The sequence below is a fragment of the Streptomyces sp. NPDC020983 genome (assembly GCF_044333485.1).
Taxonomy (GTDB): Bacteria; Actinomycetota; Actinomycetes; order Streptomycetales; family Streptomycetaceae; genus Actinacidiphila.
In genome coordinates this window covers 1-46,983 of record NZ_JBIRRA010000026.1, presented here as the reverse complement: position 1 = coordinate 46,983, position 46,983 = coordinate 1, and the positions used below count along the sequence as shown (strand labels likewise).

Annotated in this window: 43 protein-coding genes, 1 rRNA gene and 1 pseudogene; 21 read left to right on the top strand and 24 right to left on the bottom strand. The window is 74.4% G+C overall.

From position 1 onward, the window contains the following. The 9 genes from rrf to ACH4SE_RS35370 form a co-directional block, all read left to right on the top strand. Positions 1–84 (top strand): 5S ribosomal RNA (gene rrf, locus ACH4SE_RS35410); the annotation flags it as partial. 166 nt (positions 85–250) lie between these two features. After that, the gene (locus ACH4SE_RS35405) at positions 251–898 is read left to right on the top strand and encodes an HAD family hydrolase (protein WP_398547681.1); all 648 of its coding nucleotides are present in this window, start codon (positions 251–253) and stop codon (positions 896–898) included. Between the two features lie 105 nt (positions 899–1,003). Next, positions 1,004–2,242, top strand: a complete 1,239-nt coding sequence (locus tag ACH4SE_RS35400; protein ID WP_398547680.1) for an MFS transporter — start codon at positions 1,004–1,006, stop codon at positions 2,240–2,242. Next, positions 2,211–3,404, top strand: a complete 1,194-nt coding sequence (locus ACH4SE_RS35395) for an acetoin utilization protein AcuC (protein WP_398547679.1) — start codon at positions 2,211–2,213, stop codon at positions 3,402–3,404. Before ACH4SE_RS35400 ends, ACH4SE_RS35395 begins: the two co-directional genes overlap by 32 nt. A 118-nt stretch (positions 3,405–3,522) precedes the next feature. Next, the gene (locus ACH4SE_RS35390; RefSeq protein WP_398547678.1) at positions 3,523–4,344 is read left to right on the top strand and encodes a phosphatase; all 822 of its coding nucleotides are present in this window, start codon (positions 3,523–3,525) and stop codon (positions 4,342–4,344) included. 128 nt (positions 4,345–4,472) lie between these two features. Then, positions 4,473–4,685, top strand: a complete 213-nt coding sequence (locus ACH4SE_RS35385; protein WP_031524045.1) for a helix-turn-helix domain-containing protein — start codon at positions 4,473–4,475, stop codon at positions 4,683–4,685. Between the two features lie 136 nt (positions 4,686–4,821). Next, positions 4,822–4,920, top strand: coding sequence for a 30S ribosomal protein bS22 (locus tag ACH4SE_RS35380; RefSeq protein ID WP_003948845.1), 99 nt, complete (start codon positions 4,822–4,824; stop codon positions 4,918–4,920). A 235-nt stretch (positions 4,921–5,155) separates the two neighbouring features. Continuing rightward, positions 5,156–6,220, top strand: coding sequence for an NAD-dependent epimerase/dehydratase family protein (locus ACH4SE_RS35375; protein WP_398547677.1), 1,065 nt, complete (start codon positions 5,156–5,158; stop codon positions 6,218–6,220). A 50-nt stretch (positions 6,221–6,270) separates the two neighbouring features. Continuing rightward, positions 6,271–7,338, top strand: coding sequence for a lysophospholipid acyltransferase family protein (locus ACH4SE_RS35370; protein ID WP_398547676.1), 1,068 nt, complete (start codon positions 6,271–6,273; stop codon positions 7,336–7,338). 108 nt (positions 7,339–7,446) lie between these two features. Here ACH4SE_RS35370 and ACH4SE_RS35365 read toward each other — a convergent pair whose 3' ends face one another. The 3 genes from ACH4SE_RS35365 to ACH4SE_RS35355 form a co-directional block, all read right to left on the bottom strand. Then, positions 7,447–8,688 carry a DUF5667 domain-containing protein gene (locus tag ACH4SE_RS35365; protein ID WP_398547675.1) on the bottom strand — a complete coding sequence of 414 codons (1,242 nt, stop codon included), beginning with the start codon at positions 8,686–8,688 and terminating at the stop codon, positions 7,447–7,449. Positions 8,689–8,881: 193 nt separating this feature from the next. After that, positions 8,882–9,685, bottom strand: a complete 804-nt coding sequence (locus ACH4SE_RS35360) for an ECF subfamily RNA polymerase sigma factor, BldN family (RefSeq protein ID WP_398547674.1) — start codon at positions 9,683–9,685, stop codon at positions 8,882–8,884. A gap of 322 nt (positions 9,686–10,007) precedes the next feature. After that, positions 10,008–10,928, bottom strand: a complete 921-nt coding sequence (locus ACH4SE_RS35355; protein ID WP_398547673.1) for an HAD family hydrolase — start codon at positions 10,926–10,928, stop codon at positions 10,008–10,010. 86 nt (positions 10,929–11,014) lie between these two features. Here ACH4SE_RS35355 and ACH4SE_RS35350 point away from each other — a divergent pair, with 86 nt between their 5' ends. The 7 genes from ACH4SE_RS35350 (at position 11,015) to hemB (ending at position 18,173) form a co-directional block, all read left to right on the top strand. Further along, positions 11,015–11,284 carry a glutaredoxin family protein gene (locus tag ACH4SE_RS35350; RefSeq protein ID WP_398547672.1) on the top strand — a complete coding sequence of 90 codons (270 nt, stop codon included), beginning with the start codon at positions 11,015–11,017 and terminating at the stop codon, positions 11,282–11,284. A 106-nt stretch (positions 11,285–11,390) separates the two neighbouring features. Next, positions 11,391–12,107 (top strand): exonuclease domain-containing protein, encoded by a 717-nt coding sequence (locus ACH4SE_RS35345; RefSeq protein WP_398547671.1) that lies wholly within the window; start codon positions 11,391–11,393, stop codon positions 12,105–12,107. 131 nt (positions 12,108–12,238) lie between these two features. Beyond that, positions 12,239–12,958 carry a redox-sensing transcriptional repressor Rex gene (locus ACH4SE_RS35340; RefSeq protein ID WP_398547670.1) on the top strand — a complete coding sequence of 240 codons (720 nt, stop codon included), beginning with the start codon at positions 12,239–12,241 and terminating at the stop codon, positions 12,956–12,958. Then, positions 12,955–14,295: a glutamyl-tRNA reductase gene (locus ACH4SE_RS35335; protein WP_398547669.1), complete on the top strand. Its 1,341-nt coding sequence runs from the start codon at positions 12,955–12,957 to the stop codon at positions 14,293–14,295. Before ACH4SE_RS35340 ends, ACH4SE_RS35335 begins: the two co-directional genes overlap by 4 nt. After that, a complete protein-coding gene (gene hemC, locus ACH4SE_RS35330) occupies positions 14,288–15,295 on the top strand; it encodes a hydroxymethylbilane synthase (protein ID WP_398547668.1) in 1,008 nt (335 codons plus the stop codon). Before ACH4SE_RS35335 ends, hemC begins: the two co-directional genes overlap by 8 nt. 53 nt (positions 15,296–15,348) lie before the next feature. Further along, positions 15,349–17,010 carry a uroporphyrinogen-III synthase gene (locus ACH4SE_RS35325; protein ID WP_398547682.1) on the top strand — a complete coding sequence of 554 codons (1,662 nt, stop codon included), beginning with the start codon at positions 15,349–15,351 and terminating at the stop codon, positions 17,008–17,010. A 179-nt stretch (positions 17,011–17,189) separates the two neighbouring features. Further along, positions 17,190–18,173, top strand: a complete 984-nt coding sequence (gene hemB, locus ACH4SE_RS35320) for a porphobilinogen synthase (protein ID WP_398547667.1) — start codon at positions 17,190–17,192, stop codon at positions 18,171–18,173. Between the two features lie 19 nt (positions 18,174–18,192). Here the strand turns inward: hemB and ACH4SE_RS35315 are convergent, their stop codons facing one another. The 3 genes from ACH4SE_RS35315 to argS form a co-directional block, all read right to left on the bottom strand. After that, entirely contained in the window at positions 18,193–19,026 is an 834-nt protein-coding gene (locus tag ACH4SE_RS35315) for a DUF4253 domain-containing protein (protein WP_398547666.1), read from the bottom strand. A 77-nt stretch (positions 19,027–19,103) separates the two neighbouring features. After that, positions 19,104–20,345, bottom strand: coding sequence for a PP2C family protein-serine/threonine phosphatase (locus ACH4SE_RS35310; RefSeq protein ID WP_398547665.1), 1,242 nt, complete (start codon positions 20,343–20,345; stop codon positions 19,104–19,106). Positions 20,346–20,484: 139 nt separating this feature from the next. Next, positions 20,485–22,278: an arginine--tRNA ligase gene (argS, locus tag ACH4SE_RS35305; protein WP_398547664.1), complete on the bottom strand. Its 1,794-nt coding sequence runs from the start codon at positions 22,276–22,278 to the stop codon at positions 20,485–20,487. Between the two features lie 241 nt (positions 22,279–22,519). Between argS and lysS the strand changes: the two genes are divergently transcribed. Both lysS and ACH4SE_RS35295 read left to right on the top strand, forming a co-directional pair. Then, positions 22,520–24,247: a lysine--tRNA ligase gene (gene lysS / locus ACH4SE_RS35300; RefSeq protein ID WP_398547663.1), complete on the top strand. Its 1,728-nt coding sequence runs from the start codon at positions 22,520–22,522 to the stop codon at positions 24,245–24,247. Positions 24,248–24,711: 464 nt separating this feature from the next. After that, positions 24,712–25,962 carry a hypothetical protein gene (locus ACH4SE_RS35295; protein ID WP_398547662.1) on the top strand — a complete coding sequence of 417 codons (1,251 nt, stop codon included), beginning with the start codon at positions 24,712–24,714 and terminating at the stop codon, positions 25,960–25,962. A gap of 14 nt (positions 25,963–25,976) precedes the next feature. Here ACH4SE_RS35295 and ACH4SE_RS35290 read toward each other — a convergent pair whose 3' ends face one another. From ACH4SE_RS35290 to ACH4SE_RS35280, 3 genes are all read right to left on the bottom strand, one after another. Beyond that, the gene (locus ACH4SE_RS35290) at positions 25,977–27,608 is read right to left on the bottom strand and encodes a DUF2637 domain-containing protein (RefSeq protein ID WP_398547661.1); all 1,632 of its coding nucleotides are present in this window, start codon (positions 27,606–27,608) and stop codon (positions 25,977–25,979) included. Between the two features lie 135 nt (positions 27,609–27,743). Then, positions 27,744–28,466 carry a DUF3558 family protein gene (locus ACH4SE_RS35285; RefSeq protein ID WP_398547660.1) on the bottom strand — a complete coding sequence of 241 codons (723 nt, stop codon included), beginning with the start codon at positions 28,464–28,466 and terminating at the stop codon, positions 27,744–27,746. A 94-nt stretch (positions 28,467–28,560) separates the two neighbouring features. Beyond that, complete coding sequence (locus ACH4SE_RS35280; RefSeq protein WP_398547659.1) at positions 28,561–29,421, bottom strand: hypothetical protein; 861 nt, start codon at positions 29,419–29,421, stop codon at positions 28,561–28,563. Positions 29,422–29,756: 335 nt separating this feature from the next. On the opposite strand from ACH4SE_RS35280, the gene ACH4SE_RS35275 reads away from it, so the two are divergent. Next, on the top strand, positions 29,757–30,950 hold the full coding sequence (locus tag ACH4SE_RS35275; RefSeq protein ID WP_398547658.1) for an RtcB family protein: 1,194 nt from the start codon (positions 29,757–29,759) through the stop codon (positions 30,948–30,950). Positions 30,951–31,005: 55 nt separating this feature from the next. Here ACH4SE_RS35275 and ACH4SE_RS35270 read toward each other — a convergent pair whose 3' ends face one another. After that, on the bottom strand, positions 31,006–31,800 hold the full coding sequence (locus ACH4SE_RS35270) for a DUF4157 domain-containing protein (protein ID WP_398547657.1): 795 nt from the start codon (positions 31,798–31,800) through the stop codon (positions 31,006–31,008). Between the two features lie 74 nt (positions 31,801–31,874). Further along, positions 31,875–33,266 (bottom strand): hypothetical protein, encoded by a 1,392-nt coding sequence (locus ACH4SE_RS35265; RefSeq protein WP_398547656.1) that lies wholly within the window; start codon positions 33,264–33,266, stop codon positions 31,875–31,877. 197 nt (positions 33,267–33,463) lie between these two features. On the opposite strand from ACH4SE_RS35265, the gene ACH4SE_RS35260 reads away from it, so the two are divergent. Then, entirely contained in the window at positions 33,464–34,090 is a 627-nt protein-coding gene (locus tag ACH4SE_RS35260) for a response regulator transcription factor (protein ID WP_398547655.1), read from the top strand. 92 nt (positions 34,091–34,182) lie between these two features. Here ACH4SE_RS35260 and ACH4SE_RS35255 read toward each other — a convergent pair whose 3' ends face one another. The 13 genes from ACH4SE_RS35255 to ACH4SE_RS35195 all read right to left on the bottom strand — a co-directional run bounded on the left by ACH4SE_RS35255 (position 34,183) and on the right by ACH4SE_RS35195 (position 46,525). After that, on the bottom strand, positions 34,183–35,523 hold the full coding sequence (locus ACH4SE_RS35255; RefSeq protein WP_398547654.1) for an NADase-type glycan-binding domain-containing protein: 1,341 nt from the start codon (positions 35,521–35,523) through the stop codon (positions 34,183–34,185). Further along, positions 35,520–36,080, bottom strand: coding sequence for a phage tail protein (locus ACH4SE_RS35250; RefSeq protein ID WP_398547653.1), 561 nt, complete (start codon positions 36,078–36,080; stop codon positions 35,520–35,522). Before ACH4SE_RS35250 ends, ACH4SE_RS35255 begins: the two co-directional genes overlap by 4 nt. A gap of 1 nt (position 36,081) precedes the next feature. After that, positions 36,082–38,046, bottom strand: coding sequence for a putative baseplate assembly protein (locus ACH4SE_RS35245; protein ID WP_398547652.1), 1,965 nt, complete (start codon positions 38,044–38,046; stop codon positions 36,082–36,084). Beyond that, a complete protein-coding gene (locus ACH4SE_RS35240) occupies positions 38,043–38,450 on the bottom strand; it encodes a GPW/gp25 family protein (protein ID WP_398547651.1) in 408 nt (135 codons plus the stop codon). Before ACH4SE_RS35240 ends, ACH4SE_RS35245 begins: the two co-directional genes overlap by 4 nt. A gap of 3 nt (positions 38,451–38,453) precedes the next feature. After that, positions 38,454–38,726: a PAAR domain-containing protein gene (locus ACH4SE_RS35235; RefSeq protein WP_398547650.1), complete on the bottom strand. Its 273-nt coding sequence runs from the start codon at positions 38,724–38,726 to the stop codon at positions 38,454–38,456. 21 nt (positions 38,727–38,747) lie between these two features. Continuing rightward, the gene (locus ACH4SE_RS35230) at positions 38,748–40,613 is read right to left on the bottom strand and encodes a VgrG-related protein (RefSeq protein ID WP_398547649.1); all 1,866 of its coding nucleotides are present in this window, start codon (positions 40,611–40,613) and stop codon (positions 38,748–38,750) included. Between the two features lie 3 nt (positions 40,614–40,616). Further along, positions 40,617–41,474, bottom strand: a complete 858-nt coding sequence (locus ACH4SE_RS35225) for a peptidase M23 (protein ID WP_398547648.1) — start codon at positions 41,472–41,474, stop codon at positions 40,617–40,619. A gap of 4 nt (positions 41,475–41,478) precedes the next feature. Then, positions 41,479–41,910 (bottom strand): phage tail protein, encoded by a 432-nt coding sequence (locus ACH4SE_RS35220; protein ID WP_398547647.1) that lies wholly within the window; start codon positions 41,908–41,910, stop codon positions 41,479–41,481. Between the two features lie 31 nt (positions 41,911–41,941). Continuing rightward, on the bottom strand, positions 41,942–43,864 hold the full coding sequence (locus tag ACH4SE_RS35215) for a hypothetical protein (protein WP_398547646.1): 1,923 nt from the start codon (positions 43,862–43,864) through the stop codon (positions 41,942–41,944). 21 nt (positions 43,865–43,885) lie between these two features. Next, the gene (locus tag ACH4SE_RS35210; RefSeq protein ID WP_199923532.1) at positions 43,886–44,026 is read right to left on the bottom strand and encodes a DUF6760 family protein; all 141 of its coding nucleotides are present in this window, start codon (positions 44,024–44,026) and stop codon (positions 43,886–43,888) included. After that, on the bottom strand, positions 44,023–44,475 hold the full coding sequence (locus tag ACH4SE_RS35205) for a hypothetical protein (RefSeq protein ID WP_398547645.1): 453 nt from the start codon (positions 44,473–44,475) through the stop codon (positions 44,023–44,025). The genes ACH4SE_RS35210 and ACH4SE_RS35205 overlap by 4 nt, the downstream gene beginning before the upstream one ends. Beyond that, positions 44,475–44,918: a phage tail protein gene (locus tag ACH4SE_RS35200; protein WP_398192791.1), complete on the bottom strand. Its 444-nt coding sequence runs from the start codon at positions 44,916–44,918 to the stop codon at positions 44,475–44,477. The genes ACH4SE_RS35205 and ACH4SE_RS35200 overlap by 1 nt, the downstream gene beginning before the upstream one ends. A gap of 80 nt (positions 44,919–44,998) precedes the next feature. Beyond that, positions 44,999–46,525, bottom strand: a complete 1,527-nt coding sequence (locus ACH4SE_RS35195) for a phage tail sheath family protein (protein ID WP_398547644.1) — start codon at positions 46,523–46,525, stop codon at positions 44,999–45,001. Between the two features lie 208 nt (positions 46,526–46,733). Here ACH4SE_RS35195 and ACH4SE_RS35190 point away from each other — a divergent pair. Next, positions 46,734–46,983: pseudogene (locus tag ACH4SE_RS35190) on the top strand (hypothetical protein); the annotation flags it as partial.

Below are 46,983 nucleotides of genomic sequence, written 5' to 3'. Positions count from 1 at the left end.
TACATTCCGAACCCGGAAGCTAAGCCTTTCAGCGCCGATGGTACTGCAGGGGGGACCCTGTGGGAGAGTAGGACACCGCCGAACAAATATTGAAGAAGCGTCAGCCCCCGTGCCGAGCACGGGGGCTGACGCTTTTCTGCGTTCGGACGCCCCCACGGCCTTCCCCGCGATTGCCCGGCCACGTTCGTCCGGTGATGCGTCCGCCCACCGCCGCCGGTGGCCCGCCGGCGGGACGGCCTAGAGTGAGCGCGTGCAGTATGAGCTGGTCATCTTCGACAACGACGGCGTGCTGGTCGACAGCGAGCCGATCTCCAACCGCATCCTCGCGCAGTGCCTGACCGAGGCGGGGTATCCGACCACGACCGAGGACTCGATCCGGGACTTCATGGGCGCGGCCATCCACCGTGTGCACGACGTCGTACGGGAGCGGCACGGCGGGACTCTGCCGGAGGGGTTCGACGCCACCTACCACGGGCGGGTCTTCGCTGCGTTCGAGCGCGAGCTGCGGGCGGTCGACGGGGCCGGGACCGTCCTGGAGAAGCTGGCGGCGGACGGGGTGCCGTACTGCCTGGCGTCCTCGGCGACGCACGAGCGGATCAGGGTCGCGCTGCGGACGACAGGGCTCTACGGGAACTTCGACGAGCGGCGGCTCTTCTCGGCGCAGGACGTCGGGCGGGGCAAGCCGGCTCCGGATCTCTTCCTGCACGCCGCCCGCACGATGGGTGTGGCGCCCGAGCGGTGCGTGGTGGTCGAGGACAGCGCGCTCGGGGTGGCGGCGGCGCGGGCGGCCGGGATGGACGTCTTCGGCTACACCGCGATGACGCCGGCGGCGAAGCTCGCGGACGCCACCGCGCTCTTCGGCGGGATGGCCGAGCTGCCCGCCCTGCTCCTCGGCTGAGGGCGGCCACCGGGCGGCGTGTTCCCGCCGCTGGTCAGAGGTGACGCCGGATCGTGACGCCGGACACCTACTCATCCGTAGCCGTCGCGTCTAGCGTGCTCGCTCATGAGCGACGTAACCGACGTCACGCGGCCCGCCCGGTCGCTGCGGCTGGGCCGCGCCGCCCTCGCGGTGAGCTTCTTCGCGCAGGGGGCGCTCTTCGCGCTGCTGGTGACCCGGATCCCGGCGATCCAGGACCGCTACGGCATCGGTGACGGGCTGCTGCCGGTCTTCCTGGCGGCCGTGCCGATCCTCGCGGGCGCGGGCAGCGTCGTGACCGAGCAGCTGGTGCGGCGGGTGCGGCCGAGCGTGGTGCTGCGCTGGGTGCAGCCGGTCGTCGCGCTGGTGCTCGTCGGGCTGGGGGCCGGGGACCGGATGTGGGCGGCCGCCGTGACGCTCGCGCTCTTCGGGGTGTGCGTGGGCGGGCTGGACGCGTCGATGAACATGCTCGGCGTCAGCCTCCAGCGGGCGTACGGGCGCAGCATCATGCTGGGTTTCCACGCCGCCTACAGTCTCGGCGGCATCGTCGGCTCGGTGCTGGCCTGGTCGGGGGCGCACTGGCACATCGCGCTGGTGGCCGTCTACGGGCCCTTCACGGCGGTGATGATCCCGCTGACGCTCACCGCCAGCCGCTGGTACCGCGACGCGGACGACGGGCCGGGCGTTCCGGGGCCCGCGGGGGAGGGGCCGGAGGGGAACGGCACGCAGGTGGCGATGCGCGTGCTGCTGCCGCTCTGCCTCGTCATGGCCTTCGCGTACATCGGCGACTCGACCGTCTCCAACTGGAGCGCGAAATACCTCCAGGACACGCTGCACAGCTCCGACCAGCTCTCCACCGTCCCCTACGCCGTCTACATGGTCACGACCCTCCTCGGCCGCTCGGTCGGCGACTTCGGGGTGCGGCGGTACGGGGCCGTGCCGGTCGTACGGCTCGGGACGGTGGTGGCCGTCGCGGGCTTCGCGGTGGTGGCGGTGGCCCCGGGGGCGTGGGTCGGCATGCTGGGCTTCACGCTGCTGGGATTCGGGCTGTGCGTGATCGTGCCGCAGACCTTCGCTGCGGCCGGGCGGATGTTCCCGCACGCCTCTGACGCGGCCATCGCACGGCTGAACGTCTTCAACTACGTCGGTTTCCTCGTCGGCTCGCCGCTGGTGGGCGCGCTGGGCGACGCGTGGAGCTACCGCGGGGCCATGCTCGTGCCGATGGTGCTGGTGGCGGCGACACTGCGTTACGCCACGTCCTTCGGTGCGGCGGGCGGCGGGTACGGTGTCGGCCATGAGCGGCCGAGCACTGTTGATGTGGGATGAGCGGGTCACCGGCTACGACTTCGGGCCCGGGCACCCGATGGACCCGGTGCGGCTGACGCTCACCCGGGAGCTGGTGCGGGCGGTCGGGCTGGACCGGGCGCTGACGGTGGTGGCGGCGCCGCCCGCGGGGGAGTCGACGCTCGCGCTCGTCCACGACGGGGACTACGTGGGCGCGGTGCGGCGCGCGGGCGAGGACCCGGACGCGGTCCGTACGTCCTACGAGGCCTTCGCGGCCTACGGGCTCGGCACCGTCGACAATCCGGTCTTCCCGCGTATGCACGAGGCCTCGGCGCTGATCGCGGGCCAGTCGGTCGCGGCGGCGGAGGCGGTGTGGCGCGGCGAGGCGGCGCACGCGGTGAACTTCACCGGCGGGCTGCACCACGCGATGCCGGGCGCGGCCTCCGGCTTCTGCGTCTACAACGACGCGGCCCTCGCGGTGGCGCGGCTGCTGGAGCTGGGCGCGGAGCGGGTCGCCTACGTCGACGTCGACGTGCACCACGGGGACGGCGTGCAGGCGGCCTTCTGGGACGATCCGCGGGTCATGACGGTGTCGCTGCACGAGCACCCGCGCACGCTCTTCCCGCACACCAGCGGCTTCGCGGAGGAGACCGGCGGCCCGGACGCGGAGGGCGGTGCGGTCAACGTGGCGCTTCCCGCGGGCACGGGCGACGCGGGCTGGCTGCGGGCCTTCCACGCGGTGGTGCCGGAGCTGCTGGCCGCGTTCCGGCCGCAGGTGCTCGTCAGCCAGCACGGCGCGGACACGCACGTCGAGGACCCGCTGGCGCACCTGGCGGTGACGGTGGACGCGCAGCGGGCGGTGGCCGAGGCCTGCCACGCGCTGGCGCACGAGCACGCGGGCGGGCGCTGGGTGGCGCTGGGCGGCGGCGGGTACGCGGTCGCCGACGTGGTGCCGCGCACCTGGACGCACCTGGTGGCGATCGCGGCCGGGGAGCCTCTCGCGCCGGGCACGCCCGTGCCGGAGGAGTGGCGGCAGTCGGTGTACGCGCGCACCCGGCAGCCCGCGCCGCTGCGGATGACGGACGGGCGCGAGCCGCGCTGGACGGGCTTCGCGGAGGCCGGCTACGACCCGGCGGACCGTCTGGACCAGGCCGTCCTGGCGACCCGCCGTGCGGCCTTCCCGCTGCACGGGCTGCTGCCGTAGCGCGCGGGGCGTACGCCGGGAGGCGTACGCGGGCCGGCGGGGGCCCGGACGGGTTTCCGGCGGGTGAATTCGGCCGTTTCCGGGTGCCGTTGCGCGGGCGGGCCGGGACGATCATGGCGTGGTGAGTGCAGGCGCGCTGCGCGCGCATCTGGAGGCGACGGGCCTGGCCGGCAGGGTCGGGACGCCGCGCGAGAAGAGCCTGGCGAGCTACCGGCTGTTCGCGGCGCGCGATCCGCGGCTGACGCTGGGCCTGGACCCGCAGGGGGCGTGGGACGTCCCTGAGCTGCTGCGGCTGATGGCGGACCGGTGCGGGGTGTCGCCCGATCCCGCGCACACCTCGGGGCAGGAGGCGATCGACCCGGACTGCACGGTCGCGGCGCTGGACGCGTTCGCCGAGCGGCTCGCGCGGGCGGCCCGTGACCGTATCCCGGTCCTCCTGGGCACAGGACATCCACATCGCCTCCTCGGTTTCTACGCATCCTTGGCGGCGGCGCTCTCAGCGGCGGGATGTGACGTTCTCACCCCGGCGTATGGTCCGGGAGTGGACATGCGGACGCAGTTCGGCGTACGCCGCCACCTCCTGCGCTACGTCGGCGGAGTGGCGGTCGTCCGCCCCGCCGCCACGGAGGGTGACGGCGCTCCGGGCGAGCCGGGGGCGCACACCCACTCGCCGCTGCCGGTCAGAGCGGCGCTCGCGGCGGCCGCCGAGGACGGCGGGACACTGCCGGGACTGGTGGTCGGGGATCACGGATTCGTGTGCGGCGCAGGTCAGTTGGGGGTCGAAGCCATCGGCCTGGCGGATTGCGACGATCCCGCCGTTTTCGTGGCCGAGGCGGAGGGCAGCGTGTCGGTGGCGGTGCCGGTGGACGACGCCGTAAGGTCCGATTACTACCGGCCATTGACGCGCTACGTGCTCAATCGGGCCTGGCTGTCCCAGTAGTCATCCATAGGCAACTCCTCTTCCCCACATACCTCATGCGCCCCTAATCTGGTGGCGAGCGCACATGCCGCTTTGAGTCGCCGGAGGGGAAGCCGGTGCCCGGCGTGTGCGGAAGGTTCAGGTGTGACATGGCAACTACTGAAACGCGCCCTCTGAACGAGGTCGTCTTTCTCACCGTCGCCGAAGTTGCGGCGGTGATGCGGGTCTCGAAGATGACGGTGTACCGCCTGGTGCACAGCGGTCATCTGCCGGCGATTCGCGTGGGCCGCTCGTTCCGGGTGCCGGAGCAGGCCGTCCACGAGTACCTCCGGGAGTCGTACGTGGGGGTGGAATCTGCCTGAGGACGCCCTGGCGGGCAGATGACGGCTTAGTGCGGGCCTCGTTTATGCCCCTCCGCTCCGGGCGGGTAGGCTTGGCCGACGAAGGTCGTGTGGGCTCGGACGCCCCGCACCGAGTGAAAACGAAGCGAGGGTAGTCGTGGGCTCAGTCATCAAGAAGCGGCGTAAGCGTATGGCCAAGAAGAAGCACCGCAAGCTGCTCAAGCGGACGCGTGTCCAGCGCCGCAACAAGAAGTAGCAGCCGTCCCCGCTCCGGCGGGGACGAGCGCGGGCGACCTTCCGGCCCTGTGGCCGCCGTCCCGCTTCCTGCCCTCTCCCACCGCCTGCGGGCGGCGGGGGAGGGCAGTGCGCTGTCCGGGGCCGGGCGGGGCGGCGACGGGCGCGGGTCGGGGCGGTGACGGGTCTGTGTCGGGGCGGGTGGTGGCCGGGCGCAGGGGATACGGTGCGGGTGTTCCCCTGAGGAGGCGCTGAGCGTGAGCGAGGGCAGAGTGGGCGGCGGCGTGGTGCTGGTCACGGGCGCGGCGCGGCAGCTGGGCGGGCGGTTCGTCCGCCGCATCCAGCGCGATCCGGCGGTGTCGCGGGTCGTCGCCGTCGACGCGGTGCCGCCCGAGCACGACCTGGGCGACGCCGAGTTCGTCCGGGCCGACATCCGGCAGCCGGTGATCGCCAAGGTGCTGGCCCAGCACGGCGTCGACACCGTGGTGCACCTGGACCTCACCGGCACCCCGCTGGGCGCCGGCGGCCGCACCCAGGTCAAGGAGACCAACGTCATCGGCACGATGCAGCTGCTCGGCGCGTGCCAGAAGGCGCCCACCGTACGGCGGCTGGTCGTGAAGTCCACCACGAGCGTCTACGGCTCCGCTCCGCGCGATCCGGCGGTCTTCCGCGAGACGACCCCCGTCAAGTCGCTGCCCAGCGGCGGCTTCGCGAAGGACGCCGTCGAGGCCGAGGGGTACGTGCGCGGCTTCGCGCGGCGCCGCCCGGACGTCGCGGTGGCGGTGCTGCGCTTCGCGAACATCCTCGGGCCGACCGCCGACACCCCGCTCGCGGAGTTCTTCAGGCTGCCGGTGCTGCCGACCGTCCTCGGCTACGACCCGCGGCTGCAGTTCGTGCACGAGGACGACGTCGTGGACGTGCTGGTGCTGGCCTCCCGCGAGGCCCGCCGCGGCACCCTCAACAGCGGCACGTTCAACATCGCCGGCGACGGGGTGCTGCTGCTGTCCCAGACCGCCCGGCGGCTCGGCAAGCCCACCGTGCCGGTGCTGCTGCCCGCGGTGAGGTGGGTCGGGCAGCTGCTGCGCACCGCGGCGATCACCGACTTCTCGCCCGAGCAGATCCGGCTGCTCACGCACGGGCGGGTCGTCGACACGCGCGAGATGCGCGAGACGCTCGGCTTCACCCCGGCCTACACCACCGCCGGGGCCTTCCACGACTTCGCCCGCGCCCACGGGCCCGGGCTGCTGCCCCCGCGGATGCTGGCCGCGGGCGTCGACCGGCTCGCGGCGGCGGTGCGGGGCGCGGCGGGCGGTGCGCGGTGACCGCGGGTGCGGCGGAGGGGACTTCAGGTACGGCGGAAGGAGCAGGGGCCGTGGGCGACGCGAAGGTGATCCCGTTCGACGAGGGCGCGCGCGGCCGCCGCGCCGCCGCGTCCCGCCGGGGGACGGCTCACCCGGCGGACGGTGCCGACGGCGGCGCCGCGGCGCCCGGGATCCCCGCGCAGGCCGCGGGCGGGCGTACGGGCGCGGACGCCGGGCCGGGAGCGGCCCCGGCCGGCGGCGGCGGGCTCCTCGGGGCGGTGGCGGAGCGGCTGCTGGGCGGCGACTGGGACCGCAGGGTCGCCTCGGGCCTGGCCTTCCTGCGCCGCCGGGTGACGGGCGACTACGAGGTCGACGAGTTCGGCTACGACGCCGAGCTGACCGACCAGGTGCTGATGTCGGTGCTGCGGCCGCTGTACGAGTCGTACTTCCGCGTCGAGGTGCGCGGCATCGAGAACATCCCGGCCGAGGGCGGCGCGCTCGTCGTCTCCAACCACTCCGGCACGCTGCCGCTGGACGCCCTCATGACCCAGGTCGCCGTGCACGACCACCACCCGGCCAAGCGGCACCTGCGGCTGCTCGCCGCGGACCTGGTCTTCGTGCTCCCGCTGGTCAACGAGCTCGCCCGCAAGGCCGGCCACACCCTGGCGTGCGCGGAGGACGCGGAGATCCTGCTGGAGCGCGGCGAGGTCGTCGGCGTCATGCCGGAGGGCTTCAAGGGCATCGGCAAGCCCTTCGCCGACCGCTACAAGCTCCAGCGGTTCGGGCGCGGCGGCTTCGTCGCGACGGCTCTCAAGACGGGCGTGCCGATCGTGCCGTGCTCGGTGGTGGGCGCGGAGGAGACCTACCCGATGCTCGGGAACGCCAAGACCGTCGCCCGGCTGCTCGGCCTGCCGTACTTCCCGCTCACCCCGACCTTCCCGTGGCTCGGCCCCGCGGGCGTCGTCCCGCTCCCCACGAAGTGGGTGATCCAGTTCGGCGAGCCGATCCCCACGGACGGCTATCCGCCGGAGGCGGCGGAGGACCCGATGCTCGTGTTCAACCTGACGGACCAGGTACGCGAAACGATTCAGCACACCCTGTACGAGCTGCTGGTGCAGCGCCGCTCCGTCTTCTTCTGAGGCCGGCTGAGGCGAGCTGAGGCCGGACGCTCCGCGCGGGGCGGCGGACCGGAGGCGCGGGTGACCGCGCGGGCGGTCACCCGGCGGTCCCCCGCGCCCCGCGGGGCGCTACTCGTCGTCCGGGGCCGCGCCCAGGCCCAGGCCGGGGAGGAGGCCCGGGAGGAGCGGGGGCAGGGTCACGGAGTGGTCCGTGGACGGCGGGGACGTCGGGGTGGGCGGGGCGGTGAGCCCCGGCAGCGGCGCCAGCGGGTTCGTACCGCCGATCAGGCCCTCGGCCGGGCTCGTCGCGGACGGCGACGGCGTCGCTCCGCCCGTACCGTCCGCGCCGGGCGTCGCGCCGGCCGAAGCCGGGGGCGCGGCGGACGAGCTGCCGGTCGGAGCGCCGCCCGTACCGTCGGATCCGGAGTCCCGGGACCCCTTCTTCTTCGGCTGGGGCAGCAGCCCCTGGAGCGGCGCGACCTCCTGGTCTATGGCGTCGAAGACCGAGGAGACCTGCTGGGAGACGTCGGTGAGCTGGCTGGGCAGCTTGCCGCGCAGTTCCGTCCAGCCCTGCCGGTGGGCCTGCGCGAAGTTGTTGAGCGTCTCGATCGGCTGGAGGTCGCCGTCCTGCTGGTAGGCCTCGCTGAGCAGCTTGTGGCCCTCGGTGGCCTCCTGGTGCATGCCCGACAGGGCCTTGCGCACCTCGGCCACCGACTCCTCGTCGAGCTGGCCGCCGCGGCCGCGCTCCATGAGGCGGCGGGCCTCCTGGAGGCGGGTGGACGCCATGTCGAGGTAGATCTTGCCGCGCGAGGCGTCGCCGCTGGCCATGTCGAGCTTGAGGTCTTCCATCCCGCGCTTGAGCGGGTAGAGCGTGTCGCCGGGGAGCGCGTTGGTGCTCGCCGCGGCGACCCCGCCGAAGGCGCCCGCGGCGACGCTGACGGTGAGCCCGCCGACCGCGAGCCGCCGGGAGAGCTTGCCGCTCGGGGTGAGCCGGCGCAGCCCGCTCCTGCCGCCCTTCCCGTCGCCGCGCTGCTCGGGCACGCGGGCGGTGACCGGGAAGCTGCCGTCGGCGAGGGCCTGCTCCATGGCGGCGATGAGCTGCGCGCGCTGCACCGTCTTGCGCTCGGGATCGAGCGTGGGCCGCGGCTGCCCGGTCAGCGCCGTCGCGAGGGCCAGCAGCGCGCCCTGTTCGGGGTCGGCGTGCCGGTCCGCCGCGTGGCTGCCGTGGGCGCCGGACGTACCGGGCCGGCGGCCGGCGTCCGCGCCTTCCTGGCGGGCCTCGGCGCCTTCGCGCTCGCCAAGGGCCTCGCGGTCCTCAAGCGCCTGGGCGAAGGCGTTCGCCCGGCGGTGTGCCGTTGCCTGTCCGATCACGCGCGGCACCTCCTCTCGTCATCCACACTCGACTCCCCGCACCGCCCGGGGGTTGCGCGGCCCCTCGGCCTTGCACCCGAACGGGTGAAAAGCGAGGGGTGCGGGGCGGTGCTCGGGTGTCCGCATGGGAAGCAACGAGCGCCGCGCCACTTGGGTTACGCAGGTGCGACGAGCCCGCGCCGCCACCTGCGGCTCACCTCGCGTCATCCGGGAGGAGTCTGGCCAGCGTACGGACGGCGCGGTATTGCAGCGTCTTGATCGCGCCCTCGTTCTTCCCCATGACCCGGGCCGTCTCGGCGACCGAGAGGCCCTGCAGGAAGCGCAGCGTCACGCACTCCTGCTGCTGCGGGTTGAGTTTGCGCACGGCCGTCAGCAGCGCCTCGTTGGACAGCGACTCCAGGACCGAATCCTCGGGACTTCGTTCGACCTCGTTCGCGTCGAGCATTTCGCCCGTGGTCACTTCGAGCCGGAAACGGCTCGATTTGAAGTGGTCGGCGACCAGATTGCGCGCGATCGTGACCAGCCACGCGCCGAAGTCGCGCCCCTGCCAGGTGAAGGTGCCGATACGGCGCAGGGCGCGCAGAAAGGTCTCGCTGGTGAGGTCCTCGGCCGTCGCCTTGGAGCCGACCCGGTAGTAGATGTAGCGGTAGACCGTGTCGCTGTAGTGGTCGTAGAGCCGCCCGAAGGCCTCGGTCTCGCCGTCCTGGGCCCGTTCGACGAGGTCCATCATGCGGCCGGAGTCGGTGTCGGCGGCGGGGCGGCGTGGCTGTGCGCCGGGGGCTGCGGCGTGGGTACCGGCGGAGCCCGAGCTGTTGCGGGTGCGTCTGCCTGCGGCTGTGCTGACTTCGGCCAGCGCGTACGCGGGCCCGGGGACGGTGGGACCTGACGTGGCGAGGGCGGGCACGGCGTGCGCGGGGACGGCGTACACCAGGTGCCGGAGCACCAGGGCGCGCAGCGCAGCCAGGCCGGAGGTGTCAACCCCGTCGTGTGGGTACACGGGACTCCCAGAGGCAGAACTTCCATCACGTGCAGTACGGGACCGTTCACCCGTCGTGGCGACGTGCGGGTACCGGATTGCGTCTGAGGAGAATAACGCTTCGTACAGGAGACGCTACACCGAGTTGCGCAAATCGTCGTTTGCGCCATTTCCTGTGCGAATTGACGATCGACCAATTATCGAACAGGGGACTGTTGTTGACCACTTCGGTTCGTGAACGGCTCGCGCAGAGGCCGTGATGTGACCGTGTGCGCGCCGTGCGCGGGGACGCGCGCCCGGCCGCGGCGCCGGGCCGTACGATGCCCGGCCGGGCGGCGGAGGGCTACTTGTGCCGGCGGCTGATCGCGACGGCCGCGGCCGTACCGCCCGCGAGCGCGCCGAGCCCGGCGGCGGCCGGGATGCCGATCCGGGCCGCCTTGCGCCCGGTGCGGTAGTCGCGCACCCGCCAGCCCTCGGCGCGGGCGTGCCTGCGCAGCCGGGCGTCGGGGTTGACCGCGTACGGGTGGCCGACGAGCGAGAGTATCGGGATGTCGTTGTGGGAGTCGCTGTACGCGGCGCAGGCCGACAGGTCCAGGTCCTCGCTCGTCGCCAGCGCCCGTACCGCCTCGGCCTTCGCGGGCCCGTGCAGCGGCTCGCCGACCAGCCGCCCGGTGTACACGCCGTCCACCGACTCCGCGACCGTGCCGAGCGCGCCGGTCAGGCCCAGCCGGCGCGCGATGATCGTCGCCGTCTCCACCGGCGCGGCCGTCACCAGCCAGACCCGCTGGCCCGCGTCCAGGTGCGCCTGCGCGAGCGCGCGCGTACCCGGCCAGATCTTCCCGGCCATGTACTCGTCGTAGATCTCCTCGCCGATCGCCGTCAGCTCCTCGACGCGGTGCCCCTTCACGATCGACAGCGCGCTGTCCCGCGCGTCCTGCATGTGCTCGGGGTCCTCCGAGCCGGCCATCCGGAAGTAGGCCTGCTGCCAGGCGAAGCGCAGCAGGTCCTGCGTGTCGAAGAAGTGCCGCTTGTACAGGCCGCGGCCGAAGTGGAAGAGCGCGGCGCCCTGCATCACGGTGTTGTCGAGGTCGAAGAACGCGGCGGCCCGCGGATTGCCCGCGACGGGGAAGGAGGCCTCCTCCGCCGGCGCGCCGCCGGCCTCGGGCGTCGTCGCGAGCGCCGCCTGCGCGGCGGCCTCGCCGGCCTCCACACTCCGCTGCGTCGCGGACTGCCTGCGGGGGGTGAGCCATTTGAGAGCGGCCATGCCGCCGAGCATAACGACCCCGTGCGACATGGCCGGTTCGCGTGCGATGCCGGTGCGTGAACCGGCCGTGTCGGCCAGGGGCCACAATGAACGGCATGACGAACGAGGGTGCGGCTCCCGCGCGGACGGTGACGCTGATCGGCAAGCCGGGGTGCCATCTGTGCGACGACGCCCGCGCCGTGGTGGCGGAGGTCGCCGCCGCGACCGGGGCGGCGGTCGTGGAGCAGGACATCACGCAGGACGAGGCGCTGTACGCGCGCTACTGGGAGCAGATCCCCGTCGTCCTCGTGGACGGGGAGCAGCACACCTTCTGGCGCGTGGACCGCGCCCGCCTCCACCGCGCCCTCACCTCCTGACCCTGCGGAGCCCGGGCCCTGGCTCGTCCTCCTGCGCATACGGGGAGGTCAGGTAGGATCGAGGGCGTTTTGTACGGCCGGGGGCGATGTGTGAGGAGCGTGCCGAGTGCCCCCGGTGGAAGTGCTCGCGGCGAGCGGTGGCGGATTCGCCGTGGTGGACGTCGAGGCGACGGGCTCGTCCTCGCGGCGGCACCGTGTCGTCGAGGTCGGCGTCGTCCTGCTCGGGCCCGGTCTCGCCCCGGAGGGCGAGTTCAGCACGCTCGTCGATCCGCTGGGGCCCGTGGGCCCGACCCACATCCACGGCATCGAGCCCTCCCACCTGAGCGGCGCGCCGCGCTTCGCCGGGATCGCCGGGCGGCTGCTCGCGCTGCTGCGCGGGCGCGTGCTCGTCGGGCACAACGTCGGCTGCGACCGGGCGTTCCTGGCCGCGGAGTACGCGCGGATCGGCGTACGGCTGCCCGCGGTACCGGAGCTGTGCACGATGCGGATGGCCGCCGAGCGGGCCGAGCGTGCCGAGGGCGACACCTACGGGCTGTCGCTGCGGGCGTGCGCCCGTGCGCTGGGGCTCGGGGGTGAGGTCGCGCACACCGCGCTGGGGGACGCCCGGACGGCCGCGGCGCTTTTCGGCCACTTCGTGGCGGAGAGGGGTGCGGTCGGCGGCGGTCCGGCCGCGGTCGCGCTGGCGGAGCGGTTGTCGCAGGCAGCGGAAGTGCGCTGGCCCGAGGCCGGTGGCCTGCCGCATACCGCGGACGCGTTGTGGAAGCGGCGCAGCAACGTTTCGGCAGGGCAGTACGTGCCCAATGTCCGACATGGGAGTGCGTGATGCCCATCACTTCCGCCGGGCAAATCGGACACCATCTTTGTGCACGCGTTCACAAAGACATAGCCTGGCATGCACGGGGCGGCTCCAACGACCGCGGCCGCCCTCAGCCCAGCTCTACCCGCAGGAGCACCGTGGCAACTGGCCGATCGCACCGACCGGCGACCCGCAGCCGAGGGATCCCCGAGGCCACCGTCGCCAGGCTTCCGCTGTACCTGCGGGCGCTGACCGCTCTGTCCGAGCGCTCGGTGCCCACCGTGTCCTCGGAAGAACTCGCCGCTGCCGCCGGGGTGAACTCGGCCAAGCTGCGCAAGGACTTCTCCTACCTCGGCTCGTACGGGACCAGGGGCGTCGGCTACGACGTCGAGTACCTCGTCTACCAGATCAGCCGGGAACTGGGACTCACCCAGGACTGGCCGGTCGTCATCGTCGGTATCGGCAACCTCGGCGCCGCGCTCGCCAACTACGGCGGCTTCGCCTCCCGCGGCTTCCGCGTCGCTGCGCTGCTGGACGCCGACGCGGGACTCGCCGGGCGGCTGGTCGCGGGCCTGCCGGTGCGGCACATCGACGAGCTGGAGAGCATCGTCGCCGACAACCAGGTGTCCATCGGCGTCATCGCCACGCCCGCGGGCGCCGCGCAGGAGGTCACCGACCGGCTGGTCGGCGCGGGCGTGACCTCCATCCTGAACTTCGCCCCGACCGTGCTGTCCGTGCCGGACGGCGTGGACGTGCGCAAGGTGGACCTGTCCATAGAGCTGCAGATCCTCGCCTTCCACGAGCAGCGCAAGGCCGGCGAGGGCGAGAACGGCCGCCAGGAGCCGGACGGGGACGTACCCGCCGTGATGCCGGCATGAGTCTTCTCGTCGTCGGACTGTCGCACCGCAGCGCGCCCGTGAGCGTGCTGGAGCGCGCCGCGCTGAGCGCGGACGCGCGCGCCAAGCTGCTCCACGACACGCTGGCCGCCGAGCCCGCGAGCGAGGCCGTGGCGCTGTCCACGTGCAACCGCATCGAGCTGTACGCCGACGTCGACAAGTTCCACGCCGGTGTCGCCGAGCTGTCCACGCTGCTGGCACGGCACAGCGGGGTCGGCCTCGACGAGCTGACGCCGCACCTGTACGTCCACTACGAGGACCGCGCCGTCCACCACCTGCTGTCGGTGGCCTGCGGCCTGGACTCGATGGTCGTCGGCGAGGGCCAGATCCTCGGCCAGATCAAGGACGCGCTCGCCGTCGGGCAGGAGCTGCACAGCGCCGGGCGGCTGCTCAACGACCTCTTCCAGCAGGCCCTGCGGGTCGGCAAGCGCGCGCACTCCGAGACCGGTATCGACCGGGCGGGGCAGTCCCTGGTCACCTTCGGCCTGGCGCAGCTCGCGCCCGCGACCGGCCCGCTGTCCGGCAAGCGCGCCCTGGTCGTCGGCGCCGGCTCGATGTCGTCGCTGGCCGCGGCCACCCTGGCGCGCTCCGGCGTGGCCCGCGTGACGATCGCCAACCGCACCCCCGAGCGGGCCGTACGGCTCGCGGCCCTGCTCACCGAGCAGGGCACCCAGGCCCACGCGGTGGGCATGGCCAAGCTCACGGCCGCGCTCGCCGACGCCGACGTCGTGGTGTCGTGCACCGGCTCCACCGGCCTGGTGCTGACCGCCGACGACCTGGCGGCGGCCGGCCCGCTGGCCGTACTCGACCTGGCGATGCCGCGGGACGTCGACCCTGCCGCGCACGACCTGGACCACGTCCACCTCGTCGACATCGAGACGCTCGCCGCGGCGTCCGCGGACGCGCCGATGGCCGCCGACGTGGAGGCCGTGCAGGCCATCGTCGCCGAGGAGGTCGCCGCCTTCGGCGCCGCCCAGCGCGCCGCCCGCATCACCCCCACCGTCGTCGCGCTGCGCGCGATGGCCGCCGACGTCGTCGCGGCCGAACTCGCGCGGCTCGACGGTAGGCTGCCCGACCTGGACGACAAGCAACGCGCGGAGATCGGGCAGACCGTCCGCCGCGTCGTGGACAAGCTCCTGCACGCGCCGACCGTGCGGGTCAAGCAGCTCGCGGGCGAGCCCGGCGGTGCCGGGTACGCCGACGCGCTGCGGGAACTCTTCGACCTCGACCCGCAGGCGGTCGCCGCCGTCAGCCGGGCCGAGACCCCCAGGCCCGCGATGGCCCGGGTGCCCAACCGAATCGAGAGCGGCGATGACTAACCCCGCGAACACCCCCGCGAATCCCCCCGCCGACCCGGCGGCCGTCCCCGGGCGCGCCCTGCGGCTCGGTACCCGGCGCAGCAAACTCGCCATGGCCCAGTCCGGCATGATCGCCGACCGGGTGCGCGCCCTGACCGGGCGCGAGGTGGAGCTCGTCGAGATCACCACCTACGGCGACGTCTCCCGCGAGAGCCTCGCCCAGATCGGCGGCACCGGCGTCTTCGTGTCGGCGCTGCGCGACGCGCTGCTGTCCGGCGAGATCGACTTCGCCGTGCACAGCCTCAAGGACCTGCCGACCACTCCCCCCGAGGGCCTGGTGCTGGCGGCCGTGCCCGAACGCGAGGACCCGCGGGACGCGCTGGTCGCCCGCTCCGGGATGACCTTCGCCACTCTGCCGCCCGGCGCGCGCATCGGCACCGGCTCGCCGCGCCGCATGGCGCAGCTCAACGCGTGGGCGCGGTCACACCGCCAGGACATCGAGACGGTCCCGATCCGTGGCAACGTTGACACCAGGATCGGGTACGTTACTTCCGGCAAGCTCGACGCCGTCGTGCTGGCCGCCGCCGGGCTGAACCGTATCGGCAGGATCGCCGATGCGACCGAGCTGATCTCGGCCGACGTCGTACTGCCCGCCCCCGGACAGGGTGCGCTGGCGGTCGAGTGCGCCGCTTCGGACCCGGAGCTGGCCGCGCGGCTCGCCGAACTCGACGACCCGGGGACCCGGGCCGCCGTGACCGCCGAACGATCCCTGCTCGCCGCCCTCGAGGCCGGCTGCAGCGCCCCCGTGGGAGCGCTGGCCGACCTTGTGGCCGACGGGCAGACCACCGAGCTGCGCCTGCGCGGCGTCGTCGGCACCACCGACGGCACCGAACTGGTGCAGATGTCCATCACCGGCCGCGTTCCGGCGTCCGGCGACGAGGCGCGGGCCCTGGGCCGCGAACTCGCCGCCGAGATGCTCGCGAAGGGCGCGGCGGGTCTTATGGGGGAGCGCACATCTTGAACCCCGCCGCCGTCGCTACGACCAACCCCGTGACCGGCGCCGCCGGTGCGGCGCTGCCGGCCGGCAACGCCGCAAGCCCCGGCCCCGCCGGGCGCACCGCCCTCGGTCACGTCACCTTCCTCGGTGCCGGGCCCGGTGACCCCGGGCTGCTGACCCTGCGTGCCGTCGAAGCGCTCGCCCTCGCCGACCTGCTGGTCGGCGACCGTTCCGTGCTCGACGTCGTCCGCACCCACGCCCGCGCGGACGTCGGTACCGCCGAGCCGTCCGCCGACACCGCCGAACCGGCCGCGGGCAGCGCGGTGTTGGACACCTCCGCCCTCGCCGATGCCGCTGCCCAGCTTGTCATGGCGTCCGCGCGGACCGGCAAGCGGGTCGTCCGCGCGGTCGCCGGCGACCCGGGCCTGGACGCCTGCGCCGCCGCCGAGATGCTCGCGTGCGCCCAGGCGGGCATTCCCTTCGAGGTCGTCCCCGGCGTCGCCACCGAGGTCGGCGTGCCCGCGTACGCCGGAGTGCCGCTCGACGGCGGGGTGCGCTTCGTGGACGCCCCGACCGCCTCGGCGCGCTGCTGGTCCGAGGCCGGCGGCAGCGACGCGACGCTGGTGGTCTCCACCACCCTGCAGACCGTCGCCGCCACCGCCGCCGAGCTGATCGGGGCCGGCCGCAAGCCCGACACGCCCCTGACCGTGACGGTGGCCGGCACCACCACCCGGCAGCGCACCTGGACCGCGACGCTCGCGACCATCGCGGCCGAGCTCAAGGCCACCAAGGCGCTGCCCACGCCCGAGGACTCCGTCGCGGCCATAGCCGTGGTCGGTGAGCGCGCCGGGCGGCGCGAGCACCTGTCGTGGTTCGAGACCAAGCCGCTCTTCGGCTGGCGGGTGCTCGTACCGCGCACCAAGGAGCAGGCCGCCTCGCTCTCCGACCAGCTGCGCTCGTACGGCGCCGTGCCGCACGAGGTGCCCACCATCGCCGTGGAGCCGCCGCGCACCCCGCAGCAGATGGAGCGCGCCGTCAAGGGCCTGGTCACCGGCCGTTACGAGTGGATCGCCTTCACGTCCGTCAACGCCGTCAAGGCGGTGCGCGAGAAGTTCGAGGAGTACGGGCTCGACGCGCGCGCCTTCGCCGGGATAAAGGTCGCCGCGGTCGGCGAGCAGACCGCGCAGGCGCTCGTCGAGTTCGGCGTCAAGCCCGACCTCGTGCCCAGCGGCGAGCAGTCCGCCGCGGGCCTGCTGGAGGACTGGCCGCCGTACGACCCGGTCTTCGACCCGATCGACCGCGTCTTCCTGCCGCGCGCCGACATCGCGACCGAGACGCTCGTCGCGGGCCTCGTCGACCTCGGCTGGGAGGTCGACGACGTCACCGCCTACCGCACCGTGCGCGCCTCGCCGCCGCCGGCGGACACCCGCGAGGCGATCAAGGGCGGCGGCTTTGACGCGGTCCTCTTCACGTCGTCCTCGACGGTGCGGAACCTCGTCGGCATCGCCGGGAAGCCGCACAACGTGACCGTCATCGCCTGCATCGGGCCGGCGACGGCCAAGACCGCGGAGGAGCACGGGCTCCGGGTCGACGTGATGGCCCCGGAGCCGTCGGTGCACGCCCTCGCGCAGGCCCTCGCGGACTTCGGCACCTCGCGCCGCGAAGCGGCGGTCCTCGCCGGCGACCCCGTCACGAGGCCGAGCGAACGCCGCCCCGGCGCCCGCCGCCGCCGCGTCTGACCTGCGGTCCGCCCCGCAGGGGCGGTCGCCCCGCGCCCCCGGCCCGTCCGGTGGTGCCGACGTGCCCCGAGGGGTCCCGCGCGGCAGGCGCGGGGCCCGGCGGGGGCGTCCCCCGTCCCTCGCGGGCCCCGACTACGCGTCGGGAAGAGCACACTGCGCGCGGGCGTACCGTGGAATGCATGGTGAGGTATGGGGAGTTTCCCGGGGCGCGGCCCCGGCGGTTGCGGACGTCCGCGGCGATGCGCCGCATGGTGGCGGAGACCCGGCTCGACCCGGCGCAGTTGATCCTGCCCGCCTTCGTACGGGAAGGCATCAGCGCGCCGCAGGCCATCTCCGCGATGCCCGGCGTCGTCCAGCACACCCGCGACAGCCTGCGCAAGGCGGCCGCGGAGGCCGCCGCCGCCGGTGTCGGCGGCATCATGCTCTTCGGTCTGCCCGAGGTGAAGGACGCGGTGGGCAGCCAGGGCACGGACCCGGACGGGATCCTGCAGCAGGCGATCCGCGACGTCGTCGCGGAGGTCGGCGACTCCATGGTCGTCATGTCGGACCTGTGCCTGGACGAGTTCACCGACCACGGCCACTGCGGCGTCCTCGACGCCGAGGGCCGGGTCGACAACGACGCGACGCTGGAGCGCTACGCCGAGATGGCGCAGGTCCAGGCGGACGCGGGCGTGCACGTCGTCGGGCCGTCCGGGATGATGGACGGCCAGGTCGGAGTGATCCGCGAGGCGCTGGACGAGATTGGCAAGCAGGACGTGGCGATCCTCGCGTACACCGCGAAATACGCCTCCGTCTTCTTCGGGCCCTTCCGCGAGGCCGTGAACTCCTCGCTCAAGGGCGACCGCAAGACCTACCAGCAGGACCCGGCGAACCTCCGCGAGTCGATGCGCGAGCTGGCGCTCGACCTCGCCGAGGGCGCCGACATGGTCATGGTCAAGCCCGCGCTGCCGTACCTGGACGTGCTGACCAGGGTCGCGGAGTCCGTGGACGTGCCGGTGGCCGCGTACCAGGTCTCCGGCGAGTACGCGATGGTCGAGGCCGCGGCGGCGAACGGCTGGATCGAACGGGAACGGGCGATCACCGAGACGCTGACCTCGATCCACCGCGCGGGCGCGAACATGATCCTCACCTACTGGGCGACCGAGGTCGCGCAGAACCTCTGACGGCGCTGCCGCGGCGCGGTCAGTCCCACCAGAACGTCCACAGCGTCCGGTCCAGGACCTCCTTGGCCGCGTACTCCTCCAGCGAGCCGCAGCCCTGGTCGACGTTGTCCGGGCAGAAGGCGTAGTGCTCGGCGGCCACCGCCGCGGCCTCCTCGGGGGTACGCGGCGGGGCGGCCACCGAGACGGTGAGGGTGTCGAAGCCGAGGGCCACGACGCGTATGCCGAAGCGCTCCTCCCACGAGCGGAGCACCGCGCACAGCCGCGCCACGTCGCCCTCGTGGTTGAGTGGGCCGCCCCATCCGATCGCCGCGGGTATGTCGGCGCTGCGGCGGGCGTGGACCAGGGCGACGCGCACGTCCCCGGACACGACGATCCGGCCCACGGCCCCAGCCGCCTGCTCGTCCGGATCGGCCTGCGGGGCAGGGGCGGGGGCGAGGCCGGGCCAGTCGTCGTCCGCCGGGGAGCCGTGCCCTTCCGCGTCCTCGCCGTCAGCGCTGTCCGCACCGTCGGCGCTGTCCGCACCGCGCCACGCCTCCCCCGTCCAGTAGCCGGCGAGCACCTCCTCGGCGTCGTGGTCGCCGGGGTAGGTCGTCGCGGCGCGGGTCAGCTCCCAGCCCTCGAGCGGGGAGCCGCCGAGGTCGACGAGGACCGGGAGCAGCCCCACCGAGCGCGCGGGCAGCGCGTCCTCCCAGGACTGCGGCCCGGCCGCCTGCTCGGCGATCCACAGCAGCGGTTCGCCGTCCGCGCCCCCGTCCGTGTCGTGCACGAGCCGGCCCGGCGGCAGGGCCAGGCCGAGGGAGGAGCCGGTCGGATCGGCCGCGAGGGCCGGGAGCGGATTGGGAAGCATCGCCATGCACCGACTGTAGGGGGCGGGTCCGACAACCGGGTCCGGAACGGGCGTCGCGGGCCGCCGCCCCGCCGCCCGGCGGGTCACAGCCGCAGGACGACCAGGGCGGTGTCGTCGGTGGCGCCGTCCGGCGGGAGCAGCTCGTCCAGGAGGGCGTCGGCCATCTGCTCGGGATCGGCCTCGCGGTGCCGGGCCAGGGACGTCGCGAGGCGGCCCAGGCCCACGTCGATGTCCTCCCCGCGCCGCTCGATGAGCCCGTCGGTGTAGAGGACGAGCGTCGCGTCCGGCTCGAAGCCGACGGTGGCCTGCGGGCGCGGGTCGGGCTCGGGCTCGGGGCTGGCGCCGATCGGCGGGTCGGTGGCCTGGTCGAGGAACTCCACCGTCCCGTCCGGGTGCACCAGGGCGGCCGGCGGATGGCCCGCCGTGCTGTACGTGATGGTGCGGGCGGTCCAGTCGACGTGCGCCTTGACCACGGTCGTGGACTGGGCGCCCTCGACGGATTCGGCGTAGAGGCCGAGCGCGTCCAGCGCGGCCGCGGGCCCGTCGGTGACCCGGGCGGCGGCGCTCAGCGCGCTTCTGAGCTGCCCCATGACGGTGGCGGCGCGCAGCCCGTGGCCGACGACGTCCCCGACCGCGACGGTGGTGCGGTTGCCGGGCAGGTCCACCATGTCGTACCAGTCACCGCACACGTTGAGCGCGCTGACCGCGGGCTGGTAGCGCACCGCCGCACGGTGGCTGATCGGGCGGGTGGCCGGCAGCAGGGCCGCCTGGAGGGTGAGCGCCGTCTCGCGTTCGTGGGCGTGCGCGCGCCGCAGCCGCATGTTGAGCTCCTGGAGCTCCCGGGCCCGCATGTACAGCTCGGCCTCCAGCTTGCTGTGGCTGGCCGGGCCGCCGCTGCGGGCCTTCATGAAGGCCGTGACCTCCTCCACCCGGTGCACGATGAGGACCACCTCGCCGTCGCCGTCGAGGACGGGGGTGTTGATCGTGCTCCAGTAGCGCTCCTCGAAGACCCCGGGGCGGTCCGGGCGCTCGACGTCGTAGCGCTGGAGGGGGAGCGCGTCGCGCTCGTGGGTGGCGAGGACGTGACGCAGCGAGGAGCTGAGGTTCGCCGGGCCGTTCGCCTCGTCGGCGCGCTCCGGGCTGTCGGGGAAGACGTCGAAGATGTAGCGGCCGACCAGATCCTCCGGGCCGTGCGCGGACAGCCGCGTGTAGGCGTCGTTGACGTCGATGTAGCGCAGCTCGGTGTCGAGCAGCGCGATGCCCGCCGGGAGGGCCCTGTACACCGCCCGGTAGTCGATGCCGGGATAGCCGCCGTCGCCTGACACGTACCCGTCCGTCCGCCCTGGTGCCGCCTGACCCTCCCATCGCACCACACGCGGCGCGCGTCCGCCCGCCGGGCGGCGGTGGCCGTACGGCGGGCGGGTGCGGTCGGGCCGGCCCGGAGGAGCCGGTCGCGGCGGTTGGTCAGAGGCGGTCGGGGGTCCGGATGCCCAGCAGGGCCAGGCCCTGGCGCAGGGTGCGGGCGGTCAGCTCGCACAGCAGCAGACGGTTCTCCACCTGGGCGGGGCCGCCGTCGGCGGTGAGTACCGGGCACTGCTCGTAGAAGGTCGTGAACAGCGACGCGAGCTGGTACAGATACGCCGCGAGCCGGTGCGGCTCGTACACCTCGGCGACCTCGGCGAGCGTGTCGCCGAAGGCGTCCAGGTGCAGGCCCAGCGCGCGCTCGGCCTGCTCCAGCGGCAGCTCCGGGTGGGCGGCGGGCCGCTGGTCCGGGGCGGCCTTGCGGAAGATCGACTGCGTCCGCGCGTAGGCGTACTGGACGTAGACGCTCGTGTCGCCGTTGAGCGAGACCATCCGGTCCAGGTCGAAGACGTAGTCCCGGCCGAGCGACGTCGACAGGTCGGCGTACTTGACCGCGCCGACGCCGACCTGCGCGCCGTTGGTGAGGATCTCCTCCTCGGTCAGGCCGATCTTCTCGCCCTTCTCCCGCACGACCGCGGTGGCCCGCTGGACCGCCTCGTCGAGCAGCGCCTCCAGCTTGACGCTCTCCCCGGCCCGGGTCTTGAACGGCTTGCCGTCCTTGCCGAGCAGGGTGCCGAACGGCAGATGCCGGGCGGTGACCCCGTCCGGCAGCCAGCCGGCCCGGCGGGCGGTCTCGAAGACCATCTTGAAGTGCAGGGACTGCCGGACGTCCACGACGTAGAGGAGCGTGTTGGCGTGCAGCTCGCCCGTCCGGTTGCGGATCGCGGACAGGTCGGTGGCCGCGTAGCCGAAGCCGCCGTCCGTCTTGCGGACGATCAGCGGGACCGGCTCGCCGTCCTTGCCCTTGATGTCGTCGAAGAAGACGCACAGCGCGCCGTTGGACTCGACCGCGACCCCGGACTCCTCCAGCAGCTCGCACGTCTCGGCGAGCATGTGGTTGTAGCCGGACTCGCCGACGATGTCCTCGTCGCGGATCTGGATGTCGAGCTTGCTGTAGACCGAGTCGAAGTAGATCTTCGACTCGTCGACGAAGCGCTGCCACAGCGCGACCGTCTCCGGATCGCCCGCCTGGAGATCCACCACCCGGCGCCTGGCCCGCTCCTTGAAGGCCTCGTCGGACTTGAACAGCGCGCCCGACGCCTTGTAGAGCCGGTCCAGCCGGGACATCGAGGCCTCGCCCGCGTCCGCCTCGTCGGCGGTGTGGTCGAGCTCGTGCGGGTGCTCGATCAGATACTGCACGAGCATGCCGAACTGGGTGCCCCAGTCACCGATGTGGTGCCTGCGGACGACCTGCTCGCCCCCGAACTCCAGGATCTTCACGATCGCGTCGCCGATCACGGACGAGCGCAGGTGGCCGACGTGCATCTCCTTCGCCACGTTCGGCTGCGCGTAGTCCACGACCGTGATCCCGGGGTGCGCCTTGAGCGGCACGCCGAGCCGGTCGTCGGCGGCGCGGGCCGCGGCGTTCCGGATGATCGCGGAGTCGGCGACCGTGATGTTGAGGAAGCCCGGGCCGGACACCTCGACGGCGGCGATCGGGTCGTCGCCGGACTCCCCCGCGGGGAGCCCGGGCAGCGCGTCGGCGACCTGGGCGGCGAGCGCCTGCGGGTTGGTCTTCTGCCGCTTGGCCAGGCCCAGCACCCCGTTGGCCTGGAAGTCGGCCCGGTCGCTACGTCGCAGCAGCGGGTCGGCACCCGCGGCCGACGGCACGGCCGCCGCGAGGGCGGCCGAGACACGCTGCTGGAGCGAAGCGGAAAGGGAAGCGACCGAGGCCATGAAAGGTGCCGTTCCGTGTGTCGGGATCGTGGGTGCCCGGAGCCGGACTGCGGCGCCCGGCTCCTGGTTCTGGGCGACACCAGTCTCCCACGGCGGCCGGAGTCGGCGAGCAGGTTGTCCACAGGGTGGGGACGGGGAGCGGTTGTCCACAGGGCGGCCCGGCGGGGGCCGCGGGTCTGGGAGAATCGTGGGAGCGGGACGCCTCCGGGGCGGCCTGCCGAGCAGGGGAAAGGACAGAGCAGTGGCTGCCAGCACCGAGACCGACTGGGTCTCCCGTTTCGCGGACGAGGTCATCGCCGAGTCGGAGCGCCGCGCCCCCGGGAAACCCGTCGTCGTCGCGTCCGGGCTCAGCCCCTCCGGCCCGATCCACCTGGGCAATCTGCGCGAGGTCATGACGCCGCACCTGGTCGCCGACGAGATCCGCCGCCGCGGCCACCAGGTGCGCCACCTGATCTCGTGGGACGACTACGACCGCTACCGCAAGGTGCCGAACGGGGTGCCGGGCGTCGACGCGTCGTGGGCCGAGCACATCGGCAGGCCGCTCACCTCCGTCCCCGCCCCGGCGGGCTCCGCGTACCCGAACTGGGCGGAGCACTTCAAGGCGCAGATGGTCGAGGCGCTGGCCGAGCTGGGTGTGGAGTACGACCCGATCAGCCAGACCGCGCAGTACACCTCGGGGGTCTACCGCGAGCAGGTGCTGCACGCGATGCGGCACCGCCGGGAGATCGACGCGATCCTCGCCCAGTACCGGACGAAGAAGGCGCCGCCCAAGCAGCAGCAGAAGCCGGTCGACGAGGCGGAGGCCGCCGCGGCGGAGGGCTCCGGCGCGGCCGCCGAGGACGACGGCAGCGGCAGCGGCGCGGAGTACTACCCGTACAAGCCCTTCTGCGCGCAGTGCGGCAAGGACTTCACCACGGTCACGTCGTACGACGACGAGACGACCGAGATGACGTACACGTGCGCGTGCGGCCACGGCGAGACGGTGCTCCTGCGCGAGTTCGACCGCGGCAAGCTGGTGTGGAAGGTCGACTGGCCGATGCGCTGGGCGTACGAGGGCGTCGTCTTCGAGCCGTCCGGTGTCGACCACTCCTCTCCGGGCTCGTCCTTCCAGGTCGGCGGGCAGATCGTCGGGCCGATCTTCGGCGGTGAGCAGCCCATCGGGCCGATGTACGCCTTCGTCGGCATCTCGGGCATGGCGAAGATGTCCTCCTCCAAGGGCGGTGTCCCGGTGCCGGGGGACGCGCTGCGGATCATGGAGCCGCAGCTGCTGCGCTGGCTGTACGCGCGGCGGCGCCCCAACCAGTCCTTCAAGATCGCCTTCGACCAGGAGATCCAGCGCCTCTACGACGAGTGGGACGCGCTGACGCGCAAGGTCGGGGAGGGCGCCGCGCTGCCCGCCGACCTGGCCGCGTACACCCGCGCGGTCGGCACCGCGGCGGGGGAGCTGCCGCGCACCCCGCGGCCGCTGCCCTACCGGACGCTGGCGTCGGTCGCCGACATCACGGCGGGGGCCGAGCAGCAGACGCTGCGGATCCTGTCCGAGCTGGACCCGGAGCACCCGATCACCTCGCTGGCCGAGGTGCGTCCGCGGCTGGACCGGGCGGAGGCCTGGATCACCACGCAGGTGCCCGCCGAGCAGCGCACCGTCGTGCGGGCCGAGCCGGACGAGGCCCGGCTCGCCGCGCTGGACGAGGAAGGGCGCGGCGCGCTGAAGCTGCTGCTCGACGGCCTGGCGTCGCACTGGTCGCTGGACGGCCTGACGACGCTGGTCTACGCGGTGCCGAAGGTCCAGGCGGGTCTGGAGCCGGACGCCAAGCCCACGCCCGAGCTGAAGGTCGCCCAGCGGGCCTTCTTCGCTCTGCTCTACGAGCTGCTCGTCGGCCGCGACACCGGCCCCCGGCTGCCGACCCTGCTCCTCGCGGTGGGCCAGGACCGCGTCCGCACCCTGCTGGGCGCGCCCGCGGCCTGACCCCGCCCCGACGGTTGCCCGCCCGCCGGGCGCCCGGTCCGCTGCCGGGTTCCCGGTGGTGCCCGGCTGTCTGCGCGGGCCGGCTGCGGTGGTGCCCGGGGTCCCGGGGGTGCCCGGCTGTCGGGTGGTCCGGCGGTCCGGTGGTGCCCGGAGTCCCGGGGGCGCCCTGCCGTCGGGTGGTGCCCGGGGTCCCAGTGGTGCCCGGTTGTCCGCGCGGGCCGGCTGTCCGGTGGTGCCCCGGGGTCCCGGGGGTGCCCGGCTGCCGGGTGGCTCTGCCCGTCCGGTGGTGCCCGGCTGTCCGCGCGGGCCGGGCGGGGGGCGGAGCCGGGCGCCCGTACGGCCGTCGCGGCGGGCGGGGCAAGGCCGTCAGGGTGAGATCGGCTGGGTGGGGAGTCGGCGAGGCGGCGCCGGTGGCATCCATGGGAGGCGTGTGCTTCGCCCGATCCCGATGGGAGCCCGTCCGTATGTCCCGTCTTGCCGCGCGGTTCGCCGCGTCACTCACCGCCGCCGCTGTCGCGGCCGCCCCCGCCGTCCTCGCCTGCGCCGCACCGGCCGGGGCGGCGGACGCCGTACGCCAGCCGGTCACCGCGGCCGACCTCGGCCCGCAGGGACCCTGGCTGCGCCTCCAGGACGACCCGGGGAACGCCGGGCGGCCGTTCGGCACGCAGGAGGTCTCGCCCTTCGCGGACCCCGTCCGCTTCAACGGCAGCCTGCACCTGGCCGTGACCGGTGCCGCCGAGGCCGAGCAGTCGCAGGCCGCCCACTACTTCACCGCTCCCGTGGCCTTCGGCGACATCGCGGCCTCACCGCTGTCGTACGACCTCTACGTACGTGCGGCCGGCTCGACCCCCTCCGCCGTCCCCTTCGGCGCGAACCTCCAGCTGCCGGGCTTCTGCCAGGGCGCCTTCACCACGCTCAGCTTCCAGCCGCAGCTGGCCACCGACGCGCAGGGCAGGAGCGGCGCGGTCGCCGACATCTGGCGGCACTTCGACGCCGGGGGCGCCGCGCTGTGGCGCACCTCGCGCGCGGTGGGATCCTTCGCGGCCGGCAGCGACCACCCGTTCAGCGACTACGTCGCGGCCTGCGGGGGCGCGACCAGCGGCGCGGTCGGGGTGATCGCCAACGTCGGGCGGCTCGGCGACGCGAGCGCGAGCCTGGACACCTACGTCGACAACCTCACGGTGGACGGGACCGTCTACGACTTCCTGGTGGACGGCACCGCGACCGGCCGTGTCCACCTCGCACCCACCGGCCCCGGCCACCACAGCGCGACCGGCACGCCCGCCCGCGTCGGCGCCCTCCCGGCGTCCGTGCGCGGAGGCGGCGGCGGTGGCGGCGGGTGCGGCGGCGGGGGCGGGGGCGGCGGTGCCTGCTCCCTCGCGGGTACGGTCGAGTTCACGAGCCCGGCGGACGGCCCGTACTTCACCGAGGTCGGCACCCGCCTGGTGCTCTCCCGGCCCGGCGGCCTGGACCCGGACGACGTGACCTTGACGGCGGACGGCGAGCCGGTGGCGCTCACCGAGGGCCCGGACGGCACGCTGGTCGGCACCGTCACCCCGGCGTCCGCCACCGACCTGGCGCCGAGCGGCACCTACCGCACGGCCCTCACCGTCACCTGCGCCGACGACTCGACGGGCCCGGTCAGGGTGACCGCCGAGCTGCTGGCCCGCGGCTACGAGCCGTTCCAGCCGACCGGCGTCCTCGCCCGCCCGTAGCGGGCTCCCGGGGCCTACGGGGTGTGCTCGATCTCCGACTCCGACTGGTAGCGGTAGCGCATGTCCCGGATGACCGCGACGAGGGTGCGCTCCTCCGGGGCGGTGCCGCCGTACACGGCCGGGAGGTAGCGGGAGAACTGCCGGGCGTTCGGGAACTCGCCCCGCTCGCGCACGTACTGGCGGTAGGCGGCGAAGTAGGCCTCGTCCTCGGGGATGCCCTCGGGGAGGTGGAACGTCGGGACGGCCGGCTCGGGGACGGGTTCGGGCTCCGGCGCGGGCTCCGGGCCGGGCTCGGGCGCGTACTCCTCGGCGCGCGGGCCGGGGAAGGGGCGCGGGCTGCCGTTCGCGGGCCCGCCGTCCGCGCCGTTCAGGCCCGCGCCGACGCCGAGCGGGCGGTCGCGGCCCGGAGCGGTGGGGATACGGGGCCGGTCCGCGGCCGGTTCCGGCTCGGGGGCCGGTGCGGGGCGCGGGCGCTCGGGCAGCCGCTGGGCGTGGAACCAGGGGCTGCCGGACGCGTCCTCCCCGTCCCCGGCCCCGTCCTGTGCCTGCGGCCCGGGCCCGGCCCCGTCCTGTGCCTGGGTCTGCGGCCCGGGCCCGGCGTCCGGCTCCTGCGGCGGGTACTGCGCCTGCGGCCCCGCCTCGGCGTACCGCGGGTCGTAGCGGGGATCGAAGCGCGGGTCGAGCCGCGGATCGAAGCGCGGGTCGAGCCGCGGGTCGAAGCGGGGGTCGAGCCGCGGGTCGAAGCGCGGGTCGTAGCGGGGATCGAAGCGCGGGTCGAAGGACGCGTCGAACCGCGCGTCGTAGGCGTGCCCGTACCCCGGCCCGCCCTGCGGCGGCCCCGCCGGCCCGCGCTCGGGCGCCGTCACCACGGGCTCGGCCCGCTCCGGCTCCGCCTCGACCGCGGGCTCGGGGGCCGGCGCGGCGGCCGTCAGCTCCTTGGGGGCCGGGCCCGCGAGGGGGTCGAGGCCGGCCGCGGCGAGCCCGGCCTCGGCGGTGTCGGCGAGCGGCACCCCGTACTTGGCCAGCCGCAGCGGCATGAGGGCCTCGACCGGTGCCCGGCGGCGCCAGGCGACGCCGTAGCGGGCGCGCAGCCTGGCCCGGTAGACCAGCCGGTCCTGCTCGCGCCGGATGACCTCCTCGTACGACCGCAGCTCCCACAGCTTCATGCGCCGCCACAGCCGGAAGGTCGGGAAGGGCGCGAGCAGCCAGCGGGTGAAGCGGACGCCCTCCATGTGCTTGTCGGCGGTGATGTCGGCGATGCGCCCGATGGCGTGCCGGGCGGCCTCGACCGACACGACGAAGAGGACGGGGATGATCGCGTGCATGCCCACGCCGAGCCCGTCGGGCCAGGCGGCGGCGCCGTTGAAGGCGATGGTCGCGGCGGTGAGCAGCCACGCGGTCTGCCGCAGCAGCGGGAAGGGGATGCGCAGCCAGGTCAGCAGCAGGTCGAGGGCGAGCAGGACGACGATGCCGGCGTCCACGCCGATCGGGAAGACGTTCGCGAACCAGCCGAAACCTTTGTCCAGCGCGAGCGAGCGCACCGCCGCGTAGGAGCCGGCGAAGCCGATGCCGGCGATGACGACGGCACCCGTGACGACGACCCCGACCAATATCCGGTGCGTGCGGGTCAAACGTATCGCGGCCACCCGCGACCCCTCCTGCGACTGCGACTCGGCAACTGGCCGCCCCAGACTGCCATACCGCGCCGACGGCCCCGCGCCCGCGCGTCCGGACAAACGTACGGATTGCCGCTGCTTTACGGACGGGCGGGGCGGCGTTTGTTACGCGTTCGCCGCCGCGACCGCGGCGACGGCCTCCTTGGCGGCCCGCAGCGCGCCCGCGTTGACGGTGGTGGCGCTCGGGTTCTTCTTGCCCTCCAGGCCCGCGCCGTCGTACTCGACGATCACCAGGACGTTGCCCGTCCGCACCAGCAGCGTGTCGTTCTGCGAGGTGACCTTCGCCACGGTGGCCTTGCCCGCGACCGAGGTGGCCTGGTCGCCGACGCCCGTGACGGCCGAGACCTTCGCGCCCGGCGCCTTGCCGAGGCGCGCGGCCTGGTCGGTGAAGCGTTCCTTCGCCTGGTCCTCGGCCGGCCCGGCGGAGGTGGAGCCGAAGCGCTGGAAGGTGACGGACAGCCAGCGGTACTGGTAGCCGTCCTTGCCGTTGCCGGTCCAGGAGCAGCCGGCGCGGTTCTTCGGGTCGTCGGAGGTGGCGGGGGTGCCGGCCGCCGACTTGGCCTTGGGCACGATCGCGTCGACGGTGGCCTTGCCGACCGACTGGCAGGCGTTCGGCAGTGTGGCGAACTTCTCCGGCGCGGGTGCCGCGGTGGTCGTCGCCGGGCCGCTCGCGGCGGTGTCCTTGCCCCCGGCCGTGCCGTCGCCCTTGCCGCCGGAGTCCGAGCCGGAGCCGCCGGAGGAGCAGCCGGCGAGCAGCAGCGCGGGCACGGCCGCGGCGCACGCCAGCAGCAGGGCCCGGCGCGGTGCGGTGCGTCGTCGTCGTTCCATGGGTGCTGGGTCCAGTCGTCGTGCGTTGCGCCTGTGGCGCCGGTCGGCCCTCCACCCTAAGGGGTGAACGGAGCGGACCCGCGCCGCGGCGGGCTCAGCCCTCGACCTTGCGCTCCAGTTGCTTGGCGATCTTCTGGGCGCTCTGCTGCACGTCAGCGCTCTGCGGGGCGGCGGCGGCAGGGGCCGCGGTGGCGCCGTAGCGGATGCTCACGAGGACGTTCGCGGTGCGGAAGACGAGCGTCACGTCGCGCCGCGCCCCGGCCGCGGAGCCCTTGCCGCCCTTGGCCGGGGTGAGGGTGTCGTAGATGTATGCGGCGTTGCCCACATCCGTCAGGCGCCGCGGTCCCCAGTCCTGGCCGCCCCCGGCGGCCTGGTCGGCGGTGCCGTCCTCGCCGGCGGAGTCCGCGCCGCCGGTCGCGGTGCCGGACGGCGTCGGCGTGGAGGTGGCGGGGGGAGACGTCGTGGGCGTGCTGCCGGGCAGCGGCAGCGGCGGGATCGACGCCAGCGCGGCCTGGGCGTCGAAGTCGGTCTTGGCCTCGATCTCGTCGCTCACCGCGGGGTCGTACGACACGACCCGCTGCATGTCGATGACCAGGGAGTGGCCGGCGCCGTCCGGGGTCCTCGCGTGCCAGGTGCAGCCGACCCGGCGGTCGGTGTCGTACGTGAGCGCCTCCGTGCCGGAGTAGTCCTTCGCGCCCGGCACCACGGCCTCGAGGGTGTCCAGGTCGACGGCGATGCACGGCTGCGGCAGCGTCTTGTACTTGCCCGGCGGGGCGGGCGAGAAGGTCTCGCCGGTGGCCGGCGACGACTTGCCGTCGCCGTCCGTGCTGTCCGAACCGCCGCCCGTGCACGCGGCGAGCGTGCCGAGGCCGCCGAGCGCGACCGCGAGCGCCAGCGCGGCCAGCGCGGTCTGCGGCCTGCGCGTGGAGCGCGCTGTGCGGAGCCCTTGCCTCACGTGCCGCCTCTCGATCTCGTGCGCCAGGCCCGCGCCCCCGGGGCCGGCCTCGTGCCACCGCCACGTGCCGCAGCGGTCCCGGCGCGGTAATTCCTTGGCGCGCTTGAGCGAACCCTGGACACAATGTCTACCGCACGCGGCGCGGAAAGCGCCCGTGGGGGTGGGTTCACCGGGTGACCCGTTGGCCTGTCCCGGTATCGGACGTTTCATGCCGTACGGGTGTGAAGGTGGCGTTCCGCGCGCCACGGGGCATAGATGTCCCTGACGTCCGTCCCCACCGTATTCCGTTCCGCTCGTTCGTCCGTTCCAGTCGGTCCATGTCCCGGGGGGCAGCCATGTCGTACACCGAAGTACCCGGGGTCCGGGTTCCGATCCGCATGTGGACGGACCCGGCCGCGGTCGAGGGCGGCGCGATGCAGCAGCTGCGCAACGTCTCGTCGCTGCCGTGGATCAAGGGCCTCGCCGTGATGCCCGACGTCCACTACGGCAAGGGCGCCACGGTCGGCTCCGTCATCGCGATGGAGGGCGCGGTCTGCCCGGCGGCGGTGGGCGTCGACATCGGCTGCGGCATGAGCGCGGTGAAGACGTCACTGACGGCGAACGACCTGCCCGGCGACCTGTCGCGGCTGCGGACGCGGATCGAGCAGGCCATCCCGGTCGGCCGCGGCCTGCACAGCGACCCGGTGAGCCCGGGTGACGTGCACGGTATGCCGACGTCCGGCTGGGACGACTTCTGGGCGCGCTTCGACGGGCTCACCGAGTCGGTGCACTGGCGGGCCGAGCGCGCGGCGCAGCAGATCGGCACGCTCGGCAGCGGCAACCACTTCATCGAGGTGTGCCTGGACGAGTCGGGCGCGGTGTGGCTGATGCTGCACTCCGGCTCGCGCAACATCGGCAAGGAGCTGGCCGAGCACCACATCGAGGTGGCCCGGTCCCTGCCGCACAACAAGGGCCTCGTCGACCGCGACCTCGCCGTCTTCGTCGCGGACACCCCGCAGATGGCGGCGTACCGCAACGACCTGTTCTGGGCGCAGGAGTACGCCAAGCGCAACCGCGCGCTGATGATGGGCCTGCTCCAGGACGTCGTGCGCAAGGAGTTCAAGAAGGCGCGCGTCACCTTCGAGCAGGTGATCTCCTGCCACCACAACTACGTGGCCGAGGAGCGGTACGACGGTGTCGACCTGCTCGTCACCCGCAAGGGCGCGATCCGCGCGGGCAGCGGCGAGTACGGCATCATCCCCGGCTCCATGGGGACGGGCTCCTACATCGTGCGGGGCCTCGGCAACACGGACGCCTTCAACTCGGCCTCGCACGGCGCCGGGCGGAAGATGAGCCGCAGCGCGGCGAAGAAGCGCTTCTCCACGCGCGACCTGGAGGAGCAGACGCGCGGGGTGGAGTGCCGCAAGGACTCCGGGGTCGTCGACGAGATCCCGGGTGCCTACAAGCCCATCGAGAAGGTCATCGACCAGCAGCGCGACCTGGTCGCGGTGGTGGCCAAGCTCAAGCAGGTCGTCTGCGTCAAGGGCTGAGCCCGGCGGGGCCGGCCCCCCGGGGGCGGGGGCGCGGACGGCGGAGGGAGAGGCGTCAGCTTTCGGGCGGCGCCTCTTCCTCGTCCTCCTTGTCCTGCTCCGGGGCCCGCTGGACGGAGGCCTCCGCGCCGTCCTCCTCGCGCTGCACGGCCGCGCCCGCGGGCACGGCCGGCGCGGCGGCCGGTTCGGGCCCGGTGGTGGGGGAGGGGGCGGCCATGACGCGCTCGGCGTTGGCGGAGGCCTCCTGCTCGAAGCGGTCGGAGGGGTCGCTGACGCGGATGCCGCCCGCGGTCTCGGTGCCGTCGACCGGGCCCTGCCGCTGCTGCACGACGTGCGTCAGCTCGTGGGCGAGCGTGGTGCGGCCCGCGTCGGACGCCGGGTCGTAGGCGTCGCGCTGGAAGACGATGTCGCTGCCGACGGTGTAGGCGCGGGCGCCGACCTCGGCCGCCGAGGCGTGCGCGTCGGAGCCGGTGTGGACGCGGACGTCGCCGAAGTCCGCGCCGAGCCGCGACTCCATGTCCGTGCGCGTCGCGGCGTCGAGCGGCTCGCCGCCCCCGCCGCCGACGACGTCGTGCACGGACGACCGGGGCGCCGCCCCGGCGCCGGGCGCCTGCGTGTACTCCTCGTCCTCCCGCCGCTGCTCGCGCTGGAGCACCGCGCCCACCCCGCTGTTGCCGACGAGCCGCTGGAGTGTGCCGAGCCCCGCGGCGCCGACCACGTCGGTGCGGCCCGCGGCGGCCGCCCTGAGCAGGTGGGGCAGGGCGGCCTCCTGCGCGTCGGCGTCGGTGTTCTGCCGGTGGGCGCCGTCGTGCTCGTGCTCGTGGTCGGGGCCGTGGGTCTGCGCTCGCATGCCGGGTCCTCCCGGAGGGTGTCGGTGCCAGTGGTGCGCGGTGCGGGTGCCGTCCGGGCGCCTGGCGCGGCCGGTCAGCTCGTGGTGCTCTGCAGGGTGCCGCCGAGGAGCAGGGATTCCGAGCACTGCGACGGTACGGGCGCCTTGACCGGGTGGCCGACCTCGCGGCAGTCGACGGTCAGGGTGATCCGGCCGCCCGCCGGGACGACGATCGGCGTGACGAAGTGGTAGTCCGGGGCCCGGAAGTCCTCCAGTGCGAGCGTGAAGAGCCGCCGGCCGGGGACGGTGACCACGAGGGTGCCCGCGTCGCCCTGCGGGTTCTGCGCCAGGATGTCCGTGACGTCGAAGCTCTTGCCGCTCGGGACGGTGTAGGAGGCCGTCCTGGTGCCTCCGCCGGCCGCGTCCTTGACGCTGATGTCCGCGGTGGTCGGCACGCCGGGCGCGGGGCTCGCGCCCGCTCCCGGGGTGGCGCCGCCCGCGCTGCCCGCGGTGGTGCCCGTGCCCGCGGAGGTGCTGCCCGCCGTCGCCGCGGGGGCGGCCGTGCCGGTGCCCGCGGCCGAGCCGGTGCCGGCGGTGGAGCCGGCCGTGGAGCCGGCGGTGCTGCCCGCGGTGGTGCCGGCCGTGGTGCCGCCCGCGGTCGTCCCCGGGGTGGCGGACGCGGCGCTGGCGATCGACTCGGGCGTGATGGCGTCGCGCGCCGCGGACCGCACGGTCGGGCGCAGCAGCCCGTACCACAGGCCTACGAGGACCCCCGCGAGGATCACCGTGGTGATGATCGCGCGCGGCAGCCAGCGCGGCAGGATCGCCTGCTGCTCGTAGGTGCCGTCGAGGATCGTGGGCGGGCGGGCGCTGCCGTCCGGCGCGGGCTCGGGGGTGATCAGGAGCTGGAAGGAGTGCGTCATCGGCGCGCCGCGCCAGATCCGGCGCGCCGGGCGGGCGTTGAGCCGGGCGAGCTTCGTCTCGCCGCTGGGCAGGGTGAGTTCGGCGGGCTCCAGCGCGAACCTCACGCCCTCGCCCAGGCCCTGGGCGGCCAGGGCCACGGTCAGCGGGGTGTTGCCGCGGTTGTCGATCGCCGCCTCGTGCCGGCCGCGCCACGCGCTCTGCGACGTACGCGGCACCAGTTCGGCGGAGATGTCGGTGAACGGCAGGACGTCCAGCGGGCGTTCGGCGACCACCGGCAGGTTCGCGTCGCTCGTGGGCACCAGCCGCAGGCCCAGCGTCGTGGCACCGGGGGCGGTGCCGGGTGTGCGCGGCGGGCGGACGCGCACCTGCGCGCTGCCCGAGGCGCCCGGGTACAGCGACAGCCGCTCGGGCTCCACCGTCGTCCACTCGGCGCAGGGGCCGACGGGTTCGAGGCGCAGCTCCTCGACGGTGGTGCCGGAATTGGCCACCTGCACCAGCAGCGTCACATCGCCGCCGGGCTCCACGGCGACGGCACCCTCGTCGAAGCTCCCCGAAATACTCATACGCGTCACCGTAGGAGCGGAAGTTTTCCCTCCGGAGTGGCCGTGCAGGAAGTCTTTCGGGCAGGAATGGGTTCGCTTTGAGTCATCCTGTGCGGCGCCGGGGAATAGCGGGATGACAGAACGGGAACTCCAGACGCCGACAGTGCACGTCAGGGGATGGAGACCCGTGCACGAAAGGGGGAGGGACTGTGAAGGAAATGAGCGTCGACCGCATCGCGGTTGATCTTCGCGCCTGGGATCCGATCTCGCATGCCGGGGTCGCGAGCCAATTGCGGCTGCGGCCCGAGATCCGGCTGCTCGACCGGGATCCCGAGGCGGCGTCCGTCGTCGTGGCGGTCGTCGACGCGGTGGACGACGAGGTGCTCGGCATGCTGCGGCAGATCCACCGGGCGGGGAGCCCGCGCGGGGTGCTGGTGGTGACCCTCATCGACGAGAACCAGCTGGTCAAGGCCGCGGAATGCGGTTTCGTCGGAGTCGTCCGCCGCTCCGAGGCCTCGCCCGCGAAGCTGGTCGAGGTCATCGGCGCGGTCGCCCGCGGCGAGGGCTACGTCCCCGCGGACCTGCTGGGCGGCCTGCTGGTGCAGGTCGGCCGCTTCCAGGGCGAGCGGACGAACGCGCACGGCCTGAATCTCAGCCGGCTCAACGCACGGGAGATCGAGGTGCTGAGGCTCGTCGCCGAGGGGTGCAGCACCGCGGATATCGCACTGAAGCTCGCATATTCCGACCGGACCATCAAGAACATTCTGCACTCGGTGATGACCCGGCTGAATCTCAGAACGCGCTCGCAGGCGGTCGCGTACGCGATGCGGCAGGGGCTGATCTGACGATCAGTTCGCTGGTGATCGTTTTTCCGGGGCCGCGCCCCGGAAAAACGATCACCAGCCTCTCCGTATTGATCACGCAATAGCGGAACGGATCACTGGCGCCCGAAGAACTCCACTTCCGCGACGGCCAGCCGGTGGCCGCCGGTCGCGCCGTAGCTGGCGTCGGTGGTGAGCCGGATCCGGACGACGTCCGAGGCGTGGACGTCGAAGGTCTGCGGGCCCGCCTGGTCGTGCAGCGAGACCGTGCGGGCGGTCGCGTGGCCCGCGGCGTCGTAGAAGGTGAGGGTGATCTTCGACGGGCGGGCCTGTGTGAGGAAGGTGCCGTCGTCCGCCGAGCAGCCCGGTGTGACGATGATCGTCACCAGGTGCACCGGCTGCGGGAAGCCGGCCTCCACGTACTGGCCGACGCCCGCGCCCGGGGCGGCCGGCGTCCAGTAGCGGTTCGCGTAGCCGTCGAAGGCCATGCCCGCCGGGTGCGCGGGGTCGGCGCTGGAGGCGGTCGCGGAGTTCGGGTGCAGCGGGGCGGGCTTCGACGAGCGGTCCCGGATGTCCGAGACCAGGTTCGACAGCTGGCCGCGGGCGAGCCAGCCCCCGAGGGCGAGCACCACGGCCACCGCCGGCCACACCGCGCGCGGACGCAGCCGGCGGCGGGTGCCGGTGCGGGCGCGCGGGCGGTATCCCGCGGCGACCGCGCGCTCCCGGCGCCGCCGCAGCCGCCGCCACCACGGCAGGGGCGCCTCGGGTACGGGGGCGGGCGCCGCCGGGTCCGGGGCCCGTGGGTCGAGGACCGCGCCGCACCGCGCGCACAGGTGCCGTTCCGCCGGGTTGGCGGCCTGGCAGCGCGGGCAGGGCCGGTCCGGCAGCCGCGCCGGTGTGGCGGCGTCCTGCTCCGCGCCGACGTCGAAGAAGCCGGTCACGGGCTGCGGCCGCTCCGTCCGCTCCCCGGGGCGCCGGGCCGCGGCCGCGTCCGGCACGAGGGGCCCGCTGCGCGGATCGGGCGGCGGCAGCGGTACGGCGGCGGGCTGCCCCGCGAGCGTCCCGGCGCTGACCGGCCCCTCGGCGGAGGACCGCGGCGCGACGGGCGGCGGGGACTGCGGCATCGGAGGCGGCACGGGCTCGTACGGCCGCGGCGCCGGGCCGAAGCCCCGCGCGGCAGCGGACGGCTGGGCGGGCGGGGGGCCGTAGCCCCGCGGTGACGGCTGCGGGCGCGGTTCGGGGCCGGGCTGCGGGGCCGGGCCGGGCGGTTGCGCCGGACCGTGGCCCTGCGGGGGGCCGGGGGGCTGCGGTACGGGGCCCGGCCGCCGCGACTCCGGGTCCGGGGGCTGCGGTGCCGGGTCCGGGCCGGGGGCGGGGTCCCAGGCGAGGAAGGCCTGGCAGGCGGCGCAGAAGCGGGTGGCCGGGGGGTTGTCGTGGTGGCAGGTGGGGCAGATCACGACGGGCTCCCGGGGGCGTCGAGGGGAAGGACCTCGATGCGGTACGTGACGTGCGCGGGGACCTCCGAGGCGACGAGCTGGTCCAGCGCCGCCCGGTCGACCTCCGCGGGGTCGGCGACCCGCAGCCGTACCGTCACCCGGGCGCCGGGCGTGCCCGGCAGTGCGGTGCCGGGGCGCGGGGACCAGGCGGTGCCGCCGTTCTCCCGGATCTCCGGCTCGGTGCCGGTCGCCCGGCGGACGGCCTGGACCAGTCCGCGCCGGGTGCCGCGGATGCGGTGCTGGCCGACCGCCGCGGCGACGACCTCGCGGCGCAGTGCCTCGGGGCGTTCCTGGTCCTGCTGGACGGCGGCCCACTGGCCGAGCCACAGCAGGAAGTCGGCGGGCGCGGTGCCGCTGCTCAGGTGGGCGGCGAGGTTGTCGAGGACGAGCAGGTCGGGCGCGACGACCTCGTCCAGCGCGGCCAGGAAGCGGTGCAGGAAGTCCTGCTCCTGGTAGACGGCCGGGAGCCGGTCGATGAGCGGGTGCGGGCTGGGCAGCCCGGGGATGGCCGAGCGCATGTCACCTCACCTGTACCTGGACGTCGTGGCTGTAGCTGAACACCAGGGAGTTCGGGGCGAGTTCGAGCCGGTCGACGGGGTCGGTGCGCTCGCCGGTGTACGGGTCGGCGGGGAAGAGCTTGACGTCCTCGACGAGTTCGACGCCCGGCACGCGCTGGAGCACCGCGAAGACCTCCCCGGCGTGGACGGGCCGCCCGAAGGGCCAGCCCTGGTCGTCGGGCCCGCCGGTGAGCGGGCTGAAGTGGTGGTAGAGCGCGGCGAGCGCGGCGTCCCGCAGCGGCCCGGTGGGCGTGCCGGGCACGGCCTGCACCCGTGCGGCGACCGTCATGCCCTGGTAGAAGGGCGGTTCGACGTTGAGCCGGGTGCCGACCGGGCAGCGGTCGTGCAGGTACGAGGCGATGCCGGAGAGCATGTCGGTGGGCGGCTCCAGTTCGCGGAAGTCGATGCGGCCCTGCGCGTCACCGCGCCCCGCCGGGACGACCAGCAGCCGTACGCCGCCCGCCGCTTCGGCCGGGTCCTCGCCGGAGTCGGCCGCGGAGAGGCAGCGCACCCGGGCCACTCCCGGCGCGACCTCGCGGGCGAGCCGCTCGTAGTCCTCGGCGACGACCGCGCGGTGCAGGGTGCGCAGCGTGAGGGGCCCGCGTACCCGGGCGTTGTCCACCGTCTCGCCGTCGACCCCGCCGACCGCGGCCCGGCGGTTCTCGACCCGGGCGACGAAGGGCACGGAGCTGCGCAGGATCCGCAGCGCCCCGCGCGAGACGTTGCCGCGCCGCCCGCCGCCGGTGCGGTAGCCGCGTACGCGCACGGCCGCGTCCTTGGGCGGCACCGCCCCGAACAGCCGCACGGTGCCGTCCGGCTGGCGCACCGCCGGGCCGAAGTCGACCCGCCCGGAACCCGGGTCGAGGGTGAAGTGCCGGTCGGACCACGTGGAGTGCGCGAAGTCGTCGACCCGCTGCCAGCGCGCCCAGCCGTCGCCCTCGGCGACCTCCACGACGAAGGGCGCCCCGGTCGGCTCCACCGGCGGCCGGGCGACGTGGAAGGTCTGCCCCGGCAGCCCCTCGGCCGTCCCCAGCACCTCGGCGCCGACACTCTCGGCGTGCAGCGCCTCCACCGTCCCGCCGATCGTGAACGCGCCCGCCTGCCGTACGGTCGGCGGCGCCACGTACGTCGGACGGCCCTGCCCGGCCGCGACCAGCCGGCAGCGCACCCAGCCCGCGGTGACGCCCGCGCGCACCGCGGTCGCGTGTCCCTCGGGGACGTGCAGGACGACCTCGCCGGCCTTGTTGAAGCCGCCGGTGTCGTCCTTGTCGACCTCGCAGGGCAGCCACTCGTCCCCGCACAGCGCCTCCCAGCGCAGCGGCGGGTCGGTCGGGTCGACGCCCACGCCGTGCACCTGGCAGTCCAGCCGCAGCACCACCGCGCAGCCGGGCACCGCGGCCGACAGCCCGACGTACAGGCAGTCGCCGGGCTGCGGGGTGGCGCCGAAGCACGGCACGTCCCGGCCGAGCCGCAGCTCGGCGGTGCGGTCGGTGACGGAGCCGCCCGCTGTGCCCGTGGCCAGGTACGCCCGCTCGCAGGGGACGACGGCCAGTTCCCGGGCGGTGCCGAAGACCACGGCCTCCTCGGTCTCGGTGCGCACGGTCGCCACCTGGGTCCCGGGCGGGACGCGTACGGTGTCGGGCTGCGGGGCCGACAGCCAGAACGTCACGTCGGCGCGGGCCGCGGTCGGCGGGAACAGCCGCACCCCGATGAGGTCGAGGAAGGCCAGGTAGTTCTTCTCCGGCACCCGGTTGAGCCGGTAGATGAGCTGGTCGACCATCGTGGCGAAAGCCTCGATGAGCGTGACGCCCGGGTCGGAGACGTTGTGGTCGCTCCATTCCGGGCAGCGCCGCTGCACGAGCTGCTTGGCCTGGTCGACCAGCTGCTGGAAGGTGCGGTCGTCCAGGTTCGGGGCCGGCAGCGTCATTCGCCCTCCTGGTGCTGGGGGATCACGTAGAACGGGAAGACGAGGTTGCGCGGGTCGTTCGTACCGCGCACGGAGTAGCCGATCTCCAGGTAGAGCACGCCCTTGTCGGCCTCGTCGAAGCGCACCGCCACCTCGGCCACGTCGATGCGCGGCTCCCAGCGGTCGAGCGCCAGCCGCACCTCGTAGGCGAGCTGGCCCGCGGTGCCCGCGTCGGCCGGCGCGAAGACGTAGTCGCCGAGCGCGCAGCCGAACTCCGGCCGCATCGGGCGTTCCCCGGGCGCGGTGGAGAGGATGAGCCGGATCGACTCGGCGATCTCCCGGTCGTCGCGCACCAGCGCGATACCGCCGGTCGCGTCGGTGTGCGGCGGGAAGGCCCAGCCCGCGCCGATGAACTCCTGTCCCATCGCTCAGCCTCCGATCAGCACGGTCGGGCAGCCCGAAGCGACGGGCGAGCCGCAGCCCGCGGTGTCGCCGACCCGGGCGGCGCGCCGCCCGCCGATGAGCACCGAGGTGCTGCCGGGCCCCAGGAGCACGGACGGCACGTGCAGCGGCATCCCGCACGTGTGCGGGGTGCCGACGACCGCCGCGGGCCGGCCGCCGATCAGCACCGAGGACACGCCGGGGCCGCCGACCACCCCGCCGTGCCCGGTCGTGTCGCCCACCCGGGCCGCTGCTCCCATCCGTCCCCCACCCCCGTGACGTCAGTTGATACGGACCATCGGCGCGGTCACCGACAGCGAGCCGTTGCTGCGGACGTCGGTGCGCTCGGTGCCGTCCACCGTCACCTGCCGGCCCTGCACCGAGACCGCCGCGTCCGTCGTCAGCGACACCGCGCCCGAACCCGCCCGGAACGTCAGGCCGGAACGCGCGGCGACCTCGACGACGTCGCCCGCGAGCCGCAACCTGCCCTTGCCGGCGTCGAGTTCGACGCCGTTCGCGGCCTTCACCGACACCTGCGAGCCCGCCTCGATCGCGACCGAGCCGTCGCTGTGCACGGTGATCGCGGTCTGCTGCCTGTCGAGCATCAGGTGCGTCTTGCCGTCACCGGTCGCCAGCCGCACCCCCTGCACGCCGCCCGCGGTGTCGAGCAGCTCCAGCTTGTTGCCCTCACGGGAGGCCAGTGCGCGGCGGTTGACGGCGCCGCTCGTCGGGTCGACGGCGTCCCCGGAGCCGCCCTTCGCCCCCGTGGGCCTGTCCTTGCCGTTGAAGAGACCGCACAGCACGTACGGCGCTTCGAGCCGGCCCTGCTCGAAGCCGGCCAGCACCTCCTCGCCGACCTCGGGGATGAACGCCTCGCCGCCGCCCGCGCCGGCGGCCTGCCCGCAGCGCGCCCAGTCGCTGGTGTAGTCGTCCGACAGCCACGGGAAGCGCACCTTCACCCGGCCCAGGCCCTGCGGGTCCTGGGTGTCCGTGACGGTCGCGTTGACCAGCCCGAAGCAGCGGCCGTCCGCGGCCGGGCCGCCTCCCGGCTCTCCCGCCAGGGCGTAGAGCGAGCGGTCCTGGTCGCCGGTCACGCCGATCCACGTCTCGTAGCCGCTGACCGGATCGAAGACGTGCCGCACCGACGTCACCGTGTAGCCGCCCTCGAAGGGCGCGCCGACCCCGGCGAGCGTCACCGTGCTGCCCGCGCGGATCTCCGGATTGCCGCGGACGACCGCCTCCAGCTCCGCGAACGATCCCGCCACCCGGGCCGCCAGCGCCTTCGCGGCCTGGTCGACATGCGCCTGGTCGCCGTACGCGGTGTCGCTGACCAGCAGGCTCGCCGGGCCGAAGGGGCGCGTGACGTCCGCGGCCGTCACCGCGAGCCGCAGCGTCCCGGACGTCCCGGCGTCCGCGTGGCCCACCAGCGGCTGCTTGGTCTGCACGTCCCAGCCGCGCACCTCGACCTCGGTGACCTGCTCGGCCGCCGACACCGACGCCCGGCAGCGCAGCAGGTTGTCGCCCATCTCCAGCACCAGCGGATCGCGCGCGGCCCGCGCGGTCACCGAGGGCGCCCCGCTCGCCCCGGGCGGCGCGGTCACGTTGAGCGTGCCGTCCTCGACGTAGACCTGCGCGCCCGCCTGTCCGGCGAGTGCGCGCAGGAACGCCCAGTCGGTGACGTTCGGCTGCACGACGTGTTCCAGCACCGGCCCCGCCACGTCGATCGACCCCGGGCGCAGCCCCGCCCGCCGGGCGACCTGCGTGCAGATGTCGGACAGCGTCATGTTCTGGTAGCCGGCGACGCGGCGGCCGCGGAAGAGCCGGTAGGACTCGTCCGTGCCGCGCACCACCGTGAAGGTGCCGCCGTCGTCGATCTCCAGCTCCAGGGCCGTGACCACACCCGTCAGCAGCGGCTGCGCGCTCGGCGGGCCGCCCGCCGCCGCTCGCAGCCGCACGGGCGTGCCGACCGCGATGCCCGCCTTGGCCAGCAGCACCCGGCCCGGGTCGCGGAAGCGCAGCAGGAACGTGCCGGGCAGCGTGCGGCTGCCGTCCACGGAGGCCTCGACGAGCGTGTCGCCGAGCCCCGGCGGCAGCGGCCGGCCGCCGAACTCCATCACCAGCGTCTTCGCGACGCCCTGGTTGACCACGGCTCACACCCCGCCGCTGCCGTTGTACGTGCTGCCGCTGCCGCTGCCGCTGCCGCTGCCGCTGCCGCTGCCGCTGCCGTTGTACGTGCCGTGCCCGGCCTGCCGCAGCCGGTCGATCTCCTCGACGGCGGGCAGCAGCAGCTCCCGCCCGTGCGCCAGCCGGATCGGGTCGTCGATGCCGTTCGCCTCGGCGATCACCCGCCACGCCGCCGGGTCCCCGTACTCGCGCCACGCCAGCACCGCGAGGGTGTCGCCGCTGCTCACCTTGTGCACGCGGTGCGGGTGCAGCGCGCCCGACGTCGGGTTCTGGCCCGGGGTGTCCCCGCTGATCTCCTCCATCGTGACCTGGCAGACCGCCCGGATCGGCACCCCGGAGGTCGTGAAGAGCGTGTAGTTCGCCTGCACCTGGCTGACGTAGCCGGGAAAACCGGTGAGCCCGCCCCAGTGGAAGACCACCCACGGCGGCGACGCCCGCTTCTGCTGCCGCGTCTGCCCGGTCGGCACGCAGCACGAGAAGAGCTGCTCGACCGTCCTGACGACGCTGGTGTCGTGCGTGTCGCTCGCGTCGAGGAACATCTCGACCGTCAGCTTGCTGGGCTGCGGCCCCTGGTACTCGGGCGGGCCCGCGCTCTTGGCGCCCTTGGCGGGGGTGCGGTTCCAGGTCGCCGCCTTGGTGAGGCTCAGCTCCTTGGGGTTGAACTGGAAGTCGATCCGCCCGCACGCCGGGCCCGGTGTCAGGCTGCCGCCCGGCGGCGGGGTGCGCAGCTCCAGGTAGGCGTGCTCCAGCTTGGGGCGTGCGCCGCCCGCCGCCCCCGCCGCGGTGCCCGCGCCCGTCGCGCTGAACGCCACCGGACTGCTCATCGCGTCAACTCCCCATCACGTAGCCGTGGTGGGCGATCTCGATGGTCTCCACCGCGACCTTCGGCGACTCCGGACTGAACGACGGCCCGCTCCACCGCACCGGCACCACTTCGAGCAGGCCCCACTGCGCCACGACATGTCCGTCCGCGGTGCGCGCCTCGATGTGCGCGGTGCGGCGCTTGATGCCCGTCGTCATGCTCGCGAACCACTTCGCGACCTTCTCGGTGTCGCGCGTCAGCGGCCGGGACAGCTTGACGTTGGAGTAGCGCAGCCGGGTGGGCAGTTGCCACGACAGGCTGTTGTTGCCGCCCTCCTCGCGCGTCTCCAGCACGACCTCGCAGCCGAGCCCGTCGCAGGTGTTGAACGAGCCGAGCTCGATGCCGTCGACCGTCACGACGAAGCAGACGCTGACCGCGGGGTCATCGGTGACCGGCATGACATCACTCCTTCTCGCTGCGGGGGCCTTGTCAGTGGCGGGTGTTGATGAGGAAGCCGGCACGTTCGCGGTCGCGCCGCAGCTCGTCCTTGAGGAGGCGGCTCAGCCGCGGGAAGAGGGCGCGGACGAGGGCGTCGTCGACGTGCGGGGCGGCGCCGTCCCCCGCGTCCGGCCGCCGCACGGAGCCGGCGGGCCTGCTGGTGGTCGTGGCCGGGGGCCCGCCCGGGCCGGCGGCGATGTCCGAGGGGCCGGCGGCCGCCGGCCCCTCGGATCCGGAGGAGGGTGCGAACTCCGGTTCCGCGGGCGGGGGTTCGGGCGCGCGCTGGACCGTGGGGACGGTGGGCGACGGCGGGGTGAAGACCACGGAGCCGTCCGCCGTGCGCTGGGCCACGCCCGCCGCGATCGCGACCGCACCGGCGTCCGTCCAGGGGCGGTTGGCGGCGGGTCTGCGGGGCTCGGGGCGCGGTGGGTTCGCGCCGCCGGGGGCGGGGGCGGCCGAGCGCTGGACGTAGGGGGCCGTGGGGACGGCGGGGCGCGGGGAGGGTGCTTCCGCTTCCGCGGCCCAGCGCGCGACCACCGGCTGCTCCGGGTCGGGTTCGGGCGTCGTGGTGGTGCCCGGGGTGCCGGTGCGGGCGAAGAGCGGGACGGGGCGCTCGCCGACCAGCCCCGCCAGGCGCTCCGGCCCCGGCGCGGGCGCGGGCGGCGGCGCGATCGACGGCGCGATCGACGGCGGGGGCGGCGGCGCGATCGGCGGCGGGGAGTGCGGCAGGTCCGCGGGGAGGCGCTGCACCCCGGCCAGGGCCAGGGGGCTGCCGGAGGCCGCCGGGTCTGCCGGGATCGCTGGGGCTGCCGAGACCCCCGAGACCGCCGGGAGCGTCGGGACCTCCGGGATTTCCGTGGCGCCCGGGTTCGGGGGCTGCGGGGCCGGTCCCGGGGGGAGCAGGGGGTCGTCGCCGAGCAGCGGGCCCTCCGCGGGGGAGTCCGGTGCGGGGTGCGGGGCGGCGGGCGTGGCCGGGGCCTCCGGGGTCCGCTGCGCCGTGAGCGGCTCGGGGGCCGCGGGCTCGGGGGCGGCGGGTTCCGGGGCCGCGGGCCCGGGGGTCACGGACGCGGGCGTGGAGCGGGCGGCGGGCCCGCGCGCGGTCGGGGGCAGCCCCGGGAGGGGCTCGCCGATGCCGAGGTGCGGGTGGGGACGGGCCGCCGGCTGCTCCGCCGTCCGCTGCACGGGCGGGGGAGGGGACGGCGGCAGGGGCCGGCCCGGGGTGCGGGCTCCGGTGCGCGCTCCTGGCCCGGCCCCGGGGAGGTCCGCGGGCGGGGCCGCGCGCTGGATTGCGGGCGGGGCCGGGGGCTCGGCCCCGGGGGGCGGTACGAGGGGCGGGCCGGGCACCTCCCGTACGGAGGAGGGCCCGTCCGCCTCGGGGGCCGCGTCCGGCGGGTCGAGCGGCCGTACGGTGACGGGCTCGGGGGAGGGCGCCCCGGCCGTGTCGCGGGGTGCGGCGGCGGAGGTCAACGGCCCGCCGTCCAGGACGCGTTGCAGCGCCACCGCCGGATGCGTGCCCGAGCCGCCCGAGCCGCCCGAGCCGCTCACGTCTCCCGCGTCTCCGGCGTCTCCCGCGCCGCCCGCCTCCGGCGGCGCCCAGGTGCGGGTGCCCGGCTCGGGGGCCGCGTCCTGCGGCGGTCCGGGGGACGCGGACGCGACGTCGTACAGCATCCCGGACGGTGCTTCCGGGCTCACGAGGTGGCCCAGCGGCCGGGACAGCGAGACGTCCTGCCAGGTGCCGAGGGACGCGCGGAAGCCGCCGGGGTCGATGACCAGGCCCATGTCGCCCGTGGTGCGCTGGAGCGGCGGCAGCTCGCGCCACGCCTCCCCGCCACCCCGTGCGGGGTCCGCGGGCCCGGCGGCCCGCGCGTTCGGCCGGTTCCGGCTCCCGCCGCCGAGCCATGACAGCAGTCCCACCCCGTTCCCCTCCCTTCCGGTTCAGCCGCTGAGCTGCGCCGCGTGCCGGACGTAGCGGAGCCGGTCGGCGTGCTCCAGGTCGAGGATCTGGTCGAGCGGCCAGTGCAGGTGGTAGGCGAGGTACGCGACCTCCTCGTGGATGCGGTCGGCCGCGTACGTCACGATTCCCCCAGGCGACCACCGCCGCCGGACAGTTCCACCGCGAAGTCCTCCCGGCACGCCGGGCAGGTGACGCGGGCGCGGGTGTGGCCCTCGGAGTTGATCCGCCGGTAGAAGTCCTGGAGGAAGGCCAGATCGGACGCGAAGAGGTCCTCGATGACGCCCGGGTGCACGTCCTCGACCGTCCCGATCCGTACGACCACCCGGGAGATCAGCACCACCGACAGGTAGGCGGAGTTCTCCCGCACCCGGTCGTCGCGCAGCGGCACCAGCTCGTCGCGTGCCGTCGCCAGCCGCATCACGCCCGAGCGGTGCACGGTGCCGGAGTCGTCCACGTAGCCGCGCGGCAGCTCGAAGGCGAACTCCGTGCGCAGCCCGCCGCCCCCGCCGGTGTCCGAGGGCGAGGACGGTGACGCCGGCGGGGACGGGGCCGCGGCCGTGATCCGGCGCATCAGTCGAGTTCCACGCTCTCGTAGGTGATCGACAGCTTCTCGGTCAGGACCGAGGTGTCGCCCGCCTTGAGGGTGCTGATCTCCAGGGACTTGGGCCACGCGTTGATCAGCTTGTAGCGCTTGATCGGCAGGCCCTCGTAGTCGTAGACGATGATCGAGCCGTTGCGCCGGGCGTTGGTCATCTTCCCGAACCGCGAGTCCTTGATCCACTTCTCGAAGCTGTTGTCCTCGGTGAGACCGCGGGTGACCGTGACCTCGCCCGCCTTGGGGCGGCCCGGCAGCTTCTTGATCGCGTACTTGCCGTCCGCGGTGTTCTGCTTCAGCTCGATGACGTCCTGCTCCATCTTCAGACCACTGACCTCGGTGATCCGCTTGATGAGGACGCTGTCGAACTCCAATCCGAACGAGTGCCCGACAGAACTGTCGAGTTCGGGCAGCGGCATGTCTCCGGCCTCCTGTGATCGCCTTCCGGGTGGGGGACTTCGCGGTCCGGCCCGCGCGTGCGGGCCACCTCCTGCGCGGCCTACTCGTCGACGGCGCCGGACCCGGCGGACATCTGCGCGAGCCGGAAGACGACGAACTCCGCCGGTTTCACCGGAGCCACCCCGACCTCGCACACGACCTGCCCCACGTCGATCGCCTCCGGCGGGTTGGTCTCCGCGTCGCACTTGACGTAGAAGGCCTCGTCCGGCGTGAGGCCGAACAGGGCGCCCTTGCGCCACTCGTTGACCAGGAAGGCGGAGATCGTGCGGCGGATCTTGGCCCACAGCGCGTCGTCGTTCGGCTCGAACACCGCCCACTGGGTGCCCGCCAGGATCGACTCCTCCAGGTAGTTGAAGAGCCGGCGCACGTTCAGGTACCGCCACGACGGATCCGACGACAGCGTGCGCGCGCCCCACACCCGGATCCCGCGCCCCGGGAAGACCCGCACGCAGTTGACGCCCGCCGGGTTGAGCAGGTCGTGCTCGCCCTTGGTCACCTGCGTCTGGAGCGCGACCGCACCGCGCACGACCTCGTTCGCGGGCGCCTTGTGCACCCCGCGCGTCTCGTCGCTGCGCGCCCACACCCCCGCGATGTGACCGCTCGGCGGCACGAAGCCGTCCCGGCCCACGGACGGGTCGAAGACCTTGATCCAGGGGTAGTAGAGCGCCGCGTACTTCGAGTCGAACGCCGCCGTCCGCTCCCGCCACACCTTCACCTGCTGCGGGCTCATCGCGGGCGGCGGGTCCAGGATCGCCACCCGGTCGCCCATCAGCTCGCAGTGTGTGACCAGCGCGAGCTGCACGGAGATCAGCTGCTCGCCGTCGATCCGCCCGGCCTGGTACGCGCTCATCAGGTCCGGCGCGGCCACCATCGTGACCTCCTCGACCGCCTCCAGCCCCGCCACGCCCGTGCGCTGCTCCGGGTCGCCGGTGTACGACGCCGCCGACACCTCCACCGGCCCCGGCGCGGCCGCCGGCACCGCCACCTGCTGCGCCTCCGGCCGTTGCGGTGCCGGCCCCTGCTGGCTCTCGGCCAGCGCGATGAACTGCGAGCGGGAGCGCACCTGCGTCGCCGCGTTGTCCTTGCTGCGCTTGGTCGTCAGCTTCGGGAAGGTCTCCACGACCTCGCCGTCCCGCCGGACGACCAGCCCGAAGGTGTCCTGCGGCGGGTCCTCGCCCTCCGGCTCCGTGACCTCCACCGAGATCTGACCGGTGACCTGCGGCAGCGCCCGTACCTCGTACGGCCCGACACGCGCCGCCTCCCCGCCGGTCAGCTCGGCGGGCCCTTCCCCGCCGGCGGAGTCCGGCGCACCGACACGGACGACGTAGCAGATGCCGCCGCCGTTCGCGAAGAAACCGTAGACGGCGCCGGGCAGGTACGCTCCCTCGGCGAAGTCGCCGAACACGCTCTTGAACTGGGTCCAGTTGCTGATCGGCGTCGGCTCGTGCAGCGGCCCCTTGCGAGCGAATCCGATGAACGCGGCAACCGCGGTCCCGACCCCCTCGATGGGCCTCGACCCGGACTCCACCTCTTCGACGTAGACGCCCGGGGACAGGTACGACGGCATGCCACTCCCCCCTCGACCATGAGATACGGGACGAAATCCTCCGGCGACCTCCTCCTCCGCGCACAGGATTTGGGCCGTACCGGCGACTCGACCTCGATGTCCTAAGGGGCAGCCCGAACGGTCGAACCGGCAGGGCACCCCGCCCTTCCCCGACGTCCCGCCTTTCCGCTTGTCCCGCCGCGCCGGGGCAGGGGCAACGCTGGCGGACATGGTGTCGACCGCGCGCGGAGACCGCGGAGGAGCCGAGCGGGCAGCGAACCGCCCGGCCCCCACCCGCGAGCCCGCGCCCGCTCCCTCGCCGCAGGAGGAGGCAACGCGTGCGCCGGCGGCCCCGCTCAGCCGGGCGTCGGTGCAGGCGCTTGCGGGTGTGGCGGGGAATGCGGCGGTTTCCCGGTTGGTGGCGCAGCGGTTTGTGGCGCCGGTTGTTCCTTCGGTGTCGCAGGCGCCGGGGATGCGGC

Bases quoted from the DNA above. Each gene is read 5' to 3' on its own strand.
- ACH4SE_RS35395 (WP_398547679.1), top strand. From the start codon at position 2,211: ATGAGCGGCCGAGCACTGTTGATGTGGGATGAGCGGGTCACCGGCTAC.
- ACH4SE_RS35270 (WP_398547657.1), bottom strand. From the start codon at position 31,800: ATGCGAGCGCAGACCCACGGCCCCGACCACGAGCACGAGCACGACGGC.
- hemB (WP_398547667.1), top strand. From the start codon at position 17,190: ATGGTGAGGTATGGGGAGTTTCCCGGGGCGCGGCCCCGGCGGTTGCGG.
- hemC (WP_398547668.1), top strand. From the start codon at position 14,288: ATGACTAACCCCGCGAACACCCCCGCGAATCCCCCCGCCGACCCGGCG.
- ACH4SE_RS35200 (WP_398192791.1), bottom strand. From the start codon at position 44,918: ATGCCGCTGCCCGAACTCGACAGTTCTGTCGGGCACTCGTTCGGATTG.
- ACH4SE_RS35235 (WP_398547650.1), bottom strand. From the start codon at position 38,726: ATGGGAGCAGCGGCCCGGGTGGGCGACACGACCGGGCACGGCGGGGTG.
- ACH4SE_RS35240 (WP_398547651.1), bottom strand. From the start codon at position 38,450: ATGGGACAGGAGTTCATCGGCGCGGGCTGGGCCTTCCCGCCGCACACC.
- ACH4SE_RS35315 (WP_398547666.1), bottom strand. From the start codon at position 19,026: ATGGCGATGCTTCCCAATCCGCTCCCGGCCCTCGCGGCCGATCCGACC.
- ACH4SE_RS35335 (WP_398547669.1), top strand. From the start codon at position 12,955: ATGAGTCTTCTCGTCGTCGGACTGTCGCACCGCAGCGCGCCCGTGAGC.
- ACH4SE_RS35385 (WP_031524045.1), top strand. From the start codon at position 4,473: ATGGCAACTACTGAAACGCGCCCTCTGAACGAGGTCGTCTTTCTCACC.
- ACH4SE_RS35205 (WP_398547645.1), bottom strand. From the start codon at position 44,475: ATGCGCCGGATCACGGCCGCGGCCCCGTCCCCGCCGGCGTCACCGTCC.
- ACH4SE_RS35355 (WP_398547673.1), bottom strand. From the start codon at position 10,928: ATGGCCGCTCTCAAATGGCTCACCCCCCGCAGGCAGTCCGCGACGCAG.
- ACH4SE_RS35400 (WP_398547680.1), top strand. From the start codon at position 1,004: ATGAGCGACGTAACCGACGTCACGCGGCCCGCCCGGTCGCTGCGGCTG.
- ACH4SE_RS35245 (WP_398547652.1), bottom strand. From the start codon at position 38,046: ATGACGCTGCCGGCCCCGAACCTGGACGACCGCACCTTCCAGCAGCTG.
- ACH4SE_RS35285 (WP_398547660.1), bottom strand. From the start codon at position 28,466: ATGGAACGACGACGACGCACCGCACCGCGCCGGGCCCTGCTGCTGGCG.
- ACH4SE_RS35275 (WP_398547658.1), top strand. From the start codon at position 29,757: ATGTCGTACACCGAAGTACCCGGGGTCCGGGTTCCGATCCGCATGTGG.
- ACH4SE_RS35350 (WP_398547672.1), top strand. From the start codon at position 11,015: ATGAACGGCATGACGAACGAGGGTGCGGCTCCCGCGCGGACGGTGACG.
- ACH4SE_RS35295 (WP_398547662.1), top strand. From the start codon at position 24,712: ATGTCCCGTCTTGCCGCGCGGTTCGCCGCGTCACTCACCGCCGCCGCT.
- ACH4SE_RS35225 (WP_398547648.1), bottom strand. From the start codon at position 41,474: ATGAGCAGTCCGGTGGCGTTCAGCGCGACGGGCGCGGGCACCGCGGCG.
- ACH4SE_RS35220 (WP_398547647.1), bottom strand. From the start codon at position 41,910: ATGCCGGTCACCGATGACCCCGCGGTCAGCGTCTGCTTCGTCGTGACG.
- ACH4SE_RS35195 (WP_398547644.1), bottom strand. From the start codon at position 46,525: ATGCCGTCGTACCTGTCCCCGGGCGTCTACGTCGAAGAGGTGGAGTCC.
- ACH4SE_RS35265 (WP_398547656.1), bottom strand. From the start codon at position 33,266: ATGAGTATTTCGGGGAGCTTCGACGAGGGTGCCGTCGCCGTGGAGCCC.
- argS (WP_398547664.1), bottom strand. From the start codon at position 22,278: ATGGCCTCGGTCGCTTCCCTTTCCGCTTCGCTCCAGCAGCGTGTCTCG.
- ACH4SE_RS35250 (WP_398547653.1), bottom strand. From the start codon at position 36,080: ATGCGCTCGGCCATCCCCGGGCTGCCCAGCCCGCACCCGCTCATCGAC.
- ACH4SE_RS35260 (WP_398547655.1), top strand. From the start codon at position 33,464: ATGAGCGTCGACCGCATCGCGGTTGATCTTCGCGCCTGGGATCCGATC.